This is a genomic window from Streptomyces sp. NPDC101194, assembly GCF_044767885.1.
Classification (GTDB): domain Bacteria; phylum Actinomycetota; class Actinomycetes; order Streptomycetales; family Streptomycetaceae; genus Streptomyces.
Genome location: NZ_JBIWOS010000004.1, coordinates 1 through 57,671, shown reverse-complemented (window position 1 = coordinate 57,671; position 57,671 = coordinate 1). Strand labels below are relative to the sequence as shown.

The 57,671-nt window shown below is 70.7% G+C and carries 41 protein-coding genes, 6 tRNA genes and 1 riboswitch; of the genes, 29 read left to right on the top strand and 18 right to left on the bottom strand.

The window, feature by feature from the left end:
* Positions 1-98 precede the first annotated feature (98 nt).
* The 8 genes from purS to purM all read left to right on the top strand — a co-directional run bounded on the left by purS (position 99) and on the right by purM (position 9,319).
* Positions 99-359 (top strand): phosphoribosylformylglycinamidine synthase subunit PurS, encoded by a 261-nt coding sequence (gene purS, locus ACIRP2_RS16880; protein WP_351076841.1) that lies wholly within the window; start codon positions 99-101, stop codon positions 357-359.
* The gene (gene purQ, locus ACIRP2_RS16875; protein ID WP_376218388.1) at positions 356-1,036 is read left to right on the top strand and encodes a phosphoribosylformylglycinamidine synthase subunit PurQ; all 681 of its coding nucleotides are present in this window, start codon (positions 356-358) and stop codon (positions 1,034-1,036) included. Before purS ends, purQ begins: the two co-directional genes overlap by 4 nt.
* Positions 1,033-3,282 carry a phosphoribosylformylglycinamidine synthase subunit PurL gene (gene purL / locus ACIRP2_RS16870; protein WP_404250936.1) on the top strand — a complete coding sequence of 750 codons (2,250 nt, stop codon included), beginning with the start codon at positions 1,033-1,035 and terminating at the stop codon, positions 3,280-3,282. Before purQ ends, purL begins: the two co-directional genes overlap by 4 nt.
* Positions 3,283-3,760: 478 nt before the next feature.
* Positions 3,761-4,399 (top strand): TetR/AcrR family transcriptional regulator, encoded by a 639-nt coding sequence (locus tag ACIRP2_RS16865; RefSeq protein ID WP_404250934.1) that lies wholly within the window; start codon positions 3,761-3,763, stop codon positions 4,397-4,399.
* A 35-nt stretch (positions 4,400-4,434) separates the two neighbouring features.
* Positions 4,435-5,235 (top strand): sterol carrier family protein, encoded by an 801-nt coding sequence (locus tag ACIRP2_RS16860; RefSeq protein ID WP_404250932.1) that lies wholly within the window; start codon positions 4,435-4,437, stop codon positions 5,233-5,235.
* A 37-nt stretch (positions 5,236-5,272) separates the two neighbouring features.
* The gene (locus tag ACIRP2_RS16855; protein ID WP_404250930.1) at positions 5,273-6,103 is read left to right on the top strand and encodes an META domain-containing protein; all 831 of its coding nucleotides are present in this window, start codon (positions 5,273-5,275) and stop codon (positions 6,101-6,103) included.
* A gap of 561 nt (positions 6,104-6,664) precedes the next feature.
* On the top strand, positions 6,665-8,191 hold the full coding sequence (gene purF, locus ACIRP2_RS16850; protein ID WP_404250928.1) for an amidophosphoribosyltransferase: 1,527 nt from the start codon (positions 6,665-6,667) through the stop codon (positions 8,189-8,191).
* A 60-nt stretch (positions 8,192-8,251) separates the two neighbouring features.
* Positions 8,252-9,319 (top strand): phosphoribosylformylglycinamidine cyclo-ligase, encoded by a 1,068-nt coding sequence (gene purM / locus ACIRP2_RS16845; RefSeq protein WP_404250926.1) that lies wholly within the window; start codon positions 8,252-8,254, stop codon positions 9,317-9,319.
* Between the two features lie 219 nt (positions 9,320-9,538).
* On the opposite strand, the gene ACIRP2_RS16840 is transcribed toward purM, so the two are convergent.
* Both ACIRP2_RS16840 and ACIRP2_RS16835 read right to left on the bottom strand, forming a co-directional pair.
* Positions 9,539-9,796 (bottom strand): DUF3073 domain-containing protein, encoded by a 258-nt coding sequence (locus ACIRP2_RS16840; protein ID WP_351076855.1) that lies wholly within the window; start codon positions 9,794-9,796, stop codon positions 9,539-9,541.
* A 310-nt stretch (positions 9,797-10,106) separates the two neighbouring features.
* Positions 10,107-11,207 carry a Leu/Phe/Val dehydrogenase gene (locus ACIRP2_RS16835; RefSeq protein ID WP_404250924.1) on the bottom strand — a complete coding sequence of 367 codons (1,101 nt, stop codon included), beginning with the start codon at positions 11,205-11,207 and terminating at the stop codon, positions 10,107-10,109.
* Between the two features lie 177 nt (positions 11,208-11,384).
* Here ACIRP2_RS16835 and ACIRP2_RS16830 point away from each other — a divergent pair, with 177 nt between their 5' ends.
* The gene (locus ACIRP2_RS16830; RefSeq protein WP_404250922.1) at positions 11,385-12,230 is read left to right on the top strand and encodes a hypothetical protein; all 846 of its coding nucleotides are present in this window, start codon (positions 11,385-11,387) and stop codon (positions 12,228-12,230) included.
* 524 nt (positions 12,231-12,754) lie between these two features.
* Complete coding sequence (gene bldC, locus ACIRP2_RS16825) at positions 12,755-12,961, top strand: developmental transcriptional regulator BldC (protein ID WP_003949541.1); 207 nt, start codon at positions 12,755-12,757, stop codon at positions 12,959-12,961.
* Between the two features lie 913 nt (positions 12,962-13,874).
* Here bldC and ACIRP2_RS16820 read toward each other — a convergent pair.
* Together ACIRP2_RS16820 and hrpA are read right to left on the bottom strand one after the other, a co-directional pair.
* A tRNA-Asp gene (locus ACIRP2_RS16820) sits at positions 13,875-13,949 on the bottom strand.
* A gap of 115 nt (positions 13,950-14,064) precedes the next feature.
* Positions 14,065-18,000 carry an ATP-dependent RNA helicase HrpA gene (hrpA, locus tag ACIRP2_RS16815; protein WP_404250920.1) on the bottom strand — a complete coding sequence of 1,312 codons (3,936 nt, stop codon included), beginning with the start codon at positions 17,998-18,000 and terminating at the stop codon, positions 14,065-14,067.
* Positions 18,001-18,163: 163 nt separating this feature from the next.
* Here hrpA and ACIRP2_RS16810 point away from each other — a divergent pair, with 163 nt between their 5' ends.
* The 3 genes from ACIRP2_RS16810 to ACIRP2_RS16800 are packed head-to-tail and all read left to right on the top strand — an operon-like array spanning position 18,164 to position 20,335.
* Positions 18,164-18,628, top strand: coding sequence for a hypothetical protein (locus ACIRP2_RS16810; protein WP_404250919.1), 465 nt, complete (start codon positions 18,164-18,166; stop codon positions 18,626-18,628).
* Positions 18,629-18,686: 58 nt separating this feature from the next.
* Positions 18,687-19,490, top strand: coding sequence for a DsbA family protein (locus tag ACIRP2_RS16805; RefSeq protein WP_404250917.1), 804 nt, complete (start codon positions 18,687-18,689; stop codon positions 19,488-19,490).
* Complete coding sequence (locus ACIRP2_RS16800) at positions 19,487-20,335, top strand: cytochrome c biogenesis CcdA family protein (RefSeq protein WP_404250915.1); 849 nt, start codon at positions 19,487-19,489, stop codon at positions 20,333-20,335. The genes ACIRP2_RS16805 and ACIRP2_RS16800 overlap by 4 nt, the downstream gene beginning before the upstream one ends.
* Before the next feature lie 38 nt (positions 20,336-20,373).
* Here the strand turns inward: ACIRP2_RS16800 and ACIRP2_RS16795 are convergent.
* The 3 genes from ACIRP2_RS16795 to ACIRP2_RS16785 all read right to left on the bottom strand — a co-directional run bounded on the left by ACIRP2_RS16795 (position 20,374) and on the right by ACIRP2_RS16785 (position 20,657).
* Positions 20,374-20,450: transfer RNA gene (locus ACIRP2_RS16795), tRNA-Phe, on the bottom strand.
* A gap of 22 nt (positions 20,451-20,472) precedes the next feature.
* Positions 20,473-20,547, bottom strand: a tRNA-Asp gene (locus tag ACIRP2_RS16790).
* A 37-nt stretch (positions 20,548-20,584) separates the two neighbouring features.
* A tRNA-Glu gene (locus ACIRP2_RS16785) sits at positions 20,585-20,657 on the bottom strand.
* A gap of 177 nt (positions 20,658-20,834) precedes the next feature.
* On the opposite strand from ACIRP2_RS16785, the gene ACIRP2_RS16780 reads away from it, so the two are divergent.
* The 5 genes from ACIRP2_RS16780 (at position 20,835) to ACIRP2_RS16760 (ending at position 26,449) form a co-directional block, all read left to right on the top strand.
* Entirely contained in the window at positions 20,835-21,185 is a 351-nt protein-coding gene (locus tag ACIRP2_RS16780) for a metallopeptidase family protein (protein WP_030929660.1), read from the top strand.
* A 155-nt stretch (positions 21,186-21,340) separates the two neighbouring features.
* Positions 21,341-21,931 carry a hypothetical protein gene (locus tag ACIRP2_RS16775; RefSeq protein WP_404250913.1) on the top strand — a complete coding sequence of 197 codons (591 nt, stop codon included), beginning with the start codon at positions 21,341-21,343 and terminating at the stop codon, positions 21,929-21,931.
* A gap of 239 nt (positions 21,932-22,170) precedes the next feature.
* A complete protein-coding gene (locus ACIRP2_RS16770) occupies positions 22,171-24,315 on the top strand; it encodes a DEAD/DEAH box helicase (RefSeq protein ID WP_404250911.1) in 2,145 nt (714 codons plus the stop codon).
* Between the two features lie 404 nt (positions 24,316-24,719).
* Positions 24,720-26,249, top strand: coding sequence for an amino acid permease (locus tag ACIRP2_RS16765; protein WP_404250909.1), 1,530 nt, complete (start codon positions 24,720-24,722; stop codon positions 26,247-26,249).
* Between the two features lie 127 nt (positions 26,250-26,376).
* A tRNA-Lys gene (locus ACIRP2_RS16760) sits at positions 26,377-26,449 on the top strand.
* Between the two features lie 135 nt (positions 26,450-26,584).
* Here ACIRP2_RS16760 and ACIRP2_RS16755 read toward each other — a convergent pair.
* On the bottom strand, positions 26,585-26,770 hold the full coding sequence (locus tag ACIRP2_RS16755; protein ID WP_404250907.1) for a hypothetical protein: 186 nt from the start codon (positions 26,768-26,770) through the stop codon (positions 26,585-26,587).
* A gap of 61 nt (positions 26,771-26,831) precedes the next feature.
* Positions 26,832-27,710, bottom strand: coding sequence for a hypothetical protein (locus tag ACIRP2_RS16750; protein ID WP_404250905.1), 879 nt, complete (start codon positions 27,708-27,710; stop codon positions 26,832-26,834).
* A gap of 279 nt (positions 27,711-27,989) precedes the next feature.
* Here ACIRP2_RS16750 and ACIRP2_RS16745 point away from each other — a divergent pair, with 279 nt between their 5' ends.
* A complete protein-coding gene (locus tag ACIRP2_RS16745; protein WP_404250903.1) occupies positions 27,990-29,429 on the top strand; it encodes a penicillin-binding transpeptidase domain-containing protein in 1,440 nt (479 codons plus the stop codon).
* Between the two features lie 60 nt (positions 29,430-29,489).
* On the opposite strand, the gene ACIRP2_RS16740 is transcribed toward ACIRP2_RS16745, so the two are convergent.
* The gene (locus tag ACIRP2_RS16740) at positions 29,490-30,878 is read right to left on the bottom strand and encodes an FAD-binding oxidoreductase (RefSeq protein WP_404250901.1); all 1,389 of its coding nucleotides are present in this window, start codon (positions 30,876-30,878) and stop codon (positions 29,490-29,492) included.
* Positions 30,879-31,100: 222 nt separating this feature from the next.
* A complete protein-coding gene (locus ACIRP2_RS16735; RefSeq protein WP_404250899.1) occupies positions 31,101-31,511 on the bottom strand; it encodes an SHOCT domain-containing protein in 411 nt (136 codons plus the stop codon).
* 272 nt (positions 31,512-31,783) lie between these two features.
* Between ACIRP2_RS16735 and ACIRP2_RS16730 the strand changes: the two genes are divergently transcribed.
* From ACIRP2_RS16730 to ACIRP2_RS16705, 6 genes are all read left to right on the top strand, one after another.
* The gene (locus ACIRP2_RS16730; RefSeq protein WP_404250897.1) at positions 31,784-32,005 is read left to right on the top strand and encodes a hypothetical protein; all 222 of its coding nucleotides are present in this window, start codon (positions 31,784-31,786) and stop codon (positions 32,003-32,005) included.
* A 53-nt stretch (positions 32,006-32,058) separates the two neighbouring features.
* Positions 32,059-33,258 (top strand): SPFH domain-containing protein, encoded by a 1,200-nt coding sequence (locus ACIRP2_RS16725; RefSeq protein WP_404250895.1) that lies wholly within the window; start codon positions 32,059-32,061, stop codon positions 33,256-33,258.
* Positions 33,259-33,348: 90 nt separating this feature from the next.
* Positions 33,349-33,422 (top strand) — tRNA-Met (locus ACIRP2_RS16720).
* A gap of 241 nt (positions 33,423-33,663) precedes the next feature.
* A complete protein-coding gene (locus ACIRP2_RS16715; protein WP_404250893.1) occupies positions 33,664-34,824 on the top strand; it encodes a PP2C family protein-serine/threonine phosphatase in 1,161 nt (386 codons plus the stop codon).
* Between the two features lie 279 nt (positions 34,825-35,103).
* A riboswitch (cyclic di-AMP (ydaO/yuaA leader) is annotated at positions 35,104-35,256 on the top strand.
* Positions 35,257-35,267: 11 nt separating this feature from the next.
* Positions 35,268-36,533, top strand: coding sequence for a M23 family metallopeptidase (locus tag ACIRP2_RS16710; RefSeq protein WP_404250891.1), 1,266 nt, complete (start codon positions 35,268-35,270; stop codon positions 36,531-36,533).
* 309 nt (positions 36,534-36,842) lie between these two features.
* A complete protein-coding gene (locus ACIRP2_RS16705) occupies positions 36,843-37,787 on the top strand; it encodes an aldo/keto reductase (protein ID WP_404250889.1) in 945 nt (314 codons plus the stop codon).
* A gap of 155 nt (positions 37,788-37,942) precedes the next feature.
* Here ACIRP2_RS16705 and ACIRP2_RS16700 read toward each other — a convergent pair whose 3' ends face one another.
* The 4 genes from ACIRP2_RS16700 to ACIRP2_RS16685 form a co-directional block, all read right to left on the bottom strand.
* Positions 37,943-39,595, bottom strand: coding sequence for a PrsW family intramembrane metalloprotease (locus tag ACIRP2_RS16700; RefSeq protein ID WP_404250887.1), 1,653 nt, complete (start codon positions 39,593-39,595; stop codon positions 37,943-37,945).
* 140 nt (positions 39,596-39,735) lie between these two features.
* Entirely contained in the window at positions 39,736-40,680 is a 945-nt protein-coding gene (trmB, locus tag ACIRP2_RS16695) for a tRNA (guanosine(46)-N7)-methyltransferase TrmB (RefSeq protein WP_404250885.1), read from the bottom strand.
* On the bottom strand, positions 40,673-41,929 hold the full coding sequence (lhgO, locus tag ACIRP2_RS16690; protein ID WP_404250883.1) for an L-2-hydroxyglutarate oxidase: 1,257 nt from the start codon (positions 41,927-41,929) through the stop codon (positions 40,673-40,675). The genes trmB and lhgO overlap by 8 nt, the downstream gene beginning before the upstream one ends.
* 283 nt (positions 41,930-42,212) lie before the next feature.
* Positions 42,213-44,024 (bottom strand): sporulation protein, encoded by a 1,812-nt coding sequence (locus ACIRP2_RS16685; RefSeq protein WP_404250881.1) that lies wholly within the window; start codon positions 44,022-44,024, stop codon positions 42,213-42,215.
* 1,254 nt (positions 44,025-45,278) lie between these two features.
* On the opposite strand from ACIRP2_RS16685, the gene ACIRP2_RS16680 reads away from it, so the two are divergent.
* Positions 45,279-47,390: an asparagine synthase-related protein gene (locus ACIRP2_RS16680; protein WP_404250879.1), complete on the top strand. Its 2,112-nt coding sequence runs from the start codon at positions 45,279-45,281 to the stop codon at positions 47,388-47,390.
* A 132-nt stretch (positions 47,391-47,522) separates the two neighbouring features.
* On the opposite strand, the gene ACIRP2_RS16675 is transcribed toward ACIRP2_RS16680, so the two are convergent.
* Together ACIRP2_RS16675 and ACIRP2_RS16670 are read right to left on the bottom strand one after the other, a co-directional pair.
* On the bottom strand, positions 47,523-49,559 hold the full coding sequence (locus ACIRP2_RS16675; RefSeq protein WP_404250877.1) for a sigma-70 family RNA polymerase sigma factor: 2,037 nt from the start codon (positions 49,557-49,559) through the stop codon (positions 47,523-47,525).
* 829 nt (positions 49,560-50,388) lie between these two features.
* Positions 50,389-51,360: a TetR/AcrR family transcriptional regulator gene (locus ACIRP2_RS16670; RefSeq protein WP_404250875.1), complete on the bottom strand. Its 972-nt coding sequence runs from the start codon at positions 51,358-51,360 to the stop codon at positions 50,389-50,391.
* A 340-nt stretch (positions 51,361-51,700) separates the two neighbouring features.
* On the opposite strand from ACIRP2_RS16670, the gene ACIRP2_RS16665 reads away from it, so the two are divergent.
* A complete protein-coding gene (locus ACIRP2_RS16665; RefSeq protein WP_404250873.1) occupies positions 51,701-53,179 on the top strand; it encodes an NAD(P)/FAD-dependent oxidoreductase in 1,479 nt (492 codons plus the stop codon).
* Positions 53,180-53,466: 287 nt separating this feature from the next.
* A complete protein-coding gene (locus ACIRP2_RS16660; RefSeq protein WP_404250871.1) occupies positions 53,467-55,275 on the top strand; it encodes a SpoIIE family protein phosphatase in 1,809 nt (602 codons plus the stop codon).
* Between the two features lie 50 nt (positions 55,276-55,325).
* Here ACIRP2_RS16660 and ACIRP2_RS16655 read toward each other — a convergent pair whose 3' ends face one another.
* Positions 55,326-56,627 carry an MFS transporter gene (locus ACIRP2_RS16655; RefSeq protein ID WP_404251910.1) on the bottom strand — a complete coding sequence of 434 codons (1,302 nt, stop codon included), beginning with the start codon at positions 56,625-56,627 and terminating at the stop codon, positions 55,326-55,328.
* A 155-nt stretch (positions 56,628-56,782) separates the two neighbouring features.
* Here ACIRP2_RS16655 and ACIRP2_RS16650 point away from each other — a divergent pair, with 155 nt between their 5' ends.
* Positions 56,783-57,340: a MarR family winged helix-turn-helix transcriptional regulator gene (locus tag ACIRP2_RS16650; RefSeq protein WP_404250869.1), complete on the top strand. Its 558-nt coding sequence runs from the start codon at positions 56,783-56,785 to the stop codon at positions 57,338-57,340.
* Positions 57,341-57,671 lie beyond the last annotated feature (331 nt).

The following is a 57,671-nucleotide window of genomic DNA, read 5'->3' as shown; positions in this document are numbered from 1 at the left end:
CCGCGTAGAATTTCTGGCCAGGTAGGCTGAGGGAACCTGCGGGGGTCTGGGGAGCCCCCCGGAGAAACAGCCGCACCACACCACCACCGGGAGTGCCAGTGGCACGCGTCGTAGTCGACGTCATGCTCAAGCCCGAGATCCTCGACCCGCAGGGACAGGCGGTGCAGCGTGCACTGCCCCGTCTCGGCTTCGAGGGAATCGCGGACGTACGTCAGGGAAAGCGTTTCGAGCTGGAGGTCGAGGGGCCGGTCGACGACGCCGCCCTCGGCCGCATTCACGAGATGGCCGAGACTTTCCTCGCCAACACCGTCATCGAGGACTTCACCGTGAGGGTGGAGAAGGCCGAGGAGTCGAAGTGACTTCTCGTATCGGAGTCGTCACCTTTCCCGGCACGCTCGACGACAAGGACAGCCTGCGGGCCGTACGGGTCGCGGGTGCCGAACCCGTATCGCTGTGGCACCGCGACAAGGACCTGCACCAGGTCGACGCGGTCATCCTGGCGGGCGGCTTCTCCTACGGCGACTATCTGCGGGCCGGAGCCATCTCCCGCTTCTCGCCGGTCATGGAGACGATCATCGAGAACGCGCGGGCGGGGATGCCGGTCCTCGGCATCTGCAACGGCTTCCAGATCCTGACCGAGGCGCATCTGCTGCCCGGCGCGATGCTGCGCAACAACCACCTGCACTTCATCTGCCGCGATCAGAAGCTGCGCGTCGAGAACGCGGACACCGCCTGGACCTCGGACTACTCCGCGGGCCAGGAGATCTCCGTACCGCTCAAGAACATGGACGGGCGTTACGTCGCCGACGAGCGCGTGCTCGACGAGCTGGAGGCGGAGGGCCGGGTCGCCTTCCGTTACCTGGACAGGAACCCCAACGGCTCGCTGCGCGACATCGCCGGCATCACCAACGCCGCGGGCAACGTCGTCGGCCTGATGCCGCACCCGGAGCACGCCGTCGAGCCGCTGATCGGAACCGGTCGCACCGACGGCCTCGGTTTCTTCACCTCGATCATCAAGAAGCTGGTCAACGCATGAGCCTGGATACGGTCAAGCACGCGGCCGAGACCCCGGACGTCGAGCAGCCCTGGAAGGAGCTCGGCCTCAAGGAGGACGAGTACGCGCGGATCCGCGAGATCCTGGGCCGCCGTCCCACCGGCGCCGAGCTCGCCATGTACTCCGTGATGTGGTCCGAGCACTGCTCGTACAAGAGCAGCAAGGTCCACCTCAAGCAGTTCGGCGAGAAGGTCCCCGCCAACGACGCGATGCTCGTCGGCATCGGCGAGAACGCCGGTGTGGTCGACGTCGGTCAGGGGTACGCGGTCACCTTCAAGGTCGAGTCGCACAACCACCCCTCGTACATCGAGCCCTATCAGGGCGCGGCGACCGGCGTCGGCGGCATCGTCCGCGACATCCTCGCCATGGGCGCCCGTCCGGTCGCGGTCGTGGACCCGCTGCGCTTCGGCGCGGCCGACCACCCCGACACCAAGCGCGTCCTGCCGGGCGTCGTCGCGGGCATCGGCGGCTACGGGAACTGCCTGGGGCTGCCGAACATCGGCGGCGAGGTCGTCTTCGACGCCTGCTACCAGGGCAACCCGCTGGTCAACGCCGGCTGCATCGGCGTGATGAAGCACGAGGACATCCACCTGGCCAAGGCCTCGGGCTCCGGCAACAAGGTGATCCTGTACGGCGCCCGCACCGGTGGCGACGGCATCGGCGGCGTCTCGGTGCTGGCCTCGGAGACCTTCGAGTCGACCGGCCCGGCGAAGCGTCCGGCCGTCCAGGTCGGCGACCCGTTCCAGGAGAAGCTCCTCATCGAGTGCACCCTGGAGATCTTCAAGGAGAAGCTCGTCGCGGGCATCCAGGACCTCGGCGGCGCCGGGCTCTCCTGCGCCACGTCCGAGCTGGCCTCCGCCGGATCCGGTGGCATGCGCGTCGAGCTGGACACCGTGCCGCTGCGCGACTCCTCCCTCTCGCCCGAGGAAATCCTCATGAGCGAGTCCCAGGAGCGCATGTGCGCGATCGTCGAGCCGCAGCACGTCGGGCGCTTCCTGGAGATCTGTGAGAAGTGGGACGTCATCGCCACCGTCATCGGTGAGGTGACCGAGGGCTCCCAGCTGGAGATCTTCTGGCACGGCGAGCAGATCGTGGACGTGCCGCCGCGGTCCGTCGCCCACGAGGGCCCGACCTACCACCGCCCGTTCGCCCGCCCGTCCTGGCAGGACGAGCTGCAGGCCGACGACGCGGGCAAGCTGGCCCGCCCGGCGAACGGCGCCGAGCTGCGCGAGCAGGTCCTCAAGCTGGTCGCGTCCCCGAACCAGGCGTCGAAGTCCTGGATCACGGACCAGTACGACCGGTTCGTGCAGGGCAACACCGTGCTCGCGATGCCCGAGGACGCCGGCATGGTCAGGATCGACGAGGAGTCGAACCTGGGCGTGGCCATGGCGACCGACGGCAACGGCCGGTACGCCAAGCTCGACCCGTACACCGGTGCACAGCTCGCGCTGGCGGAGTCGTACCGCAATGTCGCCGCCTCCGGCGCCAAGCCGCTGGCCATCTCGGACTGCCTGAACTTCGGTTCGCCCGAGGACCCGGACGTCATGTGGCAGTTCGCCGAGGCCACCCGTGGTCTCGCGGACGGCTGCCTGGAGCTGGGCACCCCGGTCACCGGCGGCAACGTGTCGCTGTACAACCAGACCGGTGAGACGGCGATCCACCCGACGCCCGTCGTGGCCGTGCTCGGCGTGATCGACGATGTCACCCGGCGTACGCCGGTCGCCTTCGCGGAAGAGGGCCAGCTCCTCTACCTGCTGGGCGACACGCACGAGGAGTTCGGCGGCTCGGCCTGGTCCGAGGTCGTCCACAACCACCTCGGCGGCATGCCGCCCAAGGTGGACCTGGGCCGGGAGAAGCTGCTGGGCGAGATCCTGATCTCGGCCTCCCGCGACGGCATGATCGACGCGGCGCACGACCTCTCCGACGGCGGTCTGATCCAGGCGGTCACCGAGTCCTGCCTGCGCGGCGGGAAGGGTGCCCGGCTGGTCGTGCCGGACGGGCTGGACGCGTTCACCTTCCTCTTCTCCGAGTCGGCGGGGCGCGCGGTCGTCTCCGTTCCGCGCAGCGAGGAGCTCCGCTTCAACGACATGTGCGGGGCGCGGGGTCTGCCCGCCACCCGGATCGGTGTCGTGGACGGCGAGGAGATCGAGGTGCAGGGCGAGTTCGGCATCCCGCTGAGCGAGCTGCGCACGGCGCACGAGGAGACCATCCCGGGTCTGCTCGCCTGACGAGACTGTCGCTGTGCAGGACGGCCCCGCCCGGATCTCGGATTCCGGGCGGGGCCGTTCCCGTGTCGTCCAGGGCGTGGATACGGTTCCGTCCGGGCCGTCGACCGGGTTCGTCCGAGCGGCGGATACGGTTCGTTCCGGCCGGTGGAGCCCGTTGGGCGGCCGTGAATCCGGTTCACGCCGGCGTTTCGGGAATTCCCGCGGGCGGTGGGCGTATTTCCGTCCCTCGTTCCGATCGGGACGCGGACGCGAGCGGCCGTGAATTGCGCCCGGCCCACCGGGCGGCGGTGCCCCGGTGAATGGCGGGCATTCGGCTGCGGCGGGGCGAGGAGAACGCAGGCCGAGGGACCACCGGAGGCGCGGGCGGCCGTTCCCGGGCCGTCGGGCGCGGGGTCGCCGCGGCATCTCGTCGCACCATAAAAAGATACTCAGTCAATATTTAATCCAGGATTAATCTTCATCCTGGTACAGTGATGCCATGACTGAGGGGATGAGCCTGCGCGAGCGCAAGAAGCTCCAGACGCGGCGCCGTCTGCTGGCGGCGGCCACCGAGCTCTTCGCCGCCCGTGGCTTCGACAAGGTCTCGGTCGCCGAGATCGCCGAGGCGGCCGACGTCTCGAAGATGACGGTCTTCAACTACTTCGCCGGCAAGGAGGACTTGGTCCTCGCTCCCATGGAGGAGCACATCGACGATGTCGCGCGGGTGGTACGGGAGAGGGCCCCCGGAGAGTCCGCGCTGGCCGCCGTGCGGCGTCAGTTCCTGGCCGCCGTCGAGGCCCGTGACCCCTCGGTCGGGATGAGCGACTCACCCGTGGTGCTCGGGGTGCGTCGGCTGATCCAGGAGACACCGGCGCTGCTGGTCCGGGCGCACGCGTTCTCCATGCGGTCCTACGCCCTGCTCGCCGAAGCCCTGGTCGAGGAGGGGGAGGAGCCCTCCCTCGCCCGGATCGCGGCCGCCCAGCTGATCGGCACCCGCAACGCCCTCATCACCGCGAACCAGTTGCGGCTGCTGGAGGGGGAGTCGGCGGACGCGGTCGCGCCGGACGCCGTCGCGCTCGCCGAGCGCGGCTTCGACCTGCTCGACAAGGGACTGGGCGATTTCGCGACCCGGTCCTGAGGCCGCCGCTCCGACAGCCCTTAGGCTCCTGAACCATGCCGCCGTCCCAGAAACGAGCCCGCCGCTACGACCCGGTGAGGACCCGCGCCGCCGTCCTGGCACAGTTCGCCCATGTCCGGGAAGCCGTAAGCGCCCTGACGCCCGAACAGCTCGCGCTGCCGACCCGGCTCGGGGACTGGACCGTGCGCGAACTTGCCGTCCACCTGACCATGGCGCTCTCGCGCGTCACCCATGGTCTCGAGCTGCCCGAACCGGCGTCGCCCAAGCCCGACCTGACGCTCCTCGAATGGCCGTTCTCGACCGCCGACCGGGCTGCCCGCATCGCCGAGGACACCACGGCCGCGGCCGCGGACCATCCGGACCTGGGCGCGCTGTACGGCGAGGTCGCGGGGCGGTTCGAGGCGCTGGTGCCCGTCGACCCCGGGGAGCGGCTGCTGCCGACCCGGGTCGGTGCGATGCGGCTGGCCGACTTCCTGGTCACCCGTACCGTCGAACTCGTCGTGCACACCGACGACCTGAACGAGGCGGCCGGCCTGGCCGTCCCGTACGACCGGCAGGCCCTCGCCGCCTGCACCCGGCTGCTCGCCGACGCCCTCGCGGAGAGGGCGCCGGGCGGTTCGGTCGAGGTGCGTGTTCCGCCGTTCGCCGTCGTGCAGTGCGTCCAGGGCCCCAAACACACCCGCGGCACACCGCCCAATGTCGTCGAGACCGATCCGCTCACCTGGATCCGGCTCGCCACCGGGCGTACGGGGTGGGCGCAGGCGCTCGACGCGGCGAAGGTCGGCGCCAGCGGGGAGCGGGCCGACCTCGCGGCCCTGCTGCCGCTGATGGGCTGAGGGGGAACCGGGCGGGGGCCGGGGCCGTCCCAGGGCCATGCGGAGACGACGTGCGGCCCTCGGTGTCCTGGTGTCCCTTCTCGCCCTCACCTCCTGCGGTACGGAGACGGGGGCCGGTTCCGGCGGTGCCGTGCGGACCGAACTGCCCGTCACCGGCATCCGCTGGGGCGTCGACTCGGTGACGGTGGACGGGAAACGGACCGCCGCCCCGGCCGACGCCCATGTCGAGATCGACGCCAAGGGGCGGGCCTCCGGGAACTACGGCTGCAACCTCTTCACCGCCGATGTCCGCGTCGAAGGGGAGACATTCACCGTCGGCCCGGCCACGAGCACCGAAAGGGGCTGCGAGAAGGATGTCCAGCGGTTCGAGACGGTCATGTCCCGCGCGTTCAGCGGCGAACTCACCGCCGCCGTGGCGGATCGGAAACTGACCCTGACCTCCGCCGACGGCGACTCGATCGCGCTCACCTCGCAACCTCCCGCGCCGCTCACCGGCACCACCTGGACGGTGACCGCACTGGTCTCCGGCTCCGTCGCCTCCTCCCTGCCCGCGGGCGCGGAGGGCAAGGCATGGATCGTCTTCGGCGAGGACGGCTCCGTGCAGGGCAGTTTCGGCTGCAACGGCTTTCGCGGCCACGGGACGGTCTCCGGCTCCACCATCACGTTCGACAGCGTCGACAGCACCAAGATGATGTGCCCGGACCCCCGGATGAAGCTGGAGCGGGCCGTGCTCGCGGTCCTGGACGGGAAGACGACGTACCGGATCGACCACCGCAGTCTGTCCCTCACCGCGGAGAACGGCGAGGGGCTCGGCGCGTCGGCCACGGAGAAGACCCGCACCGGGGAGACGAGGGGGACGGCGGGCTGACGCGGGAACGCGTCGGGCACGGCAGCGGCTCGGCGTCCGTCCGCTCCCGGGAGACCCTGCCGCCCGAACCGTTCCGGGGGGTCGGGCGGGAAGCCGGGAAGCGACGGCGGCCGGGGGCACGGCGACGGAATCAGGCACGGTGACGGACGGCGCCCCCGCGACCCGCAGGGCTCCCGCGCCGCGTCCACGGCCCGGCACCGCATCGTCCACGCTCCCGAGATGCCGCATACCGGGCTCGCCGATGTGAGGCTCACCACGAAACGGGCGTTCGGCCGGTCTCCGCGCCGGAGCGCCGACCGGTTCACCGAGCGCCACCATCCGGCCATTCGGGCCTCCGCGCCCCGAGTGGCCGGATTCAGCCGTCGACCGGCCGCTGGTCCGGGCGACCGCCGCCCCGAGGACGTCCGGTACCCCGTCCCGAACCTCGCCGCATCCCGGAAATGGTCACTCCGAGTGATCGCCCGGAGCGGCCTCCGGGCAGCCTCTGGGAGCGCTTCCCCGGTGCTCCGGCCCGGTATCCCGAATTCGGACCAGTGGTCGATCTCGCCTACACTCGGTGGCGTGCCCCGTGGTGATGGACGACTCAACCACGACCTGCTCCCCGGAGAGAAAGGCCCCCAGGACGCTTGCGGCGTCTTCGGTGTCTGGGCTCCGGGCGAAGAGGTCGCCAAGCTCACCTATTTCGGACTGTATGCCCTGCAGCACCGTGGACAGGAGTCCGCGGGCATCGCAGTGAGCAACGGGTCCCAGATCCTGGTCTTCAAGGACATGGGACTGGTCTCGCAGGTCTTCGACGAAACGTCTCTGGGATCTCTCCAGGGCCATATCGCGGTCGGTCATGCCCGCTACTCGACCACCGGTGCCTCGGTGTGGGAGAACGCGCAGCCGACGTTCCGTGCGACCGCGCACGGCTCGATCGCCCTGGGTCACAACGGCAACCTGGTCAATACGGCCCAGCTCGCCGAGATGGTCGCCGACCTTCCCCGCAAGGACGGCCGCGCCACCCAGGTCGCCGCGACGAACGACACCGATCTGGTGACCGCGCTGCTCGCCGGCCAGACCGATGAGGACGGCAAGCCGCTCACCATCGAGGAAGCCGCCGCGAAGGTGCTCCCCGATGTGAGGGGCGCCTTCTCCCTCGTCTTCATGGACGAGCACACCCTCTACGCCGCCCGTGACCCGCAGGGCATCCGCCCGCTGGTTCTCGGCCGTCTCGAGCGTGGCTGGGTGGTGGCCTCCGAGTCCGCCGCCCTGGACATCTGCGGTGCCAGCTTCGTCCGCGAGATCGAGCCGGGCGAGCTCGTCGCCATCGACGAGAACGGCCTGCGCACCTCGCGCTTCGCGGAAGCGAAGCCCAAGGGCTGTGTCTTCGAGTACGTGTACCTGGCCCGGCCCGACACCGACATCGCCGGGCGCAACGTCTACCTCTCCCGGGTGGAGATGGGACGCAAGCTGGCCGCCGAGGCCCCCGTCGAGGCCGATCTGGTCATAGCGACCCCGGAGTCCGGCACCCCCGCCGCCATCGGCTACGCGGAGGCGAGCGGCATTCCGTTCGGCGCCGGACTGGTGAAGAACGCCTACGTCGGCCGGACCTTCATCCAGCCGTCCCAGACCATTCGCCAGCTGGGCATCCGCCTCAAGCTGAACCCGCTCAAGGAAGTCATCAAGGGCAAGCGCCTGGTGGTCGTCGACGACTCGATCGTCCGCGGCAACACCCAGCGCGCACTGGTCCGGATGCTCCGTGAGGCAGGCGCCGCCGAGATCCACATCCGGATCTCGTCCCCGCCGGTGAAGTGGCCCTGTTTCTTCGGCATCGACTTCGCGACCCGCGCCGAGCTGATCGCCAACGGCATGACGGTCGACGAGATCTCCACGTCGATGGGGGCCGACTCGCTCGCGTACATCTCGCTCGACGCGATGGTCGAGGCGACGACGATCGCCAAGCCGAACCTGTGCCGCGCCTGCTTCGACGGCGAGTACCCGATGGAGCTGCCGGACCCGGAGCTGCTCGGCAAGCAGCTGCTGGAGACCGAGCTGGCGGCAGGCCCCGCGGCGACCGCCGCGTCCGACGCGCTGCGTCGTCCGTGACGGTCCCGCCGTATCCCTCTGGCCACCAGCCCCGTATTTCCACACGAAAGATCCCAGGCAATGTCTGAGACAACAGGTGCTTCCTACGCGGCAGCGGGCGTCGACATCGAGGCCGGCGACCGCGCCGTCGAGCTGATGAAGGAGTGGGTGAAGAAGACGCGCCGTCCCGAGGTCCTCGGCGGCCTCGGCGGTTTCGCCGGCCTCTTCGACGCCTCGGCCCTCAAGCGTTACGAGCGTCCGCTGCTCGCCTCGGCCACCGACGGTGTCGGCACGAAGGTCGACCTCGCCCGCAAGATGGGCGTCTACGACACCATCGGCCACGACCTCGTCGGCATGGTCGTCGACGACCTGGTCGTCTGCGGCGCCGAGCCGCTCTTCATGACCGACTACATCTGCGTCGGCAAGGTGCACCCCGAGCGTGTCGCGGCCATCGTCAAGGGCATCGCCGAGGGCTGCGTCCTCGCGGGCTGCGCCCTGGTCGGCGGCGAGACCGCCGAGCATCCGGGCCTCCTCGGTCCGGACGACTTCGATGTCGCGGGCGCCGGTACGGGCGTGGTCGAGGCGGACCACCTGCTCGGCCCGGAACGTATCCGTAAGGGTGACGTGGTGATCGCCATGGCGTCCTCCGGTCTTCACTCCAACGGGTACTCGCTCGTCCGGCACGTGGTCTTCGACCGGGCCGGCTGGGAGCTCGACCGCCAGGTCGAGGAGTTCGGCCGGACGCTCGGCGAGGAGCTCCTAGAGCCCACCAAGATCTACTCGCTGGACTGCCTGGCTCTCACCCGTACGACCGAGGTGCACGGCTTCAGCCATGTCACCGGAGGCGGCCTCGCCAACAACCTGGCCCGGGTCATCCCGGACGGGCTGCACGCCAGGGTCGACCGCTCCACCTGGACGCCCGGCGCGGTCTTCGACCTGGTCGGCAAGGCCGGTCAGGTCGAGCAGCTGGAGCTGGAGAAGACGCTGAACATGGGCGTCGGCATGATCGCGATCGTCCCGGCCGAGTCCGTGGACGCCGCCCTGACGACGCTGGCCGACCGCGGGGTCGAGTCCTGGGTCGCGGGCGAGATCACGGAACGCGGCGAGCGCACCTCGGGTGCGGAGCTCGTCGGCGGGTACGCGCGATAGGCACGGAAACGGGTCCACCGGGGACGCCCGGTGGCCGCTTCGTCCTCGATCGCCGGCCGGGCCGGGGCCTGTCGCGCGGTGTGCGACGGGATTCGGTCCGCCCGGCAGTCGAGGACGCCGTCGAGGACGACGGGTTCCGCACGGCGAACGGACCGCGTCGGGGTAGCACAGAACCCGGTCCGGGACAGGCCCGGACCGGGTTGATGTGTCAGCGCGAGGTCAAGCGCCGCGGCGCTGTGACGACGGACCGGACTTGCCGTCCTCGTCCTCGTCCTCATCGTCGTTGTACAGATCCGCGTACTGTGCGTACGGGTCATCTTCCTCGTCATCGTCCTCGAACGGCTCTGCGTTCGGTGGCTGACTCGAAGGCGATGCGCCCAGCTCATTGGCCAGACGCGACAGGTCAGTCCCGCCGCTGCTGTACTTCAGCTGGCGGGCGACCTTTGTCTGCTTGGCCTTTGCCCGGCCGCGCCCCATGGCTCGACCCCCTCGGTGACGGGGCTCGACGGCCCCAGAGTCTTGACACGCGTTCATGTTTCAGGACGGACTCTCGGCAGAGAGACCGTGCCCGTAGGGCTTTAACGGTACCTGCTTCCGCGACCATACGGTACGCCGCCCGCGTCACACGCCCCGGAAGAGGACCGGCGAGACGCCCCGTCCTCGCTGGTCAACTGCGATTTTAACCTCTTCTTGGCATGCGACCCGCCGACCGGCGTGAGTCTTGTCTCGCCGGTCGGCGGGTCGGTGGCCATGCGTGGTGAAGGCGTCCGGTGACGCCCCGCGACCGTCAGGCGCGGCGGGCTTCGGCCATGCGCTGCTCGGCGATACGGTCGGCCGCGGCGGCCGGCGGAATGCCATCGTCCTTCGCACGTGCGAATATCGCCAACGTGGTGTCGAAGATCTTCGAGGCCTTCGCCTTGCACCGGTCGAAGTCGAACCCGTGCAGCTCGTCGGCGACCTGGATGACACCGCCCGCGTTCACCACGTAGTCGGGCGCGTAGAGGATCGACCGGTCCGCGAGGTCCTTCTCGACGCCGGGGTGCGCGAGCTGGTTGTTGGCCGCGCCGCACACCACCTTGGCGGTGAGCGCCGGAACGGTGTCGTCGTTCAGCGCGCCGCCGAGCGCGCACGGGGCGTAGATGTCGAGCCCTTCGGTGCGGATCAGCGCCCCGGTGTCGGCGGCGACGGCGATCTGGGGGTGCTTCTCGGTGATGCGGCGGACGGATTCCTCGCGCACATCCGTGATCACGACCTCCGCGCCGTCCGAGAGCAGGTGCTCGACCAGGTGATGGCCCACCTTGCCGACACCGGCGACCGCCACTTTTCGGCCACGCAGCGTCGGGTCGCCCCAGAGGTGCTGTGCGGAGGCCCGCATGCCCTGGAAGACGCCGAACGCGGTGAGGACCGAGGAGTCGCCGGCGCCGCCGTTCTCGGGGGAGCGGCCGGTGGTCCAGCGGCACTCGCGGGCGACCACGTCCATGTCGGCGACGTAGGTGCCGACGTCGCACGCCGTCACGTAGCGGCCGCCGAGCGAGGCCACGAACCGGCCGTAGGCCAGGAGCAGCGCCGTCCGCTGGGGGCCCTCGATCTGCGCGGAGTCCCCGATGATCACGGCCTTGCCGCCGCCGTGGTCGAGACCGGCCATGGCGTTCTTGTACGACATACCGCGCGACAGGTTCAGCGCGTCCGCGACGGCCTCCTCCTCGGAGGCGTACGGATAGAAGCGGGTGCCGCCGAGGGCAGGGCCCAGGGCGGTGGAGTGGATGGCGATGACGGCCTTGAGGCCGCTGGCACGGTCCTGGCAGAGCACGACTTGCTCGTGGCCCCCCTGATCCGAGCGGAACAGGGTGTGCAGTACATCGCCAGGCGCGCCGGTCACATCGGTCACTGTGGTGACTCCCAAGTACGAAGCGGCGGGAGACCCTCCTGAAGGTGGGGAGGGCCGTGGACCGGCCGGCACGGCCGGTCCGACTAGGGCAAGAGCGTAAGTCCTACGCGGACGTAGATCTGTTGCAGTGCCGAGGATCACCCCCCGGCGGAGTACGGGCATGACACGATTTGCTGCATGTCGGTGGTGTCTTCAATGCTCGTCCCTTACGCGTCCTACCTTCGGGTGTACGAGCCGCTGGCAGCCTTCCCGGAGCCCGAGCGCACCCACTGGGCCCGCTACGCGCGCCGCTCGCGCATCCCCACGGCCCAGGACGAATTGCGTCGTTCGCTGGCCGACCTGGTGGCCACACCGCCGGTCGGCGTGCCGGTGCACGAGAGCGCGGACGCGTTCGTCGCGGAGGTGGACGGCGTGGTGTGCGTCTGCCCGTGGCGCACCAGGCTGCGCGGCTGGCTGGCGCTGGCCGAGCTGACGGAGATGTTCCCCGGGCCGGTGCTCGACGCGGTGCTGCCGCCGGTGGTGCGGGTGCAGGCGGTCGCGGACCACGAGCGGTGGGCGGCGCGGAATCCGGACGCCAGGCCCTGGATCCTCAGCTCGGTGTGGCAGGTCCCGGTGCGCTGGTTCGTGCTCTTCTCGGACGAGGAGAGGGAGTACACGAAGGCGGGCGAGGACGGCGAGCCGCCCGTGCTGCGCTACCGGACGCCGATGGTCGAGGCCCGGCGCCGGCTGGCCCGGACGCTGAAGACGCTACGCGAGACCGTGGACGAAGGAACGCTGACCGAGGGGCTCGTGGACGTGGGGCGCTGGCTGGAGGAGTTCCACCCGCGGGCACTGGTCGAACTGGACTACGCGGGGCTGGTGCACGCGCTGCCGGCGGAGCAGCTCGCCGGGGACCGCTCGGCCGCCGATGTGGCCGAGGGCGTCGCGGCGCTGCGGGCCGGTGACACCGAAGGGGCGAGTGGGGCGTACGGACGGCTGGCGGAGCGCTGGCGGGCGGTGAGGGACCGTCAGTTCGCCAACTGAGGGGCTCTGGTCCGAGTCCGCCCCGGCGTCCTGTGTGACGCGTGAGGATGGAGAGGCGGAAGCGTACCCCCAGAGGTCTTAGGACCTACGTCCCGAACCGGGCCTTTGCCTCAAGCGTGATGGATAGCACTAACGGGGCCCTTGCGCCCTTCCCTACTCCTCGTGCCAAAATAGGACAAGGAGTCCGGGGAGGGCTCCATCCGTCCAACTAGGGGCGGATTGCTCAGCATTGCACGCTATGGGGGGTCTGGTGACTCCTGATCGCTCTGTGACTGATCGTCACGGTGGTGTGACTGTCCGCTATGGCATGGTCCATCGGCTTCCGTCGCTGATGAACACCTGGGAGGGCAATTCCATCGGTTTGGCCGACGTGGCTGGACGGATGGTGTAGTTGTAGTGCCGAGGACAAGCCGTTCGTCCTATAACCGACTCGGCCCGCGTCCGCCATTTCGGGCAACGTGGGTCAAGGTGCAGAATTTAGAGGAAAGAACCGAGATGGTTCGGTTCTCCCGAGGAGGCCGCTCATGACCGCTCGCACCCCTGATGCCGAGCCGCTGCTGACCCCGGCTGAGGTCGCCACGATGTTCCGCGTGGACCCGAAGACGGTTACCCGCTGGGCCAAGGCCGGCAAGCTCACGTCCATCCGCACGCTCGGTGGACACCGCCGGTACCGCGAGGCAGAGGTCCGCGCACTGCTTGCGGGTATTCCGCAGCAGCGCAGCGAGGCCTGACACACCCCCTGTCGCCGCGCCACAACAGGGCTTCCGGGTCCCCCTACCCGTACAGGCCCACCCATAGCTCCACATGACGGGCGTCCGCCCCAACGGGCGCCATACCTGTGTCATACGGGCACGTCATTCGATCGCGCTGGACTCCGCCGGGTCCAGCGCGATCTTTTTTGTGCTCTCGCGCCTTCGGGAGAGCTTCCCACGCGTGCCGCCCGCGACTGCTCCGACGTCTCGGGAAACCGGGCGTCCGGTTGGCTCCGGGCGCAGTGGCGTGCGGGCTTGCGCGGGTCTGTGCGGGACTGTTCCCGACCGCCCCGGGGAAGCCGGGCCGTGACGGTTCGGAAGGTCCGTGCGACTCCCGTCCAGGTGGTGCAATTGCACATATTAAATTCGCCAGTTGTAGGAAGGGCGTAAGGTCACCCCTTCTCAAAACTCGTTCAGTGACTCCCGTCACATCGCATGAGTCTTGCCAGGTGCGAGCTCGTCGTCTTCGTGGAGCTGGACGGCTCGCCGTGGGGCACCCGCGCGGGGGCTTTCGTCCCGGGGCTCGAAGGGGCCTTCCGGCGCCCCGTGAGCGCGGTCGGCGGTTTCGGGCGGGGGAGTGGCCCCGGAGGCCGTCACGGGCCCGATGGCGGACTCTGGGGGCCGGTGGCCGGCTGGTGGGCGGCGAGTGGGCCGGCGGAAGCCGGATGCGGCGGCCGGACGGGCGTGCGGGAGCGTGCCGGTCCCGCGTCCGACGAGTGCCGCCCTGTGCGCCACCTCCCGGTGGGCCGTCGTCATGCGTGCCACCTCCCGGTGGACCGCCGCCCCGGGCCGAGGAACAGGAGCGGCTCCTGCTGTCTGACTACTCGTCGGCGGTTGTCGGAGTCAAGACGCGCGAAAGCCCGGATCCAGGGGATCCGGGCTTTCTTCACTGCGGTCCTGACGGGATTTGAACCCGCGGCCTCCACCTTGACAGGGTGGCGAGCACTCCAAACTGCTCCACAGGACCAGGTTTTCGCTGCTGCCTTGCGGCTGGCTGCGAAGACAGACTGTACAGCAGGTCAGAGGGTCCGGTCGACCTCACCCAGGGTGGTGACTCCGTGACGGCGCCGATCCTGCCCGTCTCACGGCGCCGCCGCGTCGATCGCCTTCACGATCCGCTTGTCGGAGACGGGATAGGCCGTTCCCAGGGCGTGCGCGAAATAGCTGACCCGGAGCTCCTCGATCATCCAGCGGATGTCCAGGACCTCCTGGGGAACGGGCCTGCCCCGTGGCATCTGTTCGAGCAGCCAGGCGTACTCGTCCTGCATCTCGTGGACCTTCTCCATGCGCGTGGTGTCACGCTGGACGGCCGTCGGCATCTGCTGGAGCCGGCGGTCCACGGCGACCAGATAGCGCATCAGGTCGGGCAGTCTGCGCAGCCCGGTCGACGTGACGAAGCCCGGCGGCACCAGGGCCGCGAGCTGGTCCCGTGCGTCGGTGACGTTGTCGACCAGGACGAGGCTGTTGGTGGCCTTCAGGCGCCGCTCGCAGGCCTGCCAGGCGGCCAGCACCTGCTGCACCTGCTTGACCGTGTGCTCGGTCAGCGCGACGAGGTCGGCGCGCACCTTGTCGAACAGCTTGCGGAACGACTCCTCGTCCCAGGCCGGGCCCCCGTGCGCGCCGATCAGCCGGTCGGCGGCCGCCGTCGCACAGTCCTCGAAGAGCGCCTGGATGGAGCCGTGCGGATTGCGGGACAGAGCCAGCTTCTGCTGGTTCGTCAGCTTGTCCGAGGCGAACTTCGCCGGGTTCACCGGGATGTTCAGCAGGATCAGCTTCCGGGTGCCGAGCCACATCGCCTGCTGCTGCTCGGCCTCGGTGTCGAAGAGCCGGACGGCGACGCTCTCGCCCTGGTCGACGAGGGCCGGGTACGCCTTGACCGGCTGGCCGACCCGACGGGTCTCGAAGACCCGGTTCAGCGTCCCGATCGTCCAGTCCGTGAGGCCCGAGCGCTCGATGGACTCGCCCGAGGGCCCCGCGGTAGCCGCGGCGGCCTTGGAGAGGGCCTGGCGGGCCTTGGGGCGCAGCTGGAGCTTCAACGCCTCCAGGTCCTTGTCCTCGGCCACCTTGCGGCGCCGCTCGTCGACGATCCGGAAAGTGATCTTCAGGTGGTCGGGGACCCGGGTCAGGTCGAAGTCGTCGGCCGTGACCGGGACGCCGACCATCCGCTGGAGTTCCCGGGCCAGCGTGACGGGCAGCGGCTCCTGGAGCGGTACGGCCCGGTCGAGGAACTTGTCCGCGTAGTTCGGCGCGGGCACGTAGTGCCGGCGGATCGGCTTGGGCAGCGAGCGGATCAGCTCGGTGACCACTTCCTCGCGCAGCCCCGGGATCTGCCAGTCGAAGCCCTCGGGGGTGACCTGGTTGAGCACCTGGAGAGGGACGTGGACGGTCACACCGTCGGCGTCCGCGCCGGGCTCGAACTGGTACGTCACCCGGAACTTGAGCTTCCCCTGCCGCCAGGAGTCGGGGTAGTCGTCCTTGGTGACGGCCCCGGCCTTCTCGTTGATGAGCATCGAGCGCTCGAAGTCCAGCGCGTCCGGCTCGTCCCGGCGCTTGTGCTTCCACCAGGAGTCGAAGTGGGCGCCGGAGACCACGTGCTCGGGGATGCGCTGGTCGTAGAAGTCGAAGAGCGTCTCGTCGTCCACGAGGATGTCGCGGCGCCGGGCGCGGTGCTCCAGTTCCTCGACCTCGCCGAGGAGTTTGCGGTTGTCGTGGAAGAACTGGTGGTGCGTCCGCCAGTCGCCCTCGACCAGGGCGTTGCGGATGAACAGGTCCCGGGACGTCTCCGCGTCGATACGGCCGAAATTGATCTTGCGCTGGGCGACGATCGGCACTCCGTACAGCGTGACCCGCTCGTAGGCCATCACCGCGGCCTGGTCCTTCTCCCAGTGCGGCTCGCTGTAGGTGCGCTTCAGCAGATGCTGGGCCAGCGGCTCGATCCACTCCGGTTCGACCTTGGCGTTGACCCGGGCCCACAGCCGGGACGTCTCGACCAGTTCGGCCGACATCACGAACCGCGGCTGCTTCTTGAAGAGCGCCGATCCGGGGAAGATCGCGAACTTGGCGCTGCGGGCGCCCAGGTACTCGTTCTTCTCGGTGTCCTTCAGGCCGATGTGCGAGAGCAGTCCGGCCAGCAGCGAGGTGTGCACCGACTGCTCCGGCGCGTCCTCCTCGTTGAGGTGGATTCCCATCTGCTTGGCGACGGTACGCAGCTGCGCGTAGATGTCCTGCCATTCGCGGATGCGCAGGAAGTTCAGGTACTCCTGCTTGCACATCCGGCGGAAGCTGGACGAGCCGCGTTCCTTCTGCTGCTCACGGATGTACCGCCACAGATTCAGGAACGCCAGGAAGTCGGAGGTCTCGTCCTTGAAGCGGGCGTGCTGCTGATCGGCCTGCGTCTGCTTGTCCGACGGCCGCTCGCGCGGGTCCTGGATGGAGAGTGCCGAGGCGATCACCATGACCTCGCGGACACAGCCGTTGCGCTCGGCCTCGATGACCATGCGGGCCAGACGCGGGTCGACGGGCAGCTGGGAGAGTTTCCGGCCGAGCTGGGTGAGCCGCTGCCCCCTCTTCCCCTCCCCGGAGGACTTCTCCTCCAGATCGAGCGCGCCGAGCTCCTGGAGGAGCTGGATGCCGTCGCGGATGTTGCGGTGGTCCGGCGGGTCGATGAAGGGGAACTTCTCGATGTCGCCGAGGCCGGCCGCGGTCATCTGGAGGATGACGGAGGCGAGGTTCGTACGCAGGATCTCGGGGTCGGTGAACTCCGGACGGGTCAGGAAGTCGTCCTCGGAGTACAGCCGGATGCAGATGCCGTCCGACGTACGGCCGCAGCGGCCCTTGCGCTGGTTGGCACTGGCCTGCGAGATCCGCTCGATCGGCAGCCGCTGGACTTTGGTGCGGTGGCTGTAGCGGGAGATCCGGGCGTTTCCCGGGTCGATCACGTACTTGATGCCCGGGACGGTCAGCGAGGTCTCGGCGACGTTCGTCGCCAACACGATCCTGCGCCCCGTGTGGCGCTGGAAGACACGGTGCTGCTCGGCGTGCGAGAGACGGGCGTAGAGCGGGAGCACCTCGGTGTGGCGGAGGTTCTTCTTGTTCAGCGCGTCCGCGGTGTCACGGATCTCGCGCTCGCCGGAGAGGAAGACCAGGACATCGCCGGGCCCCTCCGACTGGAGCTCGTCGACGGCGTCGCAGATCGCGGTGATCTGGTCCCGGTCGGCGTCGTCGCCCTCCTCTTCGAGGAGCGGACGGTAGCGCACCTCCACCGGGTACGTACGCCCGCTGACCTCGACGATCGGCGCCTCGCCGAAGTGGCGTGCGAACCGCTCGGGGTCGATCGTCGCCGACGTGATGACGACCTTCAGATCCGGGCGCCTGGGCAGCAGCCTGGCCAGGTAGCCGAGCAGGAAGTCGATGTTCAGCGACCGCTCGTGGGCCTCGTCGATGATGATCGTGTCGTACGCGCGCAGCTCGCGGTCCGTCTGGATCTCGGCGAGCAGGATGCCGTCCGTCATCAGCTTGACGAACGTCGCGTCGGGGTTCACCTGGTCGGTGAAGCGGACCTTCCAGCCCACCGCCTCGCCCAGCGGGGTCTTCAGCTCGTCGGCGACGCGCTCGGCGACCGTGCGGGCCGCGATCCGGCGCGGCTGGGTGTGCCCGATCATGCCCCGGACACCGCGCCCCAGCTCCATGCAGATCTTCGGGATCTGCGTGGTCTTGCCGGAGCCGGTCTCCCCGGCGACGATCACGACCTGGTGGTCGCGTATCGCCTCCAGGATCTCGTCCTTCTTCTGACTGACCGGGAGCTGTTCCGGGTAGGAGACGGCGGGCAGCCGCCCGGCACGCAGCGCGAGCCGCTCGGCCGCCTTTCCGGCCTCGGCGGCGATCTCGTCCAGCACGGACTGCCGGGCCTCGGGCTTGCGGATGCGGCGCGCCCCTTCGAGACGGCGGCCGAGCCGGTGCGCATCGCGGAGCGAGAGCTCTTCGAACCGGTTCTGGAGATCAGCGAAGGAAGTAGACATACGGGTCCCAGGATCTCACCCGGGCCCGAAGAACGGCGAACGTATTTCGTGCGGCTCCGGTCACCACCTCGGCACTGCGCGGAGGCGCGGGATCACAGCACGTACCATTTCGGGCAGCTGACCACCCGTTGCCCGATGCCCCAGTCCGGAAAGGCCGGTCGCCGTGTCCCGTACGCAGTGGTACTGCCTGATGGCGGTGCTCGCGGTCGCGCTGGGGCTTTTCTGCGGGCCGGGGAAGGCTGCGTCGGACGACGCGGTACGTGCCTTTGCACCGGCGGTCGCGACTGCCGGGGCCGACACCGTGAGGGCGGCCTCCCCGGCGCGTCCCGGCCCGCACGCGGCTTCGGCGGACCCCGGCGAGGACGCCACGTTCGCCGGTACGGCCGTCGTGTCGGCCGTGGACGGGCACCGGATGCCGGGGTGCGGCAAGAGCAGGAAGCGCGAGGACGGCGAGCCCGCCCTGCCGGGCCGGGCCCGCGCGGCGCACGACCAGGCGCCCGGGCTCGCCGAGTGGGGCCTGCCCGCCGCCACCGGGGCGGATCCGGTCGGCCCACCCGTCCGGATAAGGCTGCGAGGCCCCGCTCCCGCCGCGCCCACTCCCGTCGAGCTCTCCGTGCTGAGGGTGTAGAAGGCCGTTTCCCCCGGCCGTCCCTCTTCCCTCCCGTATCACCAGCACGGAGTCCCGCATGCCCAAGCCCAAGTCCTCACGCACGCCGGCGTCCAAGAAGCCGCTGATCTACGGTGCCGGAGTCGTCCTCGCCGCCGCGGCGCTCGGCTTCGTCTCCTACCGGGCCACCGCCCCCGACCACTCGGGTTCCTCTTCCTCTTCCTCCTCCTCGGTCGCCGATGTCACCTCGGAACCGGACGCCGGCGTCTATCCGGAGCTGGAGAAGCTCGCCCGGCGCGACGCCGGTGACAAGCTCGCGCAGGGACGGGTGGACGCGCCCGTCGTCCTCATCGAGTACGCCGACTTCAAGTGCGGCTACTGCGGAAAATTCGCCCGCGACACCGAACCCGCCCTGGTGAAGAAGTACGTCGAGAACGGCACCCTGCGCATCGAATGGCGCAACTTCCCGATCTTCGGTGCCGAGTCCGAGGCAGCCGCCCGCGCCGCCTGGGCCGCCGGGCAGCAGGGCCGCTTCTGGCAGTTCCACCGTGCCGCGTACGCCGAGGGGGTCAAGGAGAAGGGGTTCGGAAAGGACCGGCTGAAGGCGCTCGCCCAGCAGGCCGGGGTCGCGGACCTGGACCGGTTCGCGCGCGACGCGGACAGCTCCGCCGCCTCCGCCGCGGTGGGCAAGGACCAGGAACAGGGGTACGGCATCGGCGCGACCTCCACCCCGTCGTTCCTGATCAACGGCCGCCCGATCGCCGGGGCCCAGCCGATGGAGACCTTCACCCGGGTCATCGACGCGGCGGCCGAGAAGGCCCGTGACACCGAGAGCGCCAAGAGCGGGCAGAACGGCCGGGGCGCCGAGGGCGGCGCGAAATGACGTCCGACATCGGCTACTTCGCGGCCTTTCTCGGCGGGCTGCTCGCCCTGGTCAGCCCGTGCAGCGCGCTGTTGCTGCCCGCCTTCTTCGCCTACTCCATCGACTCCACCTCGCGGCTGCTGGCCCGCACCGGAATCTTCTACGCGGGTCTCGCCACCACCCTGGTGCCGCTCGGCGCCGCGGGCTCGTACGCCGGACGGCTCTTCTACAGCCACCGCGACGCGCTCGTGCTCGGCGCCGGGTGGCTGATCATCGTGCTCGGCATCGCACAGATCGTGGGTCTGGGCTTCGCCTCGCGCCGGATCGCCGCCCTCAGTGGTCGGATCCGTCCGACGACGGCCCTGTCGGTCTACGCGCTGGGCGCCGTATACGGACTGGCCGGTTTCTGCGCGGGGCCGATCCTGGGCAGCGTCCTCACCGTGGCGGCGGTCAGCGGCAGCCCGGTCTACGGCGGACTGCTGCTCGCCGTCTACGCCCTGGGCATGGCGGTACCGCTCTTTCTGCTCGCCCTGCTCTGGGAACGCTTCGACCTGGGCCGACGGGCCTGGCTGCGCGGTCGTACCTTCCGGATCGGCCGCTTCGAGCTGCACACGACGACGCTGCTGTCGGGGCTGTTCTTCATCGGCCTCGGCGTGCTGTTCCTCGTGTACGACGGGACGACCGCGCTTCCCGGGCTGCTGGACGTCGACGATTCGTTCGCCGTCGAGCAGTGGGCCCAGCGCATCGGTGAGCACGTGCCGGACGCCTTGGCGCTGGTGGCCGTGGTCGCGGTGGTGCTGCTGGCTCTGGCGGTACGGGCGTGGCGTGGCCGGGGTGTGAACTCGGCGGACCGGGAAGAGGCCTGACACGACGAAGGCCCCGTCCGGTGGACGGGGCCTTCGGGTGGTGGCTGGGGCCGGGATCGAACCGGCGACCTATCGCTTTTCAGGCGATCGCTCGTACCAACTGAGCTACCCAGCCACGCAGCTCATAAGGGCTGCAGCGGTCCTGACGGGATTTGAACCCGCGGCCTCCACCTTGACAGGGTGGCGAGCACTCCAAACTGCTCCACAGGACCAAGCTTTGTGCGACTAAGTGTCGCACAGGTTGTGCGGTGCCCCCAACGGGATTCGAACCCGTGCTACCGCCTTGAAAGGGCGGCGTCCTGGGCCACTAGACGATGAGGGCAGAACTGCTCGTGCTTTTCCTTCAACCTCTTGAGGTTTCAGAACGGTCGAGCCCTGACCGGCGCCCTTGGGCACGTCGCAGACTGTACTACGGCGTTTCTGCGTCAGCCAAACCGAATAGGCGGAGGTGGCGGTCCGCGCCGGGGCGCCGCGACCGGTGGTACGGGACAATGGCGGGGTGCTGGAGATGACGCGCGAAGAGTTCGAGGAACTGGTCGCCGAGGCGCTGGACCGGATTCCGCCGGAGCTGACACGGCTGATGGACAACGTCGCGGTATTCGTCGAGGACGAGCCGGATCCGGGTGATCCGGAACTGCTCGGGCTGTACGAGGGCACACCGCTGACCGACCGCGGTGAGTGGTACGCGGGGGTGCTGCCGGACCGGATCACCATCTACCGCGGGCCGACGCTGCGGATGTGCGAGTCGCGCGAGGACGTCGTCGCCGAGACCGAGATCACGGTCGTCCATGAGATCGCCCATCACTTCGGCATCGATGACGAGAGGCTGCACGCGCTCGGCTACGGATGAGCGTGCGAGCGCCGTACGGGTGCGGCGCGGAAGGCGTGCGGGAGGTGTGCGGGCCGGGCGCGGGGCGTGTCCCCGGCGGGGCGGCGGGAGTTGGGCAGGGTGCCCCCCGCTCCGCGTACCGTCCGCTCGCTCTTCGTACCCCGGAGGTGCCTCCCGTGCGCCAGTTCTCCGCTCCCGTCCGATGGGCGGCCGTCGTCGCCGTGACGGTCGTCGCGTCCACAGGCTGCATGAGCGTCGGCGACGACGGCGGGAAACCGGCGCCGTCGCCGACGTCCGAGCCGAAGAGGGGCGTGGCCGGGCCGGACGGCGGCACCGTGGCGGGCACGGGTCGCGCCCGCACCGGTGGGGGCCTTGCCGAGGCGCACTCCGAACGGGAGGCGGCCGAATCACCGGAACCGCGCGGTTCCGCCGATCCCTCGGGTTCGCCCGGCGGCGTCCGGCCCGGCGCGGAGCCGGGTGACCGGGGTGATCCGGGACAGGCGCCGGGCGGCGGGCTGCCGGCGCCCTCGGTATCGCGGCCGGGGCCGGGGTCCGGAGCGCCGCAGCAGCCCGAGTCCCCGCCGCCGTCGCCCCCGGCCACGCCCGAGCCGCCCGCCTCTCCGGAGCCCGAACCGGAGCCCTCGGAGCCGTCGCCGCAGCCGTCGGCCTCTTCGGCGGCTCAGCTGCGTACCGACGTGATGAGTGCGTCGGGGGAGCCGTGGCCGCTGCGGACGCCCGATGTGTCGCCGCAGGTCAGCCCGGTGTAGTGGGGGGTCGGGGGAGTGCGGTTTGCGCGATGTGGGGGGGAGTGCGTATGGTGGTAGATCGTTTGATCCCATTGCCCGGCGCCGAAACAGAAGCGCGCCGTGTGGCGCGTACTCTCCCTTGCCGTGGCTGGACCGCATTGAGGCGGTCGAAATTGCGAATCACGGAGTTACGGGCGCGTGCCGAGACTCCGGAAGGTTTCGCATTTCGCATGTCAATTTCCAGTTCTGACCACACCGTCATGCCCGAGAACGTCGAGAGCGACGAGCTGATCGAGGCCGCGCAGGCCGTCGTCGCCGAGTCCGCCGACTCCGTCGAGGCCGACGTCACCCTCGCCGACGCGGACACCGAGCCGACCGTCACCTTCGCCGACCTGGGCCTGCCCGAGGGCATCGTCCGCAAGCTCGCGCAGAACGGTGTGACCGAGCCCTTCCCGATCCAGGCGGCGACCATCCCGGACGCCCTGGCCGGCAAGGACATCCTGGGCCGCGGCCGTACCGGCTCCGGCAAGACCCTCTCCTTCGGTCTGCCGACCCTGGCCTCGCTGGCCGGTGGTCACACCGAGAAGAAGAAGCCCCGCGCGGTCATCCTCACCCCGACCCGTGAGCTCGCGATGCAGGTCGCGGACGCGCTGCAGCCGTACGGCGACGTGCTCGGCCTGAAGATGAAGGTCGTCTGCGGCGGTACGTCGATGGGCAACCAGATCTACGCGCTGGAGCGCGGTGTCGACATCCTCGTCGCCACCCCGGGCCGGCTGCGCGACATCATCAACCGGGGCGCCTGCTCCCTGGAGAACGTCCAGGTCGCGGTCCTCGACGAGGCCGACCAGATGTCCGACCTGGGCTTCCTGCCCGAGGTCACCGAACTGCTCGACCAGGTTCCGGTCGGCGGCCAGCGCATGCTCTTCTCCGCCACGATGGAGAACGAGATCGGCACGCTGGTCAAGCGCTACCTGAACAACCCGGTGAGCCACGAGGTCGACAGCGCCCAGGGCAATGTCACGACCATGACGCACCACGTCCTCGTCGTGAAGCCGAAGGACAAGGCGCCGGTCACCTCCGCCATCGCCGCCCGCAAGGGCCGCACCATCATCTTCGTCCGCACCCAGCTGGGCGCCGACCGCATCGCCGAGCAGCTCGTCGAGGCGGGCGTCAAGGCGGACGCGCTGCACGGCGGCATGACGCAGGGCGCCCGCACCCGGGTGCTCGCGGACTTCAAGGACGGTTACGTCAACGCGCTCGTCGCGACCGACGTCGCCGCCCGCGGCATCCACGTCGACGGCATCGACCTGGTGCTGAACGTGGACCCGGCCGGCGACCACAAGGACTACCTGCACCGCTCGGGCCGTACCGCCCGTGCCGGTAAGTCCGGTGTCGTCGTCTCGCTGGCGCTGCCGCACCAGCGCCGTCAGATCTTCCGCCTCATGGAGGACGCGGGCGTCGACGCCTCGCGGCACATCGTGGGCGGCGCGGGCGCGTTCGACCCGGAGGTCGCCGAGATCACCGGCGCCCGTTCGCTGACCGAGGTCCAGGCCGACTCCGCGAACAACGCCGCCAAGCAGGCGGAGCGCGAGGTCGCCGACCTGACGAAGCAGCTGGAGCGCGTCCAGCGCCGCGCCGGTGAGCTGCGCGAGGAGGCCGACCGCCTCGTCGCCCGCGCCGCGCGTGAGCGGGGCGACGACCCCGAGGCCGCGGTGGCCGAGGCCGCCGCCGAGGCGGAGGCCGCGATCGAGGCCGCCGTCTCCGTGCCGGAGCAGCCCGCCGCCCGTGACGACCGTCGCGACGACCGCGGCAACTTCGAGCGCCGGGACAGCCGTGGCGGCGACCGCGGCGGCTACCGCGGCGGTCACGACCGTCGTGACGACCGCGGTGGTGACCGTGGTGGTTTCCAGCGTCGTGACGACCGTTCGTCCGGTGGTTTCCGCCGTGACAGCGACCGTCCGTCGTTCAACCGCGACCGTCGTGACGACCGCGGTGGCGACCGTGGTGGTTTCCAGCGTCGTGACGACCGTTCGTCCGGTGGTTTCCGCCGTGACAACGACCGTCCGTCGTTCAACCGCGACCGTCGTGACGACCGTCCGTCGGGCGGCTTCCGCTCCAACGACCGTCGTGACGACCGCGGTGGCCGTTCCTTCGACCGCCGTGACAACGACCGTCCGTCGTTCAACCGCGACCGTCGTGACGACCGTCCCTCCGGTGGCTTCCGCTCCGGTGGCAGCGACCGTCCGTTCAACCGCGACCGTCGTGACGACCGCCCCTCCGGCGGTTTCCGTTCCGGCGGCAGCGACCGTCCGACCGGCCGTCGTGACGACCACCGCGGCTCCGGCACCGGCACCGGTTCCTTCGGGCGCCGCGACGACAAGCCGCGCTGGAAGCGCAACGGCTGAACCCGGTGAGGACCTGCTGAAGGTCCGCCGAAGGCCATGGAAAGCGGGCCCGCTCTTCACGAGTGGGCCCGCTTTCCTTTTCGCTTCGCTCGCATGGGCAATCGCTGTCGAGATCCGGCGACTTGCACGGGTGCGGGGTCGGGGGCTCTGCGCAATTCCTTGGCGGCAGGCTGCCGTTGATCATCTGTGTCCCGCGGCAGAGCCGGACCGCCCCGAGGTGTCACGGTCGAGGATGTCGGGACTTCTCCCCACGTGGGCGAGAGCCCGGGAGGGGCGCGGCCTGCGGGTCGCGCCCCTGCCGCTGCCGCGCGGCCCGTCGCGAGGCATGTCCGCCCGGTGGTGTTTTCCCAGTCGTGACCACGGCGACCGCATGTGTTCTCCGCAGCGGGGGCATCGCTGAGGGCATGACAAAAGACACCGGCGAGGACAGGCCGCCCACGGGCGTCTCCGACGAGGAGCGTCTCGCGCAGCTCGGGTACACGCAGACACTGGCCCGGCGCATGTCGGCGTTCTCCAACTACGCCGTCTCGTTCACGATCATCTCGGTGCTCTCCGGCTGCCTCACGCTGTATCTCTTCGGCATGAACACGGGCGGCCCGGCGGTCATCACCTGGGGCTGGGTGGGCGTCGGCCTGATGACGCTCTTCGTCGGCCTGGCGATGGCCGAGATCTGTTCGGCGTACCCGACCTCCGCCGGTCTCTACTTCTGGGCCCACCGGCTGGCCCCGCCGCGCTCGGCGGCGGCCTGGGCCTGGTTCACGGGCTGGTTCAACGTCCTCGGCCAGGTGGCGGTCACGGCCGGGATCGACTTCGGGGCGGCGTCCTTCCTGGGCGCGTACCTGAACCTCCAGTTCGGCTTCGTGGTCACTCCCACCCGTACGATCCTGCTCTTCGCCGCGATCCTGCTGCTGCACGGCCTGCTCAACACCTTCGGTGTGGGGATCGTCGCGATCCTGAACAGCGTGAGCGTGTGGTGGCACGTCGTCGGCGTCGCGGTCATCGTCGGCGCCCTGACGTTCGTGCCGGACTCGCACCAGTCGGCGTCGTTCGTGTTCACCGAGTTCGTGAACAACACCGGGTGGGGCAGCGGCTTCTACGTCGTGATGATCGGTCTGCTGATGGCCCAGTACACGTTCACCGGCTACGACGCGTCCGCGCATATGACGGAGGAGACCCGTGACGCGGCCACGGCGGGCCCGCGCGGCATCGTCCGGTCGATCTGGACCTCCTGGATCGCCGGCTTCGCCCTGCTCCTCGGCTTCACGTTCGCCATCCAGTCGTACGACGGGGCGTTGGGCTCCCCGACCGGCGCCCCGCCGGCCCAGATCCTCCTGGACGCCCTCGGCGCCACCACCGGCAAGCTCCTGCTGCTCATCGTGATCGGGGCCCAGCTCTTCTGCGGCATGGCGTCCGTCACCGCGAACAGTCGCATGATCTACGCCTTCTCACGGGACGGGGCCCTGCCCTTCTCCCGTGTCTGGCACACGGTCAGCCCCCGTACCCGCACCCCTGTCGCCGCGGTCTGGCTCGCCGCCCTCGGTGCCCTGGCCCTGGGTCTCCCGTATCTGATCAACGTCACGGCGTACGCGGCGGTGACCTCGATCGCCGTGATCGGCCTGTACATCGCCTATGTGATCCCGACCCTGCTCCGGCTGATCCGGGGCGAGGCCTTCACCCCGGGTCCCTGGCACCTGGGCCGCTGGTCCCGCCCGATCGGCGTCGTCGCGGTGACCTGGGTCGTGATCATCACGGTGCTCTTCATGCTGCCGCAGGTCTCGCCGGTCACCTGGGAGACGTTCAACTACGCCCCGATCGCGGTCCTGGTGGTTCTCGGCTTCGCCGCGACGTGGTGGCTGGTCTCGGCCCGCCACTGGTTCCTCAACCCGGAACACCACCGCGCGACCGCACCGGAGGTCCCCGCCCGCACCCCGTGATCCCGGCGCCGATCCCCGTCCCCGTCACCGCTCGTTCCACGCTGATTCCCCTCGCGACGGGGCCCGGCAACCGATACCCGATCGGCGGCCGGGCCCCGGCGGGCTATGCTCAGGGGTGATGCGCCGAGGGCCGTTAGCTCAATTGGCAGAGCAGCGGACTTTTAATCCGTTGGTTGTGGGTTCGAGTCCCACACGGCCTACGTCTCAGCCCCAGGTCAGAGTGTTGTTGATCTGGGGCTGTTCGCGTACCTGACGGTTCGGGGATCGTTGGCTCGCCCGAGTGAACGACCGCGCCACCGCTCAGGACGTCATGGGGACGGTGGGCGGAGACGGGCTCAGCCCCTTTCGAGCAGAGCCAGAAACATGAGGGCCGTCAGAACGACCACTGCCGTGGTCAGTGCCGCAGCACTCAGCAACACCGCGGCGAACATGCCCCGCAGAGCAGTGGCTGCACGCCGCTCGCCGTCTGCGGCCAATGCCTCGTACTCGCTGTCGTCGTACCGGTCTTCGCCGTCGCTCACCGCACCCCCGCGCGAAGGGTACCCAGTGCGCCGCCCCGGCCGGCGACGAGCGTGGTGGTCCTTACGACAGTTGGGCGTGCCGCTCGCCGGGTGGGGCGGCCTTCCTGCGCTCCCGCAGATGGGCGTGGGCCATGAGGCCGAACAGGGCGATCAGGAGTACCGCCGAGGAGCCCGGAGTGCCGAGGTCCAGTCCGCCCTTGGCGGTCGGCTTGGTCAGGAAGTCACCGGCGGTGGCCCCCAGGGGGCGGGTGAGGACGAAGGCGATCCAGAACAGCGCGACATCGGGGACGGCCGGCACCCGCGTCAGGACGGCGAGTACGGCCAGGAGCGCTGTGACGAGCAGGGCGCCGCCGGCGTAGCCGAGGCCGGAGCTGTCGGCGAGGAAGTCGCCCATGGAGGTGCCCAGGGTGTTCGACACCAGGATCGCGGACCAGAAGAGGGCTTCGCCGCGGAAGGTGACGATGTCGCGGATGGCGAAGGTCTGCCCGGTGAGTTTCCAGGCGATGAAGACGACGATCAGCAGGGAGACGAGAATCGCGGCGCCCGCGGGGTACCCGAGGCCCAGGCCCTGGGGGCCCCGGCCCAGCGAGGTCGTGCCCGCCGTGAGGTACTGGGCGCCCGCGTCCCGGTTCATGAAGTCCGACATGGTGGTGCCGGCCATGCTCGTGGACAGGATGACGGTCCAGTAGAAGAACGGGTTGTAGCGCTTGGACCGCAGCTGCACCACCAGCGTCACCACGAAGACCAGGAACAACGCGATCGTGGTGAGGAAGTAGCCCAGTCGCAGTGTCTGGGAGAAGAGATCGCCGGCCGTCTCGCCGAGCGTGGTGGCGGCGATCTTCATGATCCAGAAGGCCAGGGTGACCTCGGGGAGCTTCTTCATCACATAGGGGCGCTCACGGGTGGCATCCACCGTGGTGAGGAATTCCGGCTGTCCCAAAGCGCACTCCTGGTCGACGGTCCGGCGCCGCACCGTTCGGGCGGTGGGCGACCGGTAGTTGTGTGGCGGCGGTGAACGGCCTCGGGTGCTCTGTTCGCACTCCGACCGTGCCTGTGCGCGCATCTCGACGCGCGTTCGCGCCTCCGCGTCCACGCAACGTAGACCGTCTACAGCGGCGTAGACGGAACGACACCCCCTGTGCGTGCCACGCCGCTCACGGGGAGCGGGCGTTCCGGTCCGCTCGGCCGACGCTCTCTTTAAGCTGAGGGAGTGATCATCATGTCCTCGCCGAACAGACGCCTTGCCGCCCGCGCCGCCCTTCTCGCCCTGCTCGTCGTTCCTGTCTGGGGCTGCTCGGCCGGAACGGAACCCGGTCCGCCGGGTGGATCCGGCGAAGGGAAGCCCTCGCCGTCGACGACAGGTACGGGGCGCGAAGGGCTGGGCGACATCTTCGTCGGCGGACGGGCCGTCACCGGGTCGAAGCCGTCCGGCAACGCGAAGGTCCCGTATCGGCGCACCTACGTGGACGGTGAGCTGTACTCGGCCGTCACGGGGTACCGGTCCACGGCCTTCTCGCACATGGGGCTCGAAGGGGTGTACGACGGCGTGCTGACGGCCCGTCCGGGTGACGGGGGGTCCGGCGTCGGAGATGTGATGACCACGATCGATCCGGATGTGCAGAGGGCAGCCGGTGACGGGCTGCGCGGCCACAAGGGCGCCGCTGTCGCCATGGACGCCGAGAGCGGACACCTGCTGGCTCTGGTGAGTGCGCCCTCGTACGACCCCTCGTCATTCGCCGGCAACACCACGGCGGACGCCGAGGCGTGGCAGCGACTGACGGGCGATCAGAGCAAGCCGTTGCTCAACCGGGCACTTCGCGAGGCCGTGGCACCGGACGAGACGTTCGAGGTCGTCGTGGCGGCCGCCGCCCTTGAGCGGGGCGTGTACACGTCGGTGGACGAGAACACCCGCAGCCCGCTCCCGTACGCACTGCCCGGGAGCGGCACGGAGCTGCCGAGCGACCCCGCCCGTTGCCGGAATGCCTCCATCCGGACCGCTCTGCGGTACTCGTGCCGCAATGTCTTCATGGCCATGGCCGTCGAGGTGGGGCAGCCCCGTCTCGTGTCGACGGCGAAGGCATTCGGCTTCAATGACGACGCGCTGCTCGTCCCCGTACGGGTGGGGAGGAGCGACTGTCCCGAGGGGGACGTGAGCGAGAGGGATGCGGCGCTCATCGGCACCGGACGAGGTGGTGTCACCGCCACGCCGGTCCAGATGGCCAGGGTCATGGCCGTGATCGCCAACGGCGGGAAGCGCGTCGATCCCCAACTGGTCTCGAAGGTGGTCCGTGCCGACGGGCGTGTGGAGAAGCCTCGGCGTGCCGTCGGCGCGCATGCCGGGCGGATCATCGGGCGGAGGACGGCCGAGCAGTTGCAGTCGGCCCTGAAGACATCGGCATCCGGGGCGGTGGCCGAGCGTGATGGTGCACCGGGCGCACTGATCGCCGGCCGGACCGGATGGGTTCCGCCCGCGCGTTCGTACGGGGACGAATCGAGCGCCTGGTCCATTTCGTACGCCCGCTCGGGGCAGGGGAGGCTGGTCGCCTTCGCCGTTCATGTCGGGGATCCCGCCGACCGGGTCGACGAGGCCGATGGCGCGCGACCGGCTGTCCGTGTCGCGGAGAGGATGAGCGGGGCTGTGGCGGCCACCGGAGGCTGACGGCCGTGCCCGACGAGCGGTCCCCGGTACCCGGTACGCGGACGTGGGAAGGCGGACGCGTCAGGCCGCCGGCTCGATGTTCTGGTTGGCGTGGAAGAAGTTGTACGGGTCGTAGGTGCGCTTGACGGCAGCCAGGCGGTCGTAGTGGTCGCGGTAGGTGGCGCGCACCCGGTCCGGGGCCTCGCCCGCGCCGATGAAGTTCACGTACGTACCGCCCATCGAGTGAGGGTGGAGCTCCTCCCAGTAGTCCACGCACCACTGCCTGAGCGTCTCGGCGTTGTCCGGGTCCGGGTCGATGCCCGCGATGACGCCGGACCAGACCGCGTCCCGGTAGGCCCAGGCCGTGTCGTCGGGTCCCGGCCGGTGCGCGGCGCCGTCCACCGGGTAGAGGTGCGTCGTCGACAGGCCGGTGGGGAGGTTCTCGGTGTACTTGGCGTGGACGGCGACGGCGTCGTCGGTGATCCGGTCGAAGAAGTTGCCGCGCCAGTACCACTGCAGGCCGGTGGGGAGCAGCTCGTCGAACATGGACTGCAGGGCGGGGTAGGGCATCGACGTCATGAAGCGGAAGGCGGGCGGCCCGGGGTCGGACACGGGCCTCAGGGTGGCTTCGAGGAGGTCGGGGGCGCCTGTCCAGCACCACACGACACCGCACGTCTTCTGGCCGTGGATCTCCTCGGGGAAGGGTGGGCCGGGCGGCACGGTGAGCGCGGCGAAGAAGCCGCTCAGCTCCTCGGTGGCCCCCGGCAGGAAGTCGCGGTACCAGCGCAGTACGTCGGGGGTGCGGTCGACCGGCCAGAGGGTGATGGCGACGCCCACGGTGTCCACCGGGTGCATCCGGAACGTGAAGGAGGTGACGACGCCGAAGTTCCCGCCCCCGCCGCGCAGTGCCCAGAACAGGTCGGGGTGGGAGGTGGGGCTCGCCGTCACCGCGGTGCCGTCGGCGAGAACCACGTCCGCGCTCAGCAGGTTGTCGGCCGTCAGTCCGTATCTGCGGGTGAGATGGCCGTGGCCGCCGCCCAGCGTGAGGCCGCCGACGCCGGTCGTCGACAGGATCCCGGTGGGGGTGGCCAGGCCGAAGGCGTGGGCGGCGTGGTCGAGGTCGCCGATCGTGGCGCCACCGCCGACCGTGGCCCTTCGCGTGCCGGGGTCGATGTGCGCCCAGCGCATGGGCGACAGGTCGATGGTGACCCCGTCGTCCACCAGGCACAGGCCGGCGCCGCTGTGTCCGCCGCCGCGGACCGCGACCACGAGACCCTCGTCCCGGACGAAATCGACCGCGGCCATGACGTCCGCCGCGTCGCCGCAGCGCACCAAGGCCGCCGGACGTCTGTCGATCATGGCGTTGTAGATCGTGCGGGCCGTCCGGTACTCCGGGTCCCCGGGGGCGATGACGGGTCCGCGCAGCGCGGACCGCATCGCGTCCAGGGCGTCGAGCGCGGTGCCGTTCATGGTCCGGCCATCTCCCTGCTCACCTGCCTGGATGCGGACCGCTGCCCCGCCCGATCCCCGTCGGGCCGTCGACGTGCGCAACGCGCGTGCCCCGGGGGCCCCGGGTGGCCGGGGGCGGCTGCCGCGGGCTGATGTCTCAAGCCTCCCCGCGGTCCGGGGGCCGTGCCAGTCCGCCGGACCGGGAGGAGCGAGACATGCGCGTCATGGACGGGGCGGCTCCGCTCAGACGAGGAGCTTCGTCTTCGCCCGCTGGTACTCCTCGTCCGTGATGGCGCCCCGGTCCTTGAGCTCGGCGAGTCTCGCCAGATCGTCGACGTGTCTGCCCTCCTTGGGGGCGTGCGCCTCGGAGGTGCCGGCGGCCTCCCGTACGTACGCCTTGAAGGCCGCCTCCCGGTCCTGCGCCTCCTTGACGTCCCGCTTCCCCATGGACCTGCCGCGCACGATCACGTACAGCAGGACGCCCAGATACGGCAGCAGCAGGGCCACGATCAGCCAGCCCGCCTTGCCCCATCCGCCGAGGTCGTCGCTGCGGAAGATGTCGGAGATGACCTTGAAGAGCAGGAACAGCCACATGATCCAGAGGAAGAACCAGAGCATGGTCCAGAAGAGGTTGAGCAGGGGGTAATCGTCCACGGTCGGCTCCCCTATCACCGCGAGTCATCGCGTCGACTGACTGAAAGGTAAATCAGTCATATCACCTCATATTCCCCCTCGCTCGTTGTTGTTCGAGAGCCTCCTCGGGAGGCAGGCGCGGAGTACCGTGGAAACGTCGAGGGAGGCTCCGGCCTCCAGGAGGCGGGGTCGCCCCGTGGTCATGAAGCGGCGTGAACGGCGTGAGCAGCGACGCGGAGAGCGGCGCGAGCGGCGGCGTGAGCAGACGCGCGCAGGGACGCTCGCGAGGGCGCATGCACCGGGCGGATGAGTCCGCCCGGAGCCCGGTCGGGGCGATCGGCCGTGTCACCGTGCCGATCCCGCCCGGCGGTCCGGGCGAGGTGCTGGTGGCGGTACGGGGCGGGTCGGAGGCCTACACCGCATGGTCGACGACGTCGATCGACCGGGACGTGCGCGTCATCGTCGTCGACTCGGTCTCGGCGCGCGGCGTGATCGTGGAGCCTCTGCCGCCCTGAGCCCGAGCAGGGGGGTACCCACGTCGAGCAGTGACGACGGCAGGAGTCTTCCGATGTTCTTCTGGCATGTTCCCGCCCCCAACGAGGCGATGCTCATATCCGGTTCCAAGGGGCAGACCCTGGACACCCAGTTCCGGATCGTCACCGGCCACGGCAGTTTCGTGGTCCCGGTCAAACAGAAGGCGCGCATGCTCTCCCTGGCGCTGCGCGAGGCGGAGATCACCGAGGACTGCGTGACCCAGCAGGGCATCCGCCTCAACGTCCGGGCCGTCGCGGTCTTCAAGGTCGGCGACGACGCCGTGTCCATCGCCAACGCGGCACGCCGGTTCCTGACGGAGCAGGAGCAGATGGAGGAGCTCGTCGGCCGGATCTTCGCCGGGCACCTGCGTTCCATCGTCGGCGGACTGACCGTGGAACAGATCATCCGCGAGCGCAACCGGGTCTCGCAGGAGGTCATCGCGGGCAGCCACGGCGAGATGGAGAAGCTCGGCATCGTGGTGGACGCCCTCCAGATCCAGGAGATCGACGACGCCACCGGCTACATCAAGAACCTCGCCGCCCCGCACGCCGCCGCGGTCGCCAGCCAGGCCCGGATCGCCGAGGCCAAGGCCGACCAGGAGGCCAGCCAGCGCGAGCAGCAGGCCGCCGCGCTCAAGGCGGAGTACGAACGTGACACCGCGATCAAGCGCGCGGGCTTCCTCGCCGAGACCGAGCAGTACAACGCCCGCGCCGCGCAGGCCGGACCGCTCGCCCAGGCCAGGGCCTCGCACGAGGTCATCGAGGAGCAGACCGCGCTGGCCGAGCGGCAGGCCGCGCTCGCCGCGCAGCGGCTCGAAGGGGAGGTGCGGCGCCCGGCGGACGCCGAGGCGTACCGTCAGCGCACCCTCGCCGAGGCGGCCCGGGACCGGGTGAAGTTCGAGGCCGACGGCAACGCGTACAGCGAACGGACCATCGCCCAGGCCCAGGCCGACGCCAACAGCGCGCGCGCCGCCTCGCTGCGCGACGGCAACCAGGAGCTCATCGCGGCCAACCGCATCGTGGAGAACCTGCCGGCGCTGGCCGACGCGGCGGCGCGCGGCATGTCGGGGGCCGACCTCACCGTCCTCAACGGCGCCAACGGTGTCAATGAGATGGCTGCGGGCGTGGTCGGCCAGGGGCTGGCGATCCTTCATGCGCTGCAGCGCGGCGCGAGCCCGATGAAGTCACCGGCGGTCGACGGGAAGGCCACTGGGCGCATCACCGAGACGAACTGATCTCCGGGGCCGCGCCGAAGGGGCGGGACGCGGGAGATTCGCCGAGTGGTCATGAGCGCGCCGGACATGCCGTAGAGTTGTGTTCACCGACGCGGGGTGGAGCAGCTCGGTAGCTCGCTGGGCTCATAACCCAGAGGTCGCAGGTTCAAATCCTGTCCCCGCTACTGACGATTCAGGCCCGGCACGCATGCAGCGTGCCGGGCCTGAATCATTTCCCCGCACCGCCGCCGGTCCCTGGTTCCGGTCGCCGGAATGGTGGAAGGCGGGGCAGGCGGTGTGTGAGCCGGGCCACGTGCGTACCCCCATTGGCCGATGAGGAGTCGCCGCGCGCCCTCGCTCCGGTGAGCCTGGAGGTGGGGCGCGGCACCGTACTCAGCCGTGCGCGTACCGGGCAGGAGACCACAGGTGTGGAAGCGGCTGAAGCAGGGCGGCAGACACGCCGGAGGCGGTGTCCGTACCCGGCGGTTCGTCCGCGCGCTGCCCGCCCTGATGATTCTCGGCGGGCTGGTGTTCGACGCCCTCACGCCGCCGACCTTCACCGCCATTCCGCTGTTCGTGGCGGCGCCGCTGATCGCCGCGCCGTTCTTCTCGCTGTCCAGCACCGTCCTCACCGCCGTCGCCTCGATCCTGGCCATCGTCGCGCTGCGCCTGCACAGCAACACGTTGCCGCAGGCCGTGCCGTTGATCGAGCTGCTGACCCTGGCCACCGTGTCGGTCCTCGCGATCGTCATCAACGGGGTCGTGCGGCGCAGCAACGAGCAACTGGCCTCCGCGCGGGTGATCGCGGAGACCGCCATGCGGGCCGTGCTGCCCAAACCGTCCGACCGGATCGGCGGGCTGCATGTGGCGGCGCGGTACGAGGCGGCGCAGGCGGACGAGTTCGTCGGCGGCGACCTGTTCGCCGTGGCGGACACCCCGCACGGGGTGCGGCTGGTGGTCGGGGACGTACGGGGGAAGGGGCTCGACGCCGTGGAGTCCGTGGCGGTGATCATCGGCGCGTTCCGGGAGGCGGCCGAGCAGGAACGTTCTCTGGAGGGCGTGGCTCAGCGGCTGGAGCGGGCGCTGGCGCGAGAGGGAACGGGGCGGAGCGGGCTGGACGTGGTCGAGGGCTTCACCACCGCCGTACTGGCCGAGATCCCGTCCGGGCTGTCGCGGGTGCGGATCGTCAACCGTGGTCATCCCGAGCCGATCCTGCTGCATCCGGACGGAGCCCTGGATGTGCTGGGGCCGTCGGTGCCCGCGCTGCCGCTCGGGATGGATCTGGGGGTGTGGCCCGACCGGGCGGACGAATGGGATCTGACGGCGGGGACGACCCTGCTCCTCTACACCGACGGTCTCTCCGAAGCGCGGAACGCCGACGGGGTCTTCTACGATCCGGCTGCGCGGCTGCGCGGGCGGATCTTCCCGGGACCCGAGGAGCTGCTGTCCGCCCTGACCGACGACGTGCGGCGGCACACGGGCGGCGAGACCACCGACGACATGGCGCTGCTCGCGGTCGTACGTCCCGCGGAGGGGCAGCCGCACCGGCGCAGGACGGTGAAGATCGTGGGACTGGACACGATGTGACGGGTGGGGCGGGTGCGTGGTGCGGACCGGGTGGAGTGCCGGACGGGCATGCCACCGTGCGTAACCGAAGCACGCCGCTCCGCATAACATTTGACGCAACGTCAGAATCCGGGTAATGGCTGAGGGGCGATCAACTCATCCGATTCCACCCGGTTATGTCCCGTAAAGTCCAGGCCAAAGACGTGAACGATCAGTGGGAACAGCTTGGAATAGGGCCCGGGTGTCTATTAACGTTCGATAACGCAGCGCGGTCGTCCCAGCCGTCGTCAGTGGCGGCACCGTGCGCGAGCGCCGAATTCCGCAAGGGAACCGGGGAACCACCTACATGGGGTGAATCGGACACCTGTGTCTCGTGAGAGGCAGAGGCGCCCGTAGGAGACCTTCCTGCTCCGAACCCGTCAGCTAACCCGGTAGGCGAGAAGGAAGGAAAGGAGTGCGCCCAAGTGGCGTCCAACAAGCCTGCCCCCGAGGCCCCCGCGCGGTTCACCTCCGACTTCGGCCCGGGCGGTGACTTCGGCACCGGTTCCGACTACGGCCTCGGATACGGCCCCGGTCTCGCCTCCGACGCCGGTTACGCAACCACCGGGACGAGAACGGCGTTCGGGACCGGCTACGGCACCGAGCCGGGCGGCGACTTCACCGGTGAGTTCGGGTCCGGTGAGTTCAGCGGGTCCGGCGATCCGGCAGAGCTCCGCGGGGGATTTCGCGCCGACGGCGTCGGTGAACCCGAACGAAGCCGGGACGAGTGGAACCCCACCGAGGAGTCCGTCCGCCCCGTGCGCGGCAAGCACCGCGTCGCCAAGCAGCGCAACGGACTTGCCCGTAGCTCCACCGTGCTCGGGGTCGGCGTCATCGCGGCGGTCGGCGCGGGCGGCATTGCCACCGCGCAGAGCAAGCCGGCGGTCTCCATCTCGCTTCCCGATTCCATCGCGGACAACCTGCCCGACGCCAAGTCGCTCCCCGGCGTGGGGTCCCTGTTCTCCGGCGAGTCCGAAGCCGACAAGGCCGAGGCCGTCGCCGCGTCCGCGCCGCTCACCACCGCCGGCATCACCACCGCCGAGGCCCAGCGGGGCGCGACGGACGCGGGCGAGGCGCTCCGTGCCCGTATCCTCCAGCAGGCCGAGCAGCAGCAGGACGCCGCCGACGCCGAGGCCAGGGCCGCCGAGGAGAAGGCGGCCGCGGAGAAGGCCGCCGCCGAGGCCAAGAAGCAGCAGGACGCGGCCGAGGCCAAGATCGCCGCCGAGAAGAAGAAGGCGGAGGAAGAGGCCAAGAGGAAGGCGGAGGCCCTGCGGCTCGCCAAGCTGGCCGCCAGCTACGCCATCCCGACCTCCTCGTACACGATCACTTCGACCTTCGGCGAGGCCGGCTCGATGTGGTCCTCCGGCTACCACACCGGCCTCGACTTCGCAGCGCCGACGGGCACCCCGATCAAGGCCATACACGGCGGCACCATCAAGTCGGCCGGCTGGTCCGGTTCGTACGGCTACCGCACGGTGCTGGAGCTCGAAGACGGTACGGAGCTGTGGTTCTGCCATCAGTCCTCGATCGGTGTCAGTGTCGGCCAGAAGGTCACGACCGGTGACACCATCGGCAGGGTCGGCGCGACCGGCAACGTGACGGGCCCGCACCTCCACCTGGAGGTCCACACCCCGGCCGGCACGGGCATCGACCCGATGGCCTGGCTGCGCGGCAAGGGCCTCAACCCCTGATCCGCCGGCCGCCTCGCGGCCCACACGACCCGAGCCGGTTCGCCGGCCGCTGAACCCCGGCAGCCCTGACGCTCTCCCCCCGACGTCAGGGCTGCCGGGGTGTCGGCACGGTTCCTCCGGCCGGAGGGGCAAGACGGACGGAACGAGGAGCGGGACGGAACGACGCGCAGGCCGGGCAATGGGCCGGGCGGGGGCCTGAAGACAGACCGGAGCGGCGGCCGGGCGGATCGGTGGGCCGGGCGATCGGCGGAACCGCCTGAAGGGCCGACTGCCGGAATAGCGGACCCGCTGGTGTCCGTTGATCCACATATGACTTCTCTTCGTAAGCTGGGCCCTTCCGACCTCCAGGTCTTCCCGCTCGCCCTCGGCGGCAACGTCTTCGGCTGGACGGCCGACGAGGCGCAGTCGTTCGCCGTGCTGGACGCCTATGCCGCGGCGGGCGGCAACTTCATCGACACCGCCGACGCATATTCGGCCTGGATCCCGGGCAACGAGGGCGGCGAGTCGGAGACCGTCATCGGGAAGTGGCTCGCGGCACGCGGCAACCGGTCGGAGATCGTCGTCGCGACGAAGGTCGGCGCCCATCCCGCGTACAAGGGGCTCACCGCCACGAACATCAAGGCCGCGGCGGAGGAGTCGCTGCGCCGGCTCGGCACCGACCACATCGACCTGTACTACACGCACTTCGACGACGAGACCGTCCCGGTCGAGGAGATCATCACCGCCCTCGACCAGCTGGTGAAGCAGGGCAAGGTCCGGGAGATCGCCGCCTCCAACATCAGCCCCGAGCGGCTCCGGGCATCCCTGGACTTCTCGGAGCGCGAGGGGCTGGCCCGTTACGTGGCCCTGCAGCCGCACTACAACCTGGTCTCCCGCGACACATACGAGGGCGAACTCCAGGAGACGGCCGCTCGGGCCGGGCTCGCAGCCGTCCCGTACTTCGCCCTGGCCTCCGGGTTCCTCACCGGCAAGTACCGTCCGGGTGCCTCGGTGGAGAGCGCTCGGGCCGAGAAGGCGGGGCAGTACCTGGAGTCGGAGCGGGGGCAGAAGGTCCTGTCCGCGCTCGACAAGGTCGCCCAGGAGCACGACGCGGAGATCGCGACCGTCGCACTGGCGTGGCTCGCGTCCCGGCCGACCGTCGTCGCGCCGATCGCCTCGGCCCGCACCGTCGAACAGCTGCCCGCGCTGGTGGCCGTCGCCGACCTCCGGCTGACCGAGCAGGACCTGGCGGAACTCACCGAGGCATCCGCCTGACACGGTCGTCCAGGTACATGGTCGCCCGTGGGCGCCCCGGGAGCACAGCGCTGCCGGGGCGTTCACGCGAGCAGGACGGTCGTCGCCCGGCCCTCGTCGGCCCCGTCCGCGCCCTTCTCGCGCGACGGACGAACGTTCCGGTGCCGAGCGTGGCCCTACTGGCTCCGCTGCGGCGGCTGGTGCGGGGCCAGATAGGGGTTGTAGCCGTGGCCGCCGTACGGCGTGTGCTGCGGGAACGGATGGGCGTACGGGCCGGGTGGCGGCCGATGCGGGCGCAGGCGGCCCGTCGCCTGCGCCGCGTACGTCAGGGCGGGAGCGGCCACGTCCCTGCGCTGCCAGAGATGGTGCAGCAGCTCCAGCTCGCGTTCGGCGAAATCCGCACCCGCGGTCCCGCGGCGGGCCTGCCTGCGCAGTGAGGCCAGCGACGTCGCGAACGACTCGTACTCGGCGACGGTGCGGGCGGCAGCCTTGCCCTGGGCCTTGGCCTGCGCCTTGGCGCGAGCACCGGCCTGGGCCGACGGCCCACTCGCCGGAGCATGCCCCGTCCCGTACCCGTGCCCCGTCCCGAACCCCGGCGCGTACCCCTGCCCGTGTCCCGGAGCGTATCCCGGTCCGTACACCGACGTGTGTGCCTGCGGGTGTCCCGGACCGTAGGCCGGTGATGTCGGCGCGGGTGCCGGTCCGTACGGGCTCGTCCAGTTTCCCCGGGCCGCGAGGGAGTGTCGTCGGCGTGCCGCGTCGCGTGCCATGCCACGGGCCCGCATCGAGGAGAGGGCGAGCGGCTCGGCGGGCGTCAGCCAGCCGGCCGCCGCATAGGCCGGCAGCTCGGCGGAGAGGGTACGGAGCTCCCGTTGGCGCGACCAGATCGCCAGCCAGGTCACCAGGCCGAAGGCCGGGACCATGAACACGCCGTACACGGCGTAGAAGCCGTACGGTCCGACGGCCGCCGATCCGTTCCACAAGGCATGCATGCCCATGGCGAGAACGAGGCCCAGCAGCGGCAGAGCGATGCGGCGGATCCGACGCCGCCGCGCACTGGCCGCGGCGAGCCCGAAGCCTATGCCGGTCAGCACCGTGAAGAGCGGATGCGCGAACGGCGACATCACGGCCCGTACGAAGAACGTCGCGGCCGTCACCGAGACGACGCCCGAGGTGCCGATCTGCTGGTCCTCGCCGAAGGCGTTGCCCAGGTAGAGGATGTTCTCGGTGAAGGCGAAGCCGCTCGCGGTGAAGCCGGCGACGACCACGCCGTCGACGATCCCGTTGAACTCCCGCTTTCGGAACAGGAAGATCAGCAGCACGGCCGCGGCCTTGGCGCTCTCCTCGACGACCGGCGCTATGACCGTGGCGCCGAGGGTGTCGGCGTGCGACGGATCGGCGGTGGCCGTGGCTATCCAGTGGGTCGCGAACGAATTCGCGAGGATCGCGACCAGCGCGGCCGCGAACGCACCCCAGGCGAAGGCGAACAACAGATTCCGCCAGGGCGCCGGCTCGACCCGGTCCAGCCAGCGGAACGCCGCCATCAGGAGCGGGACGGGCAGCACGGCGAGGCCGAGACCGACCAGAAACCCCTCCGTGCCCGTCTGATCACGGACCAGCGCCAGGATCGCCAGGCCGCACAGCGCCAGCACCGTGAACACGGCCGCGATGCGGAAGGTCTTGCTGCGCCACACCATGCCGACGCGGCGAGGCCGGTAACGCCAGTGCCTGCGCTCCGGGACGGCAGCCAGGATCTCGCCGACCCGCTGCTCCTCGAGCAGAGGGACGGCCGGCTGTGACTGCCGCTGCTGGACAGACCCGTCGGACACCACCTGACGACCCTAACGAGCAGCACCGACACCTGGCCATGGGGCGCCGTGTCGGTCGGCGCCCGCCCGGAGGCCGGTGCCGCCACCTGTGGACGACAGCGGAGGCCGGTGCCGCCACGGTTGGACGACAGCGGGAGACGTCAGCGGCGGGCGAACAGCAGGTCGTGCACGACATGGCCCTTGTCGAGGCCCTGTCCCTCGAACCGGGTCAGCGGCCGGAACGCCGGCCGCGGGGCGTAGCCGCCGTCCGCCTGGGTGTTCTCGAAGAGGGGGTGCGCGGTCAGCACCTCCAGCATCTGCTCGGCGTACGGCTCCCAGTCGGTCGCACAGTGGATCACGGCGCCCGTCTTCAGCCGCTGGGCCGCCAGGTCGAGGAACTCCGGCTGGATCAGCCGCCGTTTGTGATGGCGCTTCTTGGGCCACGGGTCGGGGAAATACACCCGCAGTCCGTCCAGCGAGTCGGGCCTCAGCATCTCGCGCAGCAGGATGATCGCGTCACCGTTCGCGACCCGGATGTTGGTCAGGCCGTTCCGGTCCGCGAGGCCGAGCAGATTGCCCTGACCGGGGGTGTGCACGTCGATGGCGAGAATGCCCGTGCCCGGGTCGTCGGCCGCCATTCGGGCAGTGGCCTCACCCATCCCGAAACCGATCTCCAGCACGGCCGGGAGCCCGTCGAACAGCTCGGGCAGATCGAGGACGCGCTGCCCGTCGATGTCCAGGCCCCACTTCGGCCAGAGCCGCAGCAGGGCGTCCTCCTGGCCGGGTGTGACGCGGCTGCGGCGTGGCTGGAAGCTGCGGATCCGGCGCTCGTGGTGCGATCCGGCCGGGTCGATGGCCGGCCCGCCGGGGAAACGCGGTTCCTGGCGCAGCCGGCGCTGCCGCTCGAAGGAGGCGGCGCGCAGATCGTCCGGAATCCCTGCCGCGGGGGAGGCGGCGGGCTGGGCCGGGGAAGCGGTGCCCGGCTCGGCCGGGGCGCTGCTCGCTCCGGCCGCGACCTCGCCGGGCTCGGGGGCGGAAGGATGCGCGGACGGGCTCGCGAGGGAACTCACCGAGCGGTTCGCGGAGGGATTCAAGGACTCAGACACAATGCCCCGATTCTACGGCGGGCGGCTTCCATCCCGTCCCCCGTGCCCGGAGCAGCGCCCTGCGTGCCACCTCCCGCCCGATGGGCAGGGAGGCCGTCGCGGCGGGCGAAGGAGCGTTCAGCACGTGGACGGTGTGCGGGGCCTCGCGGATCAGGAAGTCGTCGACCAGGGTGCCGTCCCGCAGCACGGCCTGCGCCCTGACCCCGGCCGGGGCGGGCCGCAGATCTGCCGCCGTGACCTCGGGCAGCAGTCGCTGCACGGCCGTCGTGAACGCACGCTTCGACAGCGAACGGCGCACCTCTCCGGCCCCGTACCGCCAGTGCCTGCGCGCGATCTGCCAGGTGCCGGGCCAGGTCAGGGTGTCCGCCAGCTCACGGGGGCGCACGACGGGCCAGTCGTATCCCTCACGGGCCAGCGCCGGCACCGCGTTCGGCCCGACGTGGACACCGCCGTCGTGGCCGCGGGTCAGATGCACGCCGAGGAACGGGAACGCCGGATCGGGTACCGGATAGACCAGGCCGCGCACCAGTTCCGGCCGCGCCAGCTCGTAGTACTCCCCGCGGAAGGGGACGATCCGCACCCCCGGGTCGTCGCCGGCGAGCCGCGCCACCCGGTCGCAGTGCAGCCCAGCACAGTTGACCAGCACCCGGGCCCGCACCACCGGACCGTCCGCCGTACGCACCGCCACACCCCAGGGACGCCGGTCGATCGCGGTGACCTCCGCCCCGTAACGGATCACCCCGCCCGCGCCGTTCACCTCGGCGGCGAACCGCGCCGCGACCGCCGCGAAGTCGCACACCCCGGTCGTCCCGACACGGATCGCGGCGAGCCCGCGGACCTGCGGCTCGTACTGCGCGATCTGGGCGGGCCCCAGCTCGCGCACCGGCAGCCCGTGCTGCCGACCGCGCTGGACCAGTGCGTGCAGCCGGGGGAGCTCGGACCGCTCGGTCGCGACGATCAGCTTGCCGGTCACCGCGTGCGCGATGCCGTGCTCGGCGCAGAAGTCGACCATCTCGGCGGCGCCACGCACCGCGTAGCGGGCCTTGAGCGACCCGGGACGGTAGTAGATGCCGCTGTGGATCACTCCGCTGTTGTGCCCGGTCTGGTGACGGGCGGGGCCCCATTCCTTCTCCAGCACCGTCACCCGGGTGCCCGGAGCGGTGCGCGTGATCGCGTACGCGGTCGACAGGCCGACGATCCCGCCGCCGATCACCAGCACATCGCAGTCGTACGCCGCGCGCGTCATCATCACGCCACCTCCCACCCCGATAGTGCACTGACCCACTGACAACGTACTCAAACCAGCGAAGCCCAGCGTGGCGCCGGATCTTTACGCCCGGCGGCGTCCGGTGGTCGTCCGTATGCCCTCCGTATGCCGTCCGGACGTCGTCCGTACGACGAGAGGGAGGCGGGGGACGCAGCGACCTCCGGCGGGCGCCGGGCGTCTCGGAGTGCCCGGCCCCGGGACGGGGCGCCGGGCGATGCCACGAGGAAGCCGCGGGGCGTGCGTGCGCCCGCCCCGCGCGGTGCGGCTACGCGGGCGCCACCAGCAGTGGCCGGGCCCGCTCACGCAACTCGGCGACGCGCGGCTCGTGCCCGTACGGTTCGAGCCGGTGCAGCAGGTCCCGTACGTACTCCGTGGTCCGCGCCGAGGAGATGCGGCCCGCCACCTCCACCGCCCGGGTGCCCGCCGCGCAGGCCGCGTCCAGATTCCCCGACTCCAGCTCGGCCACCGCCGACACGACGAGCCGCAATCCGTGCGAGCGGACGAATTCCTCGGTCGGCCTGGACAGGGCCTGCTCGGTGAAGCGCCGCACCTGCCGGGGCGCCTTCAGGTCGAGGTGACACTCCGCGGCGTCGGCCGCGAACCTGTCGTACGAGTAGAAGCCCAGCCAGGACGGGTCCGCATCGCCGGCCCGGGAACGCTCCAGCCAGCCCTCGGCGGCCTTGAGCGCGGCCCCCGCGGCCGCTGCGTCACTCGCCTTCGCATGGGCGCGGGCCTCCACCAGGCGGAAGAAACTCATGGTGCGGGCGGTGGCGAGCCCCCGGTTCCGTTCGACGGCGGCCTGCGCGAGGTCGACCCCCTCGTCGGCGAAACCTCGATAGGTCGCCTGCAGGGACATCGAGGCGAGGACATAACCGCCGAGAGGCACGTCGGCCGCGGCCCGCGCGAGCCTCAGTGCCTGGATGTAGTAGCGCTGCGCGGCCTCCTGCTGGCCGGTGTCGAAGGCCATCCACCCGGCGAGCCTGGTCAGCTCCGCCGCGGCACCGAAGAGCGCCCGGCCGACTTCGTCGCTGTAGGAACCGAGCAGCAACGGTGCGGCGTCGACCCGTAAGCACTCGGGGACCATGGAGGAACGCCAGTCGCCGCCGCCGTACTTGGAGTCCCATCGACGGGCGTCCTGGGCGGCCTCGCGCAGCTTGGAGACATCGCTGTGGTTGACCCGCAGCGGCGAGATGTCGCTCGTGAGCGTGGTGGCGGTCGTGTTCGTGTGCGCGTGAGGAGCCGACGTGGTGGGCGCGGATCCGGGTGTCGTCTCGGGGCCCGGCTGGGCGGGGATGGACGACGTCCGCTGCGTGCCCATGGCCCCCAGGGTTCCCAGCGCAGCCTGAGCCGCCTGCGCATTCAGCGCATTCTGCGCCGCTTGAGCCGTTTGAGTTGCCTGTGTCGCCGGTGCTCCAGGTGCCGGCTGTGTGCCCAGCGGTCCCCGAGTGGCCCGGGAGCCCGCGGTACCGGACGCGCCGGGTGCACCGGGCTCCGACTCCGTGCTCTTCCCTGTCGTGCCCGATGCCCTCTGCGCCCCTGCACCGGTACGTGCGCCCCTTGCGCCCTGGGTGCCGAGGATGGCTGCCTCGGCGGCCGTCGCATCGCGCTCCACCGACGGGTCGGCGGGGGATATCAGCCAGCGGGACGCGGGCGTCGCGTACGCGCTCACCGAGAACGAGCCCGCCAGCGACTGCCAGATCCCGCCGCTGCCCGCCCGTCGCCCGGCCAGATCCAGCCGGTACAGCTCGGTCGCCGAACGGACCGCTTCGGCCACGTCGCGCGGAAAGGCGAGTCCGACCTCCGGGGCCGGATCGGCGTCCGCGAGACCGATCTCGTGCAGCGGGACCGGTCGGCCGAGTTTGGCCCCGATCGCCGCCGCGATGAGATGGGGCGCGGCGCCCTGCGGCACCATGCCCTTGGAGACCCATCGGGCCACCGATGTCTTGTCGTACCGAAGTGTCAGACCGCGCTGCGCCCCGAGGTCGTTGACCCGCCGGGCGAGCCCGGCGTTGCTGATTCCCGCGAGGGCGAGAACGGTTCCGAGCTTCTCGTTCGGTCCGCGTTGCTCCCTGGACATGCGCCACCCCTCGACACACAGACGGCCGCCGCGTCACCGTTGCGGCGCGCGGCATTCGTACCGTGTCCTCCCCAGGGACGAACCCCGGCACTCCGACCGCACACGCATATGGCCGAGCCCCGAGGAATATGCCTCCTGCCGAGGACCTCAGTAAAACCCAGCGTAGTTCGCCGCATCCCTACCGTTAAGGGGCAGACGTCCGTATGGCGGGATTGTTGTCCGTGCGGAGGCGAGCGGGTCCGAGGTCCCGCTCGGGCCGTCGCCGGCGTCCCGCTCCGGTCGCCGCGGGCAGGGTCCCGGCCCCGGCGCGGAAACCTGCCCGGAGCCCTGCCCGGACCTCGACGCGGACCCGGCGCGAGAGCCTGCTCCACGCCCTGTCCACGCGCTCCTGGAGGCGCCTTTCGTACGTGGTGACAGCCCCGTCCGCCGGGCTCCGTACGTGCTCCTGGTGTGTGGCCGTGCGCCCGGCCGTGCGCTCTCGTCCGGCTGTTTCGGAGGGGCTTCCATGGTTGCTGCGTGGGTCGGCCCACTGCATCGGACTCAGTGGGCTGGGGGACACTGCCGCCTCATTCCCCGCAGGCGGCGGTCCGGTCCGGGAGGTGGACGACACCTCCCGGACTGTGCGGTGCGGGGCAGCACGGGGCCAGGGTTCACGGCCGGGGCCGGGGCCGGCGGCCGCCCGGTGGTGATCGACGGCGGACGACGGGGGATTCGGGGAGGGATTCGGGGGGATCGCGGAGCGAAGTGGGGCGAAAGTGGACTTACGATGTGATGAATTCCCTGACGCCCGCGTTCGATGTGCTCTAAGAATGGCCGAATGTCGTCGGTATCCCGAGGTTGGGCCCGGCGATTCGCGGACATCGCGTCGACCCCCCGACGGCTGTCCGTCACCGGGTCTCGGGTGATTCGGGATGTGGCCGGTTTTCGGCCGGTGGATTCTGTTCGTCCGGGGGTGGCAACACGCCCGGTACGCAAGCCTGTTGGGGCATGACCCGCTGTGCGCGGGCCGTGTACCGGAGGTCCCGCCGGGTACCCGCTGCCAGGTCGCCGCCGGGCGTGGCCGCGTCCGCGCCCGCCGAGGTCCGTCCCGTTCCGGTCTTTGCCAGGGGCGCATGCCCTTCCGACGTGCGCCGTCCGTAGCCCCTCCTGCGCGCCTTTGTCGTGGCAGCATGTTCGCAACGGCGCCGCGCACCACCGGAGTTCTCCCGATGCTTTCCTGCTGCGCCGTTTTGTCCACAGCCTGTGGAGGCGGCGATGCGTTGGTTGGTGGGGTGGAGCAGTATCGCCGCGAGCTTCGGCACGGCCGGTGCGGTGGGCGCCAGTGACGACGGGCGCACGATGCACCCCGTCGGATCCCAACTGCTGTGGGGCGACCCGGATCCGCTCTGGGCCGTCGGCGACTGGCGCCCCGACGAGATCCGCATCAGCACGGTCGAGACCGCGGAGGGCGCGCCCACCGCCCGCATGGCCGTCCTCGGCTGTTGCAGCGCCACCGACGAGCAGCTGCGCGTCGGCCTCCTCGCCGCCCGCGGCGGGGCACTGCGCCATCTCACCTCCTGGCCCGGCAGCTACACGGCCGTCGTCCAGGTCGGCCGCCGGATCACCGTCATCGGAGATCTCGCCGGGGCCCGCCCGGTCTTCTACACCCCCTGGGCCGGCGGTACGGCGTACGCCACTGCCGCCCTCCCGCTCGCCGACCTCATCGAAGCCCAGCTGGACATCGGTCACCTGGCCGCCCTGCTCGCCTGCCCGGAAACACCGGAGGCGCTGCGCGACGGCACCCCGTACGCCGGAGTGAAGCGCATCCCGCCGGGGCACGCGCTCATCCTCCGCGAGGGATCGCGCGAGATCACCGGGTACGAGGCGGTGGCCTCCCTCGCCGTCGCAGCTCCCCAGACCGACCCCGTCAGTGCCGTCGACGGGGTGCGTGACGCGCTGGTCGAAGCGGTGCGCGCCAGACTCACGGCCCCGCGCCACGCCCCCGAGACCCTGCCGCCCGACCCGGGCCCGGTCCCCGGCATGGGTCCCGCCGAACGACGCGCCGCCCGCGGCGCACCCGTACCGGGCATCGGCGCCGACCTCTCCGGAGGCAGTGCCTCCGCCACCCTAGCCCTGCTCGCCGCCGGACTGCCGGGCCTGCCGGGCACCCTCCTCGGCCACGGCACGGGAGCGGGAGAGCGGCTGCTCGCCGTCACCTTCAACGACCTCACCACCCGCGGACACGAGGAGGAACTCGAACGCGCCCGCGTCATCGCGGCCAACCCGCGCCTCCACCATGTCGTCGTCGCCGCCGGGGAAGAGGCGCTGCCCTACGCCGACCTGGGGGGCGGCCCACTCACCGATGAACCCGGCCCGTCCCTCGTCGTCGCCGAGCGCCATCGCCGTCGCCTCGCCTCGGGCAGCGCCGACCACTTCGTCGGCGGCGGCGCCCGGCAGGTGCTCGACGCCCACCCGGCCCGCCTCGCCGACCTGCTGATGGACCGGCGCCGTCGCCACCTGCTGCGCCCGGTCGCCGCACTCGCCAAGGCCGAGGGCCCCACCGCACATTCCCTGTTCGTGCCGTTGACCGTCTACCGCGCGGCGCGCCGCCTGTCCCGTACGTCGTACCGCACGGGCCTGGAGACGGCGGCCGGCCGACTGCCGGACGCGAACCGCCACGCCCCCGACCTCGACACCCCCGCCGACGCCTCGCTCGCCGCCCTCGCCTGGTCGCGACCGGGGCCCGCCGCACACTGGCTGACGGGGGAGGCGCTCGCCGAAGTATCGGTTCGCCTTCAGGAGGCGGCGATCCGGCCCGCTTCCGTCCAGCGTCCGGGCGAGGCCCGCGCCAGGGCGGCCCTCGCCCGGTACGCCGCGGACCACCGGATCCTGGAGCAGGCGGCGGAGAACCGCAGCCAGCGGTTGCACGCCCCGTTCCTCGACAACCAGGTCGTACGCGCCGCCCGGGCGCTCCCGGAATCGCTCCGGGTCCAGCCGGGTGCCCGCGCCGCGATTCTGCGCCGGGTGCTCGCGGGCGCGGGCATTCACGAACTGCCGTCCGGCTGGGGCACCCCCTCCCTGGCCACCTCGAACGCGACGGCCCGCACGGGTCTGCGTGCCGCGCTGCCCGAGCTGATCGCCCTCTTCGACGCCCCGTTGCTCGCCGACGCGGGCCTGGTCGAGGCCCGCGTCGTACGGAAGGCGCTGCGCGCCGCCTCGGAGGGTGAACCGCTCCCGCTGGACGGCCTGGCGCACCTGGCGTCCACGGAACTCTGGCTCCGCCGCCTGGTCTCGCGGCGCGGCACCTGCTGGACGGGCACGGCGGCACCTCGCCAGCGCGCGGTGGCGGGCGGAGTCGTCCCGGCGAGGCGGACACTGCAGCCGTAGCGGCGGGCCGGGCCGTGGCCGTAGCGGTCGTTGTGGCCGACGTTCGACGGCCGGCAGACGTCCGACCGCCCCGGACCCGCATCGCCGGGGAACTCCCGGGCGTTCCGTCCGCAGGGACGGTGCCCGGTCGCCTCACCGACAGGTGATGACCGAATTCGCCCAGTCGGCGAGTGCCACGCCGCCGCCCGGCCGTGTCCGCTCGACGACGAGCCGGATCCTCTCCTGACCGGCGATACCCACTTCGACGGGCACGGCCGGGGCGTTGCCGTTCATCACGGGGGACTGCCACAGCCGTACCCCGTCACCGCCGAAGACGGAGAAACGCACCGTGCCCAGCCCCAGTGTCATGTCGTCGATCCCGACCACGGCTTCGTAACGCGTGCACCGGCGGTTCAGTTGGATCGTGACCGAGGACTTGCTGTGGACGGTCACGCCGTGGGCGTACCGCGTGCCGCCGATCGACAGACCGGAACGCTGCCAGACCCAACCGCTCTCATTGATCACCAGCTCCGGTTCGGTGTGGTCACCCAGCATCGAGTAGCTCAGCTCACTGACCCGGTAGACGGTCGACGCAGGGGGCGGAGGGGGTGTCGGCGTCGGCGTCGGCTTCGGGGTGGGCTCCGGCGCGGGGGGCGTCGGGGTCGGGACAGGTGGTGCGGGTGGCACCGGCTTCGATGTCGGCTTCGATGCCGGCTCCGGTATCGGCTTCGAGGGAGGCTTCGGGGTCGGTTTCGGGGTGGGGGTGGGCCCCGGCGGGGGAATCGGGTGCGGTGCGGGTGGAGCGGGGGGTGCGGGCTTCGGCGGCGGTGTCGACTTCGCCGGTGTCGGCTTCGGCGGTGCCGGCGTCGGCGCGGCAGGCGCCACGACAGCCGGCTTCGCCGTGTGCTCGGCCTCGGGCTTCGGCTGGTCGTTGCCCACCAGCGCCCAGGCCAGTCCGGCCGTCGCGGCCAGGGCAACCGCCGCCGCGATACCGGCCTTCGCCGGGGCACCGAGCCCTTCGGAGACCGCGGCACCACCACCTGCCGAGCCGCCGGACGCGCTCCCGCCGGTCGCCGCCGCGGCGGCTCCGGCGCCCGCGGCCCCGGCCGCGCCACCGGCGACGATTCCGGCGGCCTTGAGTGCGTACCCGGCGGCGAACCAGCCAATGACCGCGACCGGCAGCAGCGCGGGAATCCCGGCGTTGACATGGGCCAGTTCACCTGCGGCGAGCCGGCACTTCACGCACTCGTCCAGATGCCCGCGCAACCCGCGCTCGGCCCGCATCCGGAGCCCGCCCCGGGCATACGCGCCGAGGCGGTCGGCGTACCGCGCGCAGTCGCCGCCCGAGGTGAGCGCCTGGCTCACATGTGCTTGCAGGTAGGCCTGCTTGAGCCCCTCGCGGGCCCGGCTGGCCAGCACCGCCGTGGCATTGGCGGTCAGTCCGAACAACGGGGCGATCTCGCTGGGCGACTCCTCCTCGACGGTGGTGTGCCACAGCACCGCCTGCCAGCGCTCCGGCAGACTGCGGAAGGCCTGCATCGCCATCGACTGTTCGGCCTCGTGCATGGCCAGCACATCGGCGCCGAGGTCGAGCGTGTCCGTGTCCGACACCTGGGCCGACCAAGATGCCTGGGCGGCGAACACCGCGAAGTCGTCGACCAGTTGTTCCCGCTTCGCGGTCTTGGTCCAGGCGGCTCCGACGTGCCGGACGGCGGTCATGAGGTAGGCCCGTACAGCTTCCTCGGGTCCCTTGCCCCTCCGTACCGCCTGCAGTGTGCGGGCGAAGACCTCGGCCGTCAGGTCGTCGGCGGTGTGCGCGTCCCGGCAGCAGGTTCGCGCGTAGCGGCGCACCGCGCCGGAGTGCCGCCGGAACAGTTCCTCGTACGCGAGATCGTCGCCGTCCCGCATCTGCCTGATCAACTCGGCGTCCGAGAAAGGGGAGTCGGGGGCACCGGCGGTGCTGCCGCGGCCCTCCCGCTGCATAGGCACCGCGCCCTCGGGCTCGACGCCGGCCGCGACGGGCGCCGGCCACGGACCGGGCACGACGGCGGGGCCCCCGGCGTCACCGTCGGCTCGCCCGGGTCCGGCCTGGCTCGGTACCTGTGGGGAGCACGGCCCACCGGCCTCCGTCGCACCGCCCACGGCGGAGACATCGTCGAACGACTCTTCCTGCTGCCCGTCACCGGTCATCGCGGAAGCCCCCGTATGCGCTGTCGGACCCGAACATCGGGCAAGACTGTCACATGGCGCAATCACGCCGACGACTCAGCCCCAGCAACCACTCATCCGGGGCGTTTCCTCGAATGTGGGTACTGGTAGCCACTCCTTCGGGGAACGCTCTTCGCGCTTCTTCTGCACCTGGAGACTGTGGACAAAGGGGCGGACAGCTTCCCCGGCGAGGGCCCTGCCGAGGGCCCATGCCGCGCTGAGGGAACGGAACGCACACCGATCAAGGCCCGGTCGGACGGCGACCGTGCAAAGAGGCCCGGCTCGGAACCTGCACGTGGAGGCCGGATGAGATGCGGAAGCCCGAGACGTGCAGCGGACGAGCGAGAACGAGCCGCTGAGCAGGACCCTCCGAAACGCGCCACGTCACCGCTCACCCCGGCCGCGCACTTCGGACGATTCGTTCGCGCCGGCCGCGCACCCGAGGCGCCCTGCCGCACTCTCGGGCGACTCGTCGGTCCTCGTCCGCACCCGAGCCGCCCGGGGAACCGCCTTGCTGCGGCCATTCATCCCGGAGGGCCGACCGTGCACACCTTGCCTCGGTGCCCCGCCGCGCTCACCCGGCACCGAACCCGCTCGGCACCCTCATCACCCCGTCGGCGCAGCCCCGACCCACGACCCGGCACCCGGACACGCCCGTGCACGGCTCACGCCCCGAACCGGGGGGCGCCTCCCACTCACGCCGCGGATGCGCGAGCAACCGGCTCAAGCCTCGGGTCGCGATCACACCTCACCCACCCCATGGGATGCGTGAGCATCCTCGCTCACGCATCCGGCCGCGCTCACATCCCGTTCACGCCACGGGTCGTGAGCGCAGTCCCTCCAGAAGGATGTCCAGCAGTCGGCTCGAGGCCGCGGCCTGCTGAGCCGGGTCAGGCAGTGATGGCGCCGCTGTCGCGATGACCAGCAGCACGTCCGCCACCGTCACATCGCGACGCAGCGCACCGGCCGCCCGCGCCCGGTCCACCAGTCGGCCGACGACCTCCAGCAGTTCGCCGGCCCCTGCGTCGTCGGCATCGGGGCCGATCTCCCCGGCGGAGCCGGAGCGCCCGTCGACCGGCCGGAGACCGTCCTGCTCCGCGCCCTGGCGCTGCTGAGGTACGCGTGCCTCGTCCCGCACACCGCCCGAGCCCGGTCCGGAAGCCGCTGATTCCCCGGCGGCGGCCGAGCCCTCGACGTCGACGGCGGCATGGACGTCCGCACCGTCATCGGCGTCGACATCGACCCCGACCCGCAGCACCTGCGGCGGCAGCAACCGTCCCGCGCCCGACGCCACGGACGTCCGCAGGAAGCGCGACAGCGCCGACCACGGCTCGTCCTCCTGGCCCAGCGCGGCCCGCGCCTGGTCGGTCAGCCGGGAGGTCTCCTCCTCGGCTATCCGCCGCACCAGCACGTCCTTGCTCGGGAACCGCCGGTACACCGTGCCGACTCCGACTCTGGCGCGGCGCGCCACGTCCTCCATCGGAGCCCCGTATCCCAGCTCGCCGAAAACCTCACGCGCGGCTCGCAGTACATGCTCCAGGTTCCGCTGCGCGTCCACGCGAAGCGGAGCCGAGCGGCCGTTCGCTCCAGCCGTCACCACCGCGCCGACCGCGCCGGTCACTCCGGCCGTCCCGCCTGTTCCGGCTGCCGGGACCGCGCCGGCCGAACCCACCGTGTCCACCGCCCCCACAGCTGTTCCCGCAGCTCCGTATCGCCCGTTCCCGTCGGACGAATGGGACGTGGCCTCAGCACTGGTCTGCCAATGAGAATCCTGAATGTGCATAACATTTCCCCCGGTAATGACGTCTCCCCCCGGAGACTTCCCGCCGTTTGAGCCGGAGAGTGGATCACGGTCTCGACCCGGCTCCCCGACGACATACGAACATAGTTGAGCCCGGGTCAATTCAGAAGAGGGTAGTTCCGCACGGAGCGCCCCCCGATCGGAGCAAGGACCGGTTGGTCACTGATTCGCCCCCGGCCCACCACCCCCATTCCAACCCCTGACCTGCGTAGCTTCCGTGTCGCCGCGCGGATCGGCGGCGACGGCCCGCCCGAAACCTCCGGTCACACAATTTGCCGGGGCTGTGGACAAACCCTTGAGCACGTTGCGTCATGGGGTGGTGATGGCTTCAGATTCCGGGGGAACACCCCCCGGCCCCCCGCCAGGCGTGCGCGTTCTCGTCGTCGGCGGGGGCTACGTCGGGATGTACACAGCGCTGCGTCTCCAGCGGAAGCTGAAGCAGAGACTCAGGAGCGGTCGGGCCGAGATCGTCGTCGTCACGCCCGAGCCTTATATGACGTATCAGCCGTTTCTGCCCGAAGCGGCGGCCGGTTCGATCTCTCCGCGCCATGTCGTCGTGCCGCTCCGTCGGGTCCTGGCGGACTGCAAGATCGTGATCGGCGAGGCCCAGCGCATCGACCACGCCAAGCGGACGGCGACCGTCACCACCCTCGCCACCGGGGAGGACGGTACCGGCGCCATCGAGATCCCCTACGACGAACTCGTTCTCGCGCCGGGTTCCGTCTCGCGCACTCTCCCGGTCCCCGGCCTCGCCGATCACGGCATCGGCTTCAAGACCATCGAGGAGGCGATCGGGCTGCGCAACCACGTCATCGAGCAGATGGACATCGCCTCCGCGACCCGGGACCCGGCCATCCGCTACGCCGCCCTCACCTTCGTCTTCGTCGGTGGCGGCTACGCGGGCGTCGAGGCTCTCGCCGAGCTGGAGGACATGGCCCGTTACACGTCGCGGTACTACCACAACATCAAGGCCGAGGATCTGAAATGGATCCTCGTCGAGGCGTCCGGACGCATCCTTCCCGAGGTCGGTGAGGCGATGGGCGGCTACGCGATCCGTGAGCTGCGCGGTCGCAACATCGACGTACGCCTCGACACCAGGCTGGAGTCCTGCGAGGACCGGATCGCTGTCCTGAGCGACGGTTCCCGCTTCCCGACCCGCACACTCGTGTGGACCGCGGGCGTCAGACCCGCACCGGTCCTCGCGGCCACCGACCTGCCGCTCAATGAGCGCGGCAGGCTCCGATGCACGGCGGAACTCACCGTCGAAGGGGTCGAGCACGCCTGGGCCGCGGGCGACGCCGCGGCCGTTCCCGACCTGACCGCCGCGGAAACCGGCCGGGAGACCGCCCCCAACGCGCAGCACGCCGTGCGCCAGGCCAAGGTGCTCGCCGGGAACGTCCTCGCGTCGATCAGCGGTGAGCCCCTCAAGGAGTACCGGCACAGTTACGCGGGCTCCGTCGCCTCACTCGGCCTCCACAAGGGTGTGGCCCACGTCTATGGGCGCAAACTCAAGGGCTACCCGGCCTGGCTGATGCACCGTACGTACCACCTCAGCCGTGTCCCGACGTTCAACCGCAAGGCCCGTGTCCTTGCCGAATGGACTCTCGCCGGGCTCTTCAGACGCGAGATCGTCTCCCTCGGTTCGCTGGAACACCCCCGCGCGGAGTTCGAACTCGCCGCAGGCGGAAGGCGAACCGGGCCCGGCGGTCCGCCGGGCGCCGATGGCCCACCGAGCCCCGGGAATCCGCGGAGGCCCGACGGGCCACAGGGGCCCGACAGCCCCTCGGGAAAAGGCGGCTGACCGGCCGTCGGACCACCCCGACGTCCACCGGGGTGCGACCCGTACCGACCACTGTCAGTACGGTCCGCCACACTGGACGTGTGACCATAGGTGGGCCCACATCTGCACAGAGTGACCCGGCCGGCAGTGACCAACAGTGAACATCACCGACGTTCCAGACGCATCAGACGTACGAGCAGGGCGATGAGACCCGGCCCCGACCCCGGCGACAGAGAACCGGTAGTGGAACCGGCAGAGGAAGCAGCCCGCCCGAGCGGACCAGACCGACACACGAGGCCAGAAATTCCGTGAACTTCACGCGTTGGAGCGCCCGCCTACCCGGAACGCAGCGCCGCGCCGCCGCACGGGACGACCGCAGTTCCGTGCCTCCGGCACGCGCGGAGTACGCGCGGCCCGGCACCGGACCCTGCCCGTCGGACGGCGACACGCGCGGCGACACTCCTGGCGACACCGGCGTCGACACGCCCGGTGAACCGCCCAGGGACCGCGGACCCGCCGCCCTGGAGGACCTCTCCGCCCGGGACATCCTCGGTCGGCTGCCCGCCCTGGTGGCCCTGGTGTACGGCCCCGATCACCGGATCGCCTACGTCAACGACGCCTACGCCGCCGCCTTCGGGCCCCGTCCGGCCGGCGCCACCGCGGCCGAGGCCATGCCCGAGCTCACCGAACTCAGTCTGCTGCCGCTCATGGACCAGGTGCTGCGCAGCGGCACCCCTCGCACGGTCAAGTCCCGCAAGGTCCGCAGCGGGAACTCGTACACCGTCACCTGCACCCCGGTCCACAGGGACAGGTGCACGGACGGCGCCGGCGAGCCCGACAGCGACAACAGCGGTGACAGGGCCGAGAAGCAGAACAAGGACGACAGGAACAGCAGGAACAAGTACAGAAACAGGGACATGGGCAGCGAAGGCGGAGTACTCGTGTACGCCGCCGATGTCACCGACCACGCCGAGGCCGCCGAACGGCTCCGCGCCAGCGAGCGCCGCCACCGCGAAACGGCCGTCACCCTCCAGCGCTCCCTGCTGCCGCAGGAGCTGGAGCAGCCCGACGACCTCCGGATCGCCGCCACCTATCAGCCCGGCGGCACGGACGCAGCGGTCGGCGGTGACTGGTACGACGTCATCACTCTCGGCGCGGGCCGCACCGCCCTGGTCATCGGGGACGTGATGGGCCGGGGGGTGCGGGCCGCCGCCGTCATGGGCCAGCTCCGCACGGCCGTGCGTGCCTACGCCCGCCTCGACCTCCCGCCGCACGAGGTGCTCCAGCTCCTCGACGGTCTCGCCGCCGAGATCGACGCGAGTCAGATCGCCACCTGCGCCTACGCGGTCCACGACCCGAACGAGGGCCGGCTCGTCTACGCCTCCGCCGGACATCTCCCGATCCTGGTGTGCCACGAGGACGGTACGGTCCACCGCGCCGAGGACCCGACCGGGCCGCCGCTCGGTACAGGGGGCTGGATCCACACATCGGGCACGATCGCGCTGCCGTCCGGCTCCACCGCGGTCCTCTACACGGACGGTCTGGTGGAGCGCCGCAGCGAGGACATCGACGAGGGCGTCGCGGCCCTGGAGCGCGCCCTCTCCGGTGCCAAGGGCTCACCCCAGGTGGTCTGCGACCGGCTGATCCGCTCCCTCGGGGTCACCGCGGAACACGACGACGACGTGGCGGTGCTGGTGGTTCAGCATCCCGCCCGTACGGGGGCGAACGCGGAGCTGTTCCACAACGCCTCGCTCGATCTCCTCGGCGGGATCGAAGCGGCCCCGCGCGCCCGCGCCTTCGCGACCGGCGTCCTGACGTCGTGGCGATTCCCGGTCGAGCTCTGCGACCTGGGTGTGCTGGCCGCGGGCGAACTCGTCGCGAACTCCCTCAAGCACGGCACTCCGCCGATGCGCCTGGGCCTGCGCCGCACCGACCGCCGTCTGATCATCGAGGTGACCGACGGCGACGACCACCTGCCCCGTCTGCGGCGCGCCGATCCGGCGGACGAGGCGGGCCGCGGCATCTCCATCGTCGCGACGATCGCCACGCACTGGGGCAGCCGCCGCACACCGGGCGGCGGCAAGGCGGTCTGGTGCGAATTCGCCCTGCCGCAGTAGGGGACCTGCCGCAACAGGACCCCTACTCATCGCGGTTCACTCCCGCGGCGTCAGCGGGGGGTGACGGCGGAGGCGGCCACGGGCTCGGCGTCCGGCAGAGAAACGGCCACCACCCTGGACGGCACGACCTCGACCGAGGGCTGGTCCTGTGCGGGAGTGAGCCGTCGGCCGAGCCGCAGCGCCAGTACCGTGATGCCCAGTGAGAACAGCACGAACGTCACGATGTACGGGCCGTGCAGCGTCGCCCCCATCGGCCCGCCCACGGCCGGACCGACCGCCAGCGCGAGCTGCTTGCACAGGGCGAACGCGGAGTTGTACTGCCCGACCATCGACTCCGGCGCCAGATCGGCGACGAGCGGCGCCACGGTCGGCGACAGCATCGACTCACCAAGTCCGAACAGCGCGTACGTGGAGATCATCGCGGCCGTCGCCATGGTCTGGCTGCCGTGCCCGAGTCCCGCGTACCCCGCCACGATCCAGGCGAAGGCCCAGATCAGACCGACCGCGGCAATGACCCTGGTGCGCTTGCGGCGCTCCACCAGGCGCAGCACGACGAACTGGGCCACGACGATGACGGCGGTGTTCGCGGCGAGCGCGATACCGAGCGTCGAAGGCTGGATCCCGGCGGCCTCGGTGCCGTACGCCGCGAGCCCGGACTCGAACTGTCCGTAGCAGGCGAAGAACAGCACGAAGCCCAGCACGCACAGCTGCACCATGGCCCGGTGCGAGAGCAGCGCCCGCAGCCCGCCCTGCGCCTTGGACCCGTCGGTGGGCCGGGCTTCGGAGAAGGAAGGCGTACGGGACAGCCGCACCGTGGAGGCGATGACACCGAGCACGACGAACATCGCGGCCTCGATCAGGAACAGCAGGGTGAAGGTCTCCGGCCGGCTCGTGTCGACGATCTGCCCACCGACCAGCCCGCCGATGCCGAGCCCGAGGTTCTGCAGGAAGAACTGCATGGCGAAGGCACGGGTACGGGTGGCGGTGCTGGAGCACCACACGAGCATGGTGGCGAGAGCCGGCTGCATGACCGCGGTACCCGCACCGAGGACCGCGGCCGACAGCACGGCGGCGGTCACATTCGACGACAGGCCGAGCGCGGCCGCGCCCAGGGACGCGACGACCGAGGCGACGACGAGCACGGGCAGCGGTCCGCGCCGGTCGATGGCACGCCCGGTGAACGGCAGGACTGCGAGCGCCGCCATGGCGAAGACCGCCAGCACGACTCCCGCCGTACCGGCACCCAGATCCCGCACCTGCGCCACGTAGACGTACAGATACGGAACGGTGAACCCGAGCCCGAACGCGCTCAGCGCGCTCCCCAGCTGGATCCGCCGCAGTGCTGCGCCCATCTCCCTGGTCACACTCACCTACCTCAAGGTCTCGAAGTTGCTTGTCGAGCCATCCGAACGACTCGAACCCGAAGACTTTAGCACTAAAGTTAGAAGCTCAACAATTCAGACCGAAGAACTTCGACGGCTTTGGGAGGCGTGCGATACTGCCCGCCATGCCTGACACCACCGAGCAGCCCGGCCCGCAGGAGCCGAGCCTCGACGAGCAGATCGCCGCATATCAGCGCGAGTTCCGTGACCTGGACCCCCAGGTCGAGCAGGTCGTCTCGGCCCTGGGCCGTCTGAATCGCCGGATGAACGTGGCGTACGGCCGCCAGGTCGCCGCCCTCGGCATCAGCAACGCCGAGTGGGAGGTCCTCAAGACCCTGGTCCTGGCCGGCTCTCCGTACCGCCTGGGTCCGGGAGAGCTGGCCAAGCGCCTCGGTCTCACCCCTGCGGCGATGACACATCGCATCGACCGCATGGCGGGCGAGGGCCTGGTCACCCGTGACCGGGACGAGAACAACCGGGTGCGCGTGATCGTCGAGCTGACCGACGAGGGGCGTACGAAGTGGCTGGAGGCGATGCGCATGGCCACCGCCTTCGAGGAGGACCTGCTCCAGGACCTCACGAGCGACGAGCGCGGGGTTCTCGGAGAGATGCTGATCCGCCTCCTGCGCCGGGTGGAGCACGCCCAGCCGGACGCCGGCGGGCGCCTCACCGACCTGGACTGAAACCCTGCCCGACGCGTGGGAAAACCGCTTGACCTGCCGGGGTTGACACGCCCCTCCGCGATCCGTAAGGTTCTTCGAGTTGTCACGGAGCCGGAACGGTTCTGCGACAACCGATCCCGCCACGAACGCGGCAACCAAAACTCAGCACGATCTCCCACTCGGGACAATTTCGGCATGCCGAAATTAATTTCGAAGACTCGATTATGAGTTGCCGGGGGAATCCGCTAGAGTTTGGACGTCGGAACGGCCCAACGGCCGGGAAGACAAGCCCCGCTGACTGGGAATCAGGCCCGAAAGGATCTGATAGAGTCGGACTCGCCGGAAAGGGAAA

Bases quoted from the DNA above. Each gene is read 5' to 3' on its own strand.
- ACIRP2_RS16725 (WP_404250895.1), top strand. From the start codon at position 32,059: ATGTTCTTCTGGCATGTTCCCGCCCCCAACGAGGCGATGCTCATATCC.
- ACIRP2_RS16855 (WP_404250930.1), top strand. From the start codon at position 5,273: ATGCGGAGACGACGTGCGGCCCTCGGTGTCCTGGTGTCCCTTCTCGCC.
- ACIRP2_RS16680 (WP_404250879.1), top strand. From the start codon at position 45,279: ATGCGTTGGTTGGTGGGGTGGAGCAGTATCGCCGCGAGCTTCGGCACG.
- ACIRP2_RS16655 (WP_404251910.1), bottom strand. From the start codon at position 56,627: ATGGGCGCAGCACTGCGGCGGATCCAGCTGGGGAGCGCGCTGAGCGCG.
- ACIRP2_RS16830 (WP_404250922.1), top strand. From the start codon at position 11,385: ATGTCGGTGGTGTCTTCAATGCTCGTCCCTTACGCGTCCTACCTTCGG.
- purL (WP_404250936.1), top strand. From the start codon at position 1,033: ATGAGCCTGGATACGGTCAAGCACGCGGCCGAGACCCCGGACGTCGAG.
- ACIRP2_RS16805 (WP_404250917.1), top strand. From the start codon at position 18,687: ATGCCCAAGCCCAAGTCCTCACGCACGCCGGCGTCCAAGAAGCCGCTG.
- bldC (WP_003949541.1), top strand. From the start codon at position 12,755: ATGACCGCTCGCACCCCTGATGCCGAGCCGCTGCTGACCCCGGCTGAG.
- hrpA (WP_404250920.1), bottom strand. From the start codon at position 18,000: ATGTCTACTTCCTTCGCTGATCTCCAGAACCGGTTCGAAGAGCTCTCG.
- ACIRP2_RS16740 (WP_404250901.1), bottom strand. From the start codon at position 30,878: ATGAACGGCACCGCGCTCGACGCCCTGGACGCGATGCGGTCCGCGCTG.
- ACIRP2_RS16675 (WP_404250877.1), bottom strand. From the start codon at position 49,559: ATGACCGGTGACGGGCAGCAGGAAGAGTCGTTCGACGATGTCTCCGCC.
- ACIRP2_RS16685 (WP_404250881.1), bottom strand. From the start codon at position 44,024: ATGTCCAGGGAGCAACGCGGACCGAACGAGAAGCTCGGAACCGTTCTC.
- ACIRP2_RS16670 (WP_404250875.1), bottom strand. From the start codon at position 51,360: ATGCACATTCAGGATTCTCATTGGCAGACCAGTGCTGAGGCCACGTCC.
- purM (WP_404250926.1), top strand. From the start codon at position 8,252: ATGTCTGAGACAACAGGTGCTTCCTACGCGGCAGCGGGCGTCGACATC.
- ACIRP2_RS16705 (WP_404250889.1), top strand. From the start codon at position 36,843: ATGACTTCTCTTCGTAAGCTGGGCCCTTCCGACCTCCAGGTCTTCCCG.
- ACIRP2_RS16730 (WP_404250897.1), top strand. From the start codon at position 31,784: ATGCACCGGGCGGATGAGTCCGCCCGGAGCCCGGTCGGGGCGATCGGC.
- ACIRP2_RS16800 (WP_404250915.1), top strand. From the start codon at position 19,487: ATGACGTCCGACATCGGCTACTTCGCGGCCTTTCTCGGCGGGCTGCTC.
- ACIRP2_RS16860 (WP_404250932.1), top strand. From the start codon at position 4,435: ATGCCGCCGTCCCAGAAACGAGCCCGCCGCTACGACCCGGTGAGGACC.
- ACIRP2_RS16650 (WP_404250869.1), top strand. From the start codon at position 56,783: ATGCCTGACACCACCGAGCAGCCCGGCCCGCAGGAGCCGAGCCTCGAC.
- ACIRP2_RS16770 (WP_404250911.1), top strand. From the start codon at position 22,171: ATGCCCGAGAACGTCGAGAGCGACGAGCTGATCGAGGCCGCGCAGGCC.
- lhgO (WP_404250883.1), bottom strand. From the start codon at position 41,929: ATGATGACGCGCGCGGCGTACGACTGCGATGTGCTGGTGATCGGCGGC.
- ACIRP2_RS16840 (WP_351076855.1), bottom strand. From the start codon at position 9,796: ATGGGGCGCGGCCGGGCAAAGGCCAAGCAGACAAAGGTCGCCCGCCAG.
- ACIRP2_RS16865 (WP_404250934.1), top strand. From the start codon at position 3,761: ATGACTGAGGGGATGAGCCTGCGCGAGCGCAAGAAGCTCCAGACGCGG.
- ACIRP2_RS16745 (WP_404250903.1), top strand. From the start codon at position 27,990: ATGTCCTCGCCGAACAGACGCCTTGCCGCCCGCGCCGCCCTTCTCGCC.
- ACIRP2_RS16665 (WP_404250873.1), top strand. From the start codon at position 51,701: ATGGCTTCAGATTCCGGGGGAACACCCCCCGGCCCCCCGCCAGGCGTG.
- ACIRP2_RS16765 (WP_404250909.1), top strand. From the start codon at position 24,720: ATGACAAAAGACACCGGCGAGGACAGGCCGCCCACGGGCGTCTCCGAC.